Here is a 41334-nt window from a genome sequence, read left to right on the forward strand (position 1 = left end):
GACCAACGCCCCGACACCCACCAGCAAGGGACCGGCCGGTCACCCGTCCGTTCCTCCCCGCCGCGCGGTGTGACCACCACGTTAACGACACCCCACCACCCGGTCAAATCGCAGCCAGGTCGGCCGGGGGCCCGTGATCACTGCAGCGCCGACGTCAGCCGGGCCAGGTTTTCCTTGATCACGTGACCGCGGCCGCGGGCCATCCACTGCTGCAGCGTCAGCTCGGTGCAGCGCTCCCGGTAGCCGTCCTCGACGCGGCGCAGGTCGGCCACGAAGTCGCGCCCGCACACCATGAGGGTCAGCTCCATGTCCAGCAGGAAGGAGCGCATGTCCATGTTGGAGGAGCCGATCACCGCGACGTCCTCGTCCACCGTCATGTGCTTCGCGTGCAGGACGTACGGGGCCGGGTAGCGGTGGATGCGCACGCCGGCCCGCAGCAGGTTCTCGTAGTACGAGCACTCCGCGTAGTGCACCAGGGCCTGGTCGCCGTGCTCGGAGACGAACAGCTCGACCTCGACGCCGCGCTCGGCGGCCGTGGTGATCGCGTTGAGCATCGACTCGTCGGGGACGAAGTAGGGGCTCGTGATGGAGATGCGCCGCTGCGCCGAGTAGAGCAGCGCGTTGAACAGCTTGAGGTTGTTCTCCCCCTCGAAGCCCGGGCCGCTGGGCACCACCTGGCACTCCAGCCGGCCGGGTGTCTTCCCCGGCGACACCTCGGGCCGCTCCGACTCCAGCAGCTCGTCCGTCTCCGAGTACCAGTCGGTGGTGAAGATGGCGTCCACCCCCGAGACCACCGGGCCCTCCAGTCGCACCATGAGGTCCTGCCACTGCAGGCCGCGGCGGATGTTGGCCCGCTTGTTGTAGCTGCGGTCCAGGACGTTCTGCGAGCCGATCCAGGCGACGTCGCCGTCCACCACCAGCAGCTTGCGGTGGTTGCGCAGGTCCGGGCGCTGGTACTTCAGCTTGTGCAGCTGCACCGGCAGCATGGGGTGCCACTCGATGCCGGCCCCCTCCAGGAAGCGGATCGTGCGGCGGTAGCCGGGGTAGCGGATGGCGCCCAGGTGGTCCAGGAGCACCCGGACGCGCACCCCCCGCTGCGCCGCCCGCCGCAGCGCCTCGAAGAACGGCGCGCTCGTCGGGTCCAGGGTCATGATGTAGAACTCGACGTGGACGTAGGTGGCGGCGGTGTCCACCGTGCGGGCCATGGCCCGGATCGACTCGTCGTACTCCCCGAACAGCTCGGCGGTGTTGCCCCCCACCAGTGACATCGAGCCCAGGTTGCGGTTCAGCTCCACGATCCCGGGCAGCCACGGCGGCCACGACGCACAGGTGCTCACCTGGTCCAGGCCGCGCGTTGAGTCGAGGATCAGCTGGTTGATCTCGCGCTGCTTGCGCCGCCGTGCCCGCGGCAGCTTCGGGTTGCCGATGAGCAGGAACGCCAGCACCCCGAGGTAGGGGATGAAGAAGATCGCCAGCAGCCAGGCGAGCGCCGAGCTGGGGCGCCTGTTGACCGGCACGACGGCGATGGCGGTGAGCCGGACCACGAGGTCCACGACGAGCAGGGCGACGGCCGACGCCGTCAGCGAGGGTGCCCAGTCGGGCAACGGGTCGAGCACGGGGTCAGACCTGGACGACGCCGCGGGACGTCTCGAACGTCACCGCGCGCAGCCCGGGCTGGCCGTCCGAGTCCGCGTCGAGCCACGTGAAGGCGATCCGCCCGCTGACGAACTCCGGCGGCAGGCCCATCCAGGTCCGCACGCGGTCGGGATCGCCCGCGATCGTCAACCCGGCCAGGCGGGTGCCACCCGCCAGGGCGATCGCGGAGGGGTGCTGCGTGAGGGGCCCCGCCCACTCGATGAGCAGGGGCAGCTGGGGGTCCTCGCGCAGGCCCGGGGCGCCGATCTGGCGCCAGCGCAGCTCCACGCCGTCGGGCCGGCGGCGCACGCCCTGCTCGGCCGCCTCGCCCAGGCGCTGCTCGTACGCCGCCAGGTCGTCCACGGTGACCGCCCAGGTGAACCAACCGCCGCCGGCCTCGGAGCGGGTCCGCACCGCCTGTCCGAAGACGGCCTTCTCCGCGACGGGGTGGTCCAGGACCTCCACGACCTCGACGTAGGCGCCCTCGGACAGCGGCAGGACGACGTTCCGGGTGCCGAAGCGCGGGTGAGGGCCGCCGTCGACGACGCGGACGCCCAGCAGGGAGGCGAGCCGCCGGGCGGTGGCCTGCAGGCCTTCGGGACCGGCGGCGTAGCCGACGTGGTCGACGCGCATGTCCACAGCCTCTCAGGCCCCCGGCCGCCCCGTGGCACAGGTACCCGCTGCCCGGCGGCTCGGGGGCGCCCCGTGTCGGAGGGGGCTGGCAGCATCCTGCTCGTGCCGGCACCCACCTCGTCCCCCACCGTCCCCGACGCCGCGCAGGGCGCGAGCGCGCTGCGCGCGGAGGCCGAGGAGGTGCTGCGCCGCCTCGTCGGCGACCCCTCCGCGCAGCTGCGCGAGGACCAGTGGACCGCGATCGAGGCGCTCGTCGCCGACCGCCGTCGCGCGCTGGTGGTGCAGCGCACCGGCTGGGGCAAGTCGGCGGTGTACTTCGTGGCCACCGCGCTGCTGCGGGCCCGCGGGGCCGGGCCCACGGTGATCGTGTCGCCGCTGCTGGCGCTCATGCGCAACCAGATCGCCGCAGCCGAGCGGGCCGGTGTGCGTGCCGTGACGGTGAACTCCACCAACGCCGAGGAGTGGGGGCGCGTCTACGAGGACGTGCGCGCCGGCGCCGTCGACGTGCTCCTCGTCTCCCCCGAGCGCCTGAACAACCCCGGCTTCCGCGACGAGGTGCTGCCGCCGCTGGCCGCCACCACCGGCCTGCTGGTCGTGGACGAGGCGCACTGCGTGTCCGACTGGGGTCACGACTTCCGACCCGACTACCGCCGCATCCGCACGCTGCTGGCGGACCTGCCGGCGGGCATCCCCGTGCTGGCGACCACGGCCACCGCCAACGAGCGCGTCACCGCCGACGTCGCCGAGCAGCTGTCGGTGACGGGCACCCGCACGCTGGAGGACGTCCTCGTGCTGCGCGGGTCGCTGGACCGGGAGTCGCTGCGGCTGGCCGTGCTGCGCCTGCCCAGCCACGCGCACCGCCTGGCGTGGCTGGTGCAGCACCTGCCGCAGCTGCCCGGCTCGGGCATCGTGTACGTGCTCACCGTCTCCGCGGCCGCGGACGTCGCCGGGCACCTGCGCGCGCACGGCGTCGAGGCCGTCGCGTACACCGGGCAGACCGACCCGGCCGAGCGGCTGCAGGCCGAGGACGACCTCGTGCACGACCGGATCAAGGTGCTCGTGGCGACCAGCGCGCTGGGCATGGGCTTCGACAAGCCCGACCTGGGGTTCGTCGTGCACCTGGGGGCCCCGTCCTCGCCCATCGCCTACTACCAGCAGGTCGGCCGCGCCGGGCGCGGCATCGACAGCGCCGAGGTGGTCCTGCTGCCGGGGGCGGAGGACCGCGACGTGTGGCGGCACTTCGCCTCGATCGGCTTCCCCGGCGAGGAGGACGTGCGCCGGGCGCTGGACGCGCTCGCCGAGGCCGGCGGGACCCTGTCCACCCCGGCGCTGGAGGCGCGGGTGGCGCTGCGGCGCAACCGCCTGGAGATGATGCTCAAGGTCCTGGACGTGGACGGCGCGGTGCGCCGCGTGCGCGGGGGCTGGGAGGCCACCGGCCGGCCGTGGAGCTACGACGCCGAGCGCTACGAGCGCGTCGCGCGGGCTCGCGAGGTCGAGCAGCGGGCGATGCTGGACTACCAGGCCACCGAGGGGTGCCGGCTGGAGTTCCTGCGCCGGGCCCTGGACGACCCGGAAGCCGCCCCCTGCGGACGCTGCGACAACTGCGGCGGCTTCGACGTCCCCCGCGACGTGGACGAGGACGCGGTCCGGCAGGCCGGCACCGACCTGACCCGGCCCGGCGTGCCGTTGGAGCCGAAGAAGCAGTGGCCCAGCGGCATGGCGGCCCTGGGCGTGCCGCTGACGGGGAAGATCGCGCCCGCCGAGCGAGCCGGCGAGGGGAGGTCGGTGGCGCGCACCACCGACCTCGGGTGGGGCGCGGCCGTGCGCGAGCTGTTCGCCGCCACCTCCCCCGACCAGGAGACGCCGGTGCCGCTGCGGCGCGCGGCCGCCGCGGTGCTGGACGACTGGGCGCGCGAGCTGGGGCTGGACGGCGTCGTGGCGATGTGCTCGGCGTCGCGGCCGCAGCTGGTCGCCCACCTCGCCGAAGGGCTGTCGCGCTACACGGGGCTGCCGCTGCTGGCGACGTTCGTGCTGCGGCCCGACGCCGGCCCCACCCGCAGCGACGTGAACTCCCCGCACCGGCTGGCGCAGGTCGCCGACCGGTTCCGGCTGCCGCCGGACGCGGCCGTCGAGGGGCGCACCGTGCTGCTGGTCGACGACCGCACCCGCACGGGGTGGACGCTGGCCGTCGCCGCCCGCGAGCTGCGCCGAGCCGGTGCCGCGCAGGTGCACCCCTTCGTGCTCGCCGACGGCGAGTGAGGACGTGAGGTGCGGCGGAGGACCGACCACCCGACGAGGAGGCAGGGGGACGCGGTGAGCGGGACGACCGGGACGACGACCGCGGGACGCGCGGCGGTGCGGCTGGGGATGGTGGTGCTGGACACCCCGGACCCGCGGGGGCTGGCGGAGTTCTACGCGCAGCTGCTCGGCTGGCAGCTGGACCCCGGCGACACCTCCGACGACTGGGTGACGGTGCGCGGCGAGGGCGGAACCGCGCTGGGGTTCCAGCGGGCGCCCGACCTGCCGCGCCCCACCTGGCCCGGAGGTGACGTGCAGCAGCAGTTGCACCTCGACCTGCACGTGCACGACTACGCCGAGCCGGAGGCTCGGGCCCTCGCCCTGGGTGCCACCGTCCTCGACGCGGGCCGCGACCACCTCGGCTTCCGCGTCTACGCCGACCCCAGCGGCCACCCCTTCTGCCTGTGCCTGGAGGAGCCGCCGGCCTGAGCACGGAGTGCGCGGTGCAGCAGGCGCTGCGACGCTGCGCACCGTGACTCCGCAGCGTGCCGCCACCGGGATCGTCGAGGGCGTCGTGGTCGTCGTGGGCCAGGTGGCGCGCGACCTCGTGCTCGCCGTGGACGGACTGCCCGGCGCGGGCGGCTCCGCCACCGTGCGCGAGCGGCAGGAGGTCCTCGGCGGCAAGGGGGCCAACCAGGCCGTGGCCGTCGCGCAGCTCGGGATGAGCGCCGCGGTCGTCGGGGTGGTCGGCGACGACCCGGCCGGCGAGGCGGTCCTGGCGCAGGCCCGTCGCGACGGGCTGGACGTCCGGGCCGTCGTGCGGCGCGCGGGCGCGACCACGGCGCTGCTGGTGGACGTCGTCGCCGGCGGTGAGCGCCGCCTGCTGGAGGCCGTGCCGGACGAGGTGCTGCTGACCGCCGCCGACGTGCAGGCCGCCTCCGGGCTCCTGCGGCGCTCGGCCGCCGTGCTCGTGCAGCTCCAGCAACCGGGGACGGCGGTCTCGGCGGCGCTGACGATCGCCCGCGACGCCGGGCGCTTCGTCGTCGTCGACGGAGCGGCGCGCGAGGAGGGGCTGCGCGAGCAGGTGCTCGCCACGGCGACGGTGCTGCGCGCCGACGCCCGGGAGGCGGAACTGCTCCTGGGCCGGGAACTGGACGGTCCGGACGCCGTGCTGGCCGGGGCCCGCGAGCTCGTCGGGCGCGGACCGCGGCTCGTGGTGCTGGAGGCGGGACCCGCCGGCAACGCCGCGGCCTGGGAGGGCGGCGGTGAGCTCGTGCCGCTGACCGGGGTGGACGTCGCGGACCCCACCGGGGGTGGTGACTCCTTCACCGCGGCGCTGGCGGTGGCGCTGCTGCGCGGGGAGGACGTCGAACGGGCCGTGCGGTGGGCGACGGCCGCGGCCGGCTCGACGGTGCAGCGCCTGGGTGGCCGCCCGGCGCTGTCGGTCGACGAACTCGACGAGCAGGCCGACCGGCTGGGCTGACCGGCTGGGCCGCGCCGGGCCTGCACGGCCGCCCGATCCGCGCCCGGGCACCGGCCGCCGACATCGGTACACCCCGGCGTGTACCGTCGGGGAGGTGACCAGCACCCCCGCGGACGTCCTCGCCCGCTTCGGGCACGCGCTGTCCGACCCGACCCGGGCACGGCTGCTGCTCGCCCTGCGCGAGGCCCCCGGTTACCCCGCCGAGCTCGCCGCGACCCTCGGGGTGTCGCGGCAGAGCCTGTCCAACCACCTGGCGTGCCTGCGCGGCTGCGGGCTGGTCGTCTCCGAGCCGGAGGGACGCCGGGTCCGCTACGAACTGGCCGACCCCCGCCTGCGGCACGCCCTCGGCGACCTGGTCGGGGTGGTCCTCGCCGTCGAGGGGTCGCTGTGCGCCGCGCCCGACCCGCACGAGGTGGCGCCGTGAGCCCCGCGCACCCCCACGGGCACGGGCACGGCCACGGCCACGGGCACGGCGGGCAGGACCGGCGGCGGCTGGCCGGGGCGCTCGTCATCACGGCCGCGGTCCTCGTCGCCGAGGCCGTCGGCGCGTGGGTGTCCGGCAGCCTCGCCCTGCTCGCCGACGCCGGGCACGTCCTCACCGACGTCGCCGGCCTCGTCATCGCCCTCATCGCCGCCACCCTCGCCACCCGGCCCGCCACCCCCCGGCGCACCTGGGGCTACCGGCGCGCCGAGGTGCTCGCCGCGACGCTGCAGGCCGCAGCGCTCCTGGCCGTCGGCGCGTTCGTCCTCGTCGAGGGCGTGCGGCGCCTGCGGGAACCGCCCGAGGTCGCCTCCACCGCGATGCTCGTCTTCGGCGCCGTCGGCCTGCTGGGCAACCTCGCCGCCCTGGCGCTGCTGCTGCGCGGCGAGGGCGCCGGCAACGTCAACGTCCGCGCGGCCGTGCTGGAGGTCGTCAACGACGCGCTGGGCTCGGTGGCCGTCCTCGTGGCCGCCGCCGTCATCGCCCTCACCGGGTGGACGCGCGCCGACGCCGTCGTATCCATCCTCATCGGGGTGCTCATCGTGCCGCGCACGCTCAAGCTGCTGCGGGAGACCACCAGCGTGCTGCTGGAGGCCGTGCCCCCGGGCCTCGACCTCGACGACGTGCGCCGCCACCTGCTGGAACTGCCGCACGTGCAGGCCGTGCACGACCTGCACGCCAGCCAGATCACCTCCGGCCTGCCGGTGCTGTCCGCGCACGTCGTCCTGGACGACACCTGCTTCCACGACGGGCACGCCCCCGAGATCCTGGACCAGCTGCAGGCGTGCGTGGCCGAGCACTTCCCCGTCGCCGTGGAGCACGCCACGTTCCAGCTGGAGCCCGCCGGGCACGGCGGCCACGAGACCGCCACGCACGACTGACGGCGGCGGCCCGCCCCGGCCGGGCCGCCTCAGCCGAGGAGCGCGCGGGCCAGCTCGCCCCACTGCTCCAGCGGGAAGTCCTGCCCGGACGCGGTGAGCACCTGCACGGCGACCTCGTCGGCGCCGGCGTCCACGTGCCGGGCGATGCCCGCCACGACGGTGGCGGTGTCGCCCCACGGGATCAGCTCGTCGACCAGGCGCTCGCTGCCTCCGTCGGCGAAGTCCTCGTCGTCGTAGCCGAAGCGGCGCAGGTTGTTCGTGTAGTTCGGCAGCGCCAGGTACCCGGTGGCGTAGCGGCGGGCGACCGCGCGGGCCTTCGCCGGGTCCTCCTCCAGGACGACCGCGACCTCCGGTGCCAGCAGCACCCCCCGCCCCAGCACCCCGCGCGCGAACGTCGTGTGCGCGGGGGTCGTGAAGTACGGGTGCGCCCCCAGGGAGCGGTCGCGCGCCAGGCGCAGCATCCGCGGGCCCAGCGCGGCCAGCGCCCGCCGTTCGCGCGGCACGCCCCCGCCGGCGTCCAGCGCGTCGAGGTGCTCCACGGTGCGCGAGTACGGCTTCGCGTAGTCCTGGCCGGAACCCTCCACGACCACGGCGTGGCTGTTGCCCAGCCCCAGCAGGAACCGGCCCGGGTGGCGGCGCTCCAGGTCGGCGAAGCCCTCCCGCGTCTGCTCGGGGGTGGCCGCGTAGACGCTGACGATGCCGCTGGCCACGCCGATCTCCTCGGTGGCGTCCAGCAGCTCGCCGAAGACCGGGTGCAGGCCCGGGTCGAAACCGCCGGACAGCCAGATGCGGGAGTACCCCAGGGCCTCCACCTCGCGGGCCGCCTCGCGGGCCTCGTCGCGGCGGGCGGGGTCGGCCCAGGGGGCACCGCCCCACAGGCTGATGCGGGCCCGGGCGGCGGGCACGGTGCTGTCGGGGGGCAGGGGGAGGTCCGTCACGCCCTCACGCTAGGCAGGCGCCCGGCGGACCGCACCCCGCGCGGGGAGGGGCCGGGGTGACCGATGCCACGGCCGGGGTGGCACCGGCACCTCCTACGACGCGTCAGACTTGAGCGACGACCCCGTCGCCGAGGAGGAGACCCGTGCCCGTCGCCGCCCGCTGGTTCCGCGTCATCGCGTTCGTGGAGGCGGTGTCGTGGACCGCCCTGCTGATCGCGATGTTCCTCAAGCGCGTCGTCGACGCGCCGCACGAGGGTGGGGTCCCCGTCGTCGGGATGGTCCACGGCGTCGGGTTCGTCGTGTACCTGGCCTCGACCGCGTGGGCCGGCCTGGTGCTGAAGTGGCGCTGGTGGGTCGTGCTGATCGGCCTCGCCGCCGGTGTCCCGCCGTTCGGCACCGTCGTGTTCGAGCGCTGGGTGCAGCGCACCGGCCGCCTCGGCGTCCCCGCGCGATCGCGGCGCACGACCCCCGCGGCCGCCGCCCCCTCGAAGGGCTGACCGCCCCCCACCCCCCCCCCCGGCCGCCGGGGCGCCCCTCAGAGCCCGTGGACCCGCCCGCCCGGGACGCGCCGGGCGGCGTCCGCCTCCGAACGGGGGGCGAACACCCCGGCGGGCCCGGTGGACCCGGTGCCCGCCGACGCGCGGGCACGGCGGGCCGCGACGGCGCGCGCGGCGTCCTCGGTGACGAGGTCGGCGTTCAGGGCCGCGCCCGCGGTGACACCGGCCGCGGCCGAGGAGCCCACCTGGGCCATCGGGTCGGCGACGTTGCCCGCGACCCGCAGCCCCGGCACGTCCGTGGCCCCGGCGGGCCCGGCCGGCAGTGCGCTGCCCGCGACCGTCCCCATCACCTCCACCGGCACCGGCTCCAGGCCCAGCCCGGCGAGGAACCCCGCGCGCACGACCGGGCGCGAGGCCACGGCCAGCGCCCGGGCGGGCACCACGTGGCCGCCGGCCAGGACCACGCCGGTGAGGGCGTCACCCTCCACGCGCAGGCCGGCGGCCGGACCCTCGACGACCTCGACGCCCAGCGCGGCGAACTGCTCCCACTGCTCGCCCGACGGCTCGGCGCCGTGCAGGACGACGGTGACGTCGTCGCTGAGCCGGCGCCACAGCAGCGCCTGGTGGAAGGACAGCGGGACGGTGGCCAGGACGGCGATCGGCTGCTCGCGCACCTCCCAGCCGTGGCAGTACGGGCAGTGCACGACGTCGCGGCCCCACCGACCGGCCAGGCCCGGCACGTCGGGCAGCTCGTCGACGGCGCCGGTGGTCACCAGCAGCGCGCGCGAGCGCAGGGCGCGCCCGTCGGCGAGGACGACCTCGAACCGCGCGTCCCCCCGCCCGGCGGGCAGGCGCCGCGCGGAGGCGACCTCGCCGTCCACGACGAGGCCGCCGTAGCCGGCGAGCTCACGCCGCCCGGCCGCCAGCAGCTCGCGCGGGGGGACCCCCTCGCGGCCGAGGACGTTGTGCGCCCCCTCCGCGGGGGCGTTGCGCGGTTCGCCCGCGTCCACCACGACCACCCTGCGGCGCGAGCGCGCCAGCGCCACCGCCCCGCTCAGGCCGGCGGGGCCACCGCCGACGACCACCACGTCCAGACCGTCCCGGACTCCCTGCTCCACCACGTGGACCACCTCCGCCGCGAACGTTCGCCCCGGGGTGGCCGCGGGGTCGAGCGTTCGTGCCGGAACGGCAAGCGGGAGGGGTTCAGAGGTAGCGCAGCGGGTCGAAGTCGGCGAGGGAGATGATCCGCACCCGCGGCAGGACCACGTTGAAGGCGCGGACGTCGTCCTCGAGGTCGTAGACCTTCAGGCCGCGCTCGGACAGGGCGGCGTACTGGTTGTTGACGAACTCGCGGAACGCGAACAGGCCCACGCGGCGGGTGCCGTCCAGCAGGGCGTCGATCTGCGGCAGGAAGTCGCCGTCGTGGCTGGCCAGGAGCACGTCGCCCTCGCGGCCGGCCAGCGCCTCCAGCGTGCGCTGGATGCCGATGTCGACGACCTTCTCCCCCGGCCCGCCGGACAGCGGGATCGGCTGGTAGCCCAGCGCCAGCAGCGCCTGCACGAAGGACATCGGCAGGTACCCGGAGGAGGCGTTGAGGAAGAACAGGCCCTTGGCGGGCTGCTGGTGGGTGGTGCGGGCGAAGTCCAGCAGGCGCTCCCAGCGGGGGCGCTGCTCGGGGGCCGGGCGCCCCTCGAGGATCGACGCCCCCAGGGTGGCGTCGATGTTCTCCCCGTCGACCACGACGTACGTGGTGGTCGGGGACCCGCTGGCGGCCGTCGCGCTCGTCACGCCCCGAGGCTAGCGCCCGGCGGGTGCGGCCCCGCCGGACAGCCGGGCCCCCCAGGCCGCGAGGTGCTCGCGCAGCTCCGGCGGCTGGAGGACCTCGAAGGGGGCACCGGTGCGCAGCAGCGCGAACGCCGCCCAGTCCAGCGACCCCGTCGTCACGCGCAGCTCGCAGCGGTCCGGGCCCGCCTCCTCCACGCGACCCCACCGGCCGACGGACCGGCGGACGACGGCGGCCGGTGCCTGCACGAGGGCACGCACCTCGTGGTGGGGGGAGGCGCCGCTGAAGCGGCGGCGCACGAACTCCGCCGCGTCCCCGCCGGGGACCTCGCGCGGGGCGAACGCGCGCCCGGTGGGCCGCACGTCGCGGACCCGGTCCAGGCGGAAGACCCGCCAGTCGTGGCGGTCCACGTCGTGCGCGAGCAGGTACCAGTGCGGGTCCGTGCGCACGAGCCGGTGCGGGTCGGCGCAGCGCCGCGCCGGGTCGCCGGACGCCCCGGTGTGCTCGAACCCCACGCGCTCGCGGGCCCGGCACGCCTGTGCCAGCGCCGTGAGGACCGCCGGGTCGACGCCGGCGACCGGCTCGCCCCAGCGCACCGGCACGCTCGCCTCCCCCAGCGCGTCGGTGCGGCGGCGCAACCGGGTCGGCAGCACGGCGGTGACCTTCGCCAGCGCCCGCACCGACGCCTCCGCGGTACCGGCCACGGCGCTGTCCGCGGCCGCCTGCAGGCCCACCACCAGGGCGACGGCCTCGTCGTCGTCCAGCACGAGCGGCGGCAGGCTCGCCCCCGGCAGCAGCCGGTACCCGCCCGCGCCGCCGCGGTGCGCCTGCACCGGGTAGCCCAGCTCGCGCAGGCGGTCGACGTCGCGGCGCAGCGTGCGCAGCGACACCTCCAGCCGGGCCGCCAGCTCGGCGCCGGCGACGAGGCGGTGCGACTGCAGCAGGGAGAGCAGCTGCAGGGTGCGGGCGCTGGTGGACACGGGTCCTCCCGGGATCCGCCCGAACTCGTCGGGGAAGCGGTCAGGAACTGGCACCTTCGACCGCGAGTGTGGAGGCATGACCACGACGACGAACACCCCCACCACCGCCTCGACCCCCACCGCGACCCGCGAGGTCGAGGACCTGCTGAGCACCCTGGCGCTGCACCGCGGGTTCCTGCGGTTCACCGTCCGCGACCTCACCGACGAGCAGGCCGCCCGGCGCACCACCGTCAGCGAGCTGTGCCTGGGCGGGCTGGTCAAGCACGTCGCGCTGATGGAGGAGAGCTGGACCGGGTTCATCACCGAGGGGCCGCGAGCCGTCGCCGGCGACGACGAGGGCTCCTGGGCGGACGGGTTCAGCCTGGCGCCCGGTGAGCACCTGGCCGACGTGCTCGAGCGCTACGACGCCGTGGCGCGCCGCACCGAGGAGGTCGTGCGCGCCCTGCCGGACCTGGACGCGGACCGGGAGCTGCCCCCGGCGCCGTGGTTCGAGCCGGGCGCGCGCTGGTCGGCCCGGCGGGTGCTGCTGCACCTGATCGCCGAGACCGCGCAGCACGCCGGGCACGCCGACGTGCTGCGCGAGGCGCTGGACGGGCAGAAGACGATGGGCTGAACGCGTCACCGGGCCCCGGCGCGGGTACCTGCCCGTCATGAGCGGGAAGTCTGCGGAGGACTACGGCGAGGACTACACGGAACCCGAGCTGCGCGAGCGGCTCAAGGAGGGGATCAAGGCCGGCGGCAAGGGCGGCGAGCCGGGGCGGTGGAGCGCGCGCAAGAGCCAGCTGCTCAAGCACGAGTACGAGGAGCACGGCGGCGGGTACCGCCACCCCGGCGAGCGCAGCGGGTCCCAGGAGCACCTGCGGGAGTGGACGGAGCAGGAGTGGCGCACCGCGGACGGACAGGCGGACGCCCGCACCGCCGACGGCACGAAGCGCTACCTGCCGGACGCCGCGTGGGCACTGCTCAGTGAGGAGGAGAGGCGGGCCACCGACGAGCGCAAGCGGCGCGGGGAGGAGCAGCACGTCGCGAACACCGACGCGGCGAAGCACGCCCGCCAGGCCGCCGAGCTCATCGACCTCACCGCCGCCGAAGCGGCGCAGCGGGTGCGGGGCATGGACGACGCCGACGCGCTGGAGCGCGCCGAGCGCGCCGAGCGGGACCTGGGGAAGGGCCGCAAGACGGTCCTGGAGGCGATCGGGAAGCGCCGCGAGCAGCTCTGACCCCCCTGTGGGTCAGGGGGCGGCGTCACCGGGGGCGGGGCGGCGGCGCAGGCCCACCGCGCGCAGCTGCAGGTCCGCCAGGGCGCGCACCGCGGCCGGGTCGCCGCGCCGCCAGGCGAGCACCGGCTCGGGGTGGACGCCCAGGAGCTCCGCGGGCGAGCGGGTGTGCAGCGCCCGCAGCGCCAGCAGCTCCTCACCGCCGGGGGTGCGCAGCAGGCGGCGGGTCTCGTCGGCGCGGCGCTGCCAGCGCCGGCGCGGCACCAGCCGCAGCAGCGTCACCAGCACGACCGGCACCGCCGCGCTCGCCAGGCCCAGCACCGTCGCCAGCTGCGTCACGGCGTCCACCTGCTGCTGACCGGCGGCGGCCAGCGAGGCGGCGCCGTCGGCGGCCCGCTGCAGCGGCCCGGCCAGCTCGTCCCCCACGAGCGGCAGGTCGGCGGCGTTCTCCCCCGCGCCGTCGAGCTGCCGCTCGAGGTCGCGCGCCCCACCGGTGAAGCCCCGGGCAGGGGCGGCCAGCGCGGACACGGCACCGTTCACGGCGCGGCCCAGCAGCACCGAGGCCACCACCAGCACCAGCCACACCGCGTCGGCCGTGACCTGGCGGGCCCGCACCGCGGGCAGGTCCGCGTACCAGCGCACCACGGCCCCCTCAGCGCACGGGGGCCAGCTCGGCGGCCAGCGCCGGCAGCACCTGGCCGAGCGGGGCGTCCACGCGCACGTCCGCCTTGGCGTCGCCGCGGGTGGGGCCGGAGTTCACGATCGCGACGGGGGTGCCGCGCTTGGCGGCGTGCAGCACGAACCGGTAGCCGGACATCACCGTCAGGGACGAGCCCAGCACCAGCAGGCTGCGAGCGGCGTCGACCATCGCGAAGGAGGCCTCCACCCTCTGGCGCGGCACCGTCTCGCCGAAGAACACCACGTCGGCCTTGAGGGCGTCGGCGCCGCAGCGGCGGCACGGGACGGTGCGGAAACCCTCCAGCTGGGCGTCGGTGAGGTCGGCGTCGCCGTCGGGGTTCAGGGCGCGGAACTCCCGCACCCGCTCGTCGAACCCGGGGTTCGCCGCCCGCAGCCGCACCGCCAGCTCGGCGCGGTCGGTGACCTCGGAGCAGTTCAGGCAGACCACGCGGTCGAGGTTGCCGTGGATCTCCACGACGTTGCGGGTGCCGGCGGCCAGGTCCAGGCCGTCGACGTTCTGGGTGATCGTCCCGTCGACCAGGCCCGCGGCCCCCAGGGCGGCCACGGCACGGTGCCCGGCGTTGGGCCGCGCGCGCCGGAAGTGCTCCCAGCCGACGTGGCTGCGCCCCCAGTAGCGCCGCCGGCCCTCCGCGGAGGAGGTGAACTCCTGGTAGGTCATGGGGGTGTGCCGCTGCAGGGACCCGTCGGGGCCGCGGTAGTCGGGGATGCCGGAGTCGGTGGACATGCCCGCCCCGGCCAGGACGACCGCGCCGCCGCGTCCCACCAGGTCCCGCAACCGCCGCAGCTCCTGCCCGCCCCCGCTCACGCGCCCATGCTGCCCGCCGGGCGCCCGGTGCGCAGCACCAGCGCGGCGACGACCGCGGCGGCGCCGGCCAGGGCCACCACCCCGGCCACCACGGCCCCCCACCCGCCGGCGCCCAGGACGAGCCCGCCGAGCCAGCCGACGACGCTGGAGCCGGCGTAGTAGGCGAACGTGTACAGCGCGGAGGCCTGCGCCCGCACGCCCGGCCGCGCCCTGGCCCCCACCCACCCGCTGGCCACGGCGTGGGCGGCGAAGAACCCGCCCGTGAGCAGGACCAGGCCGGCGCCGACGACCGGCAGCGAGTGCGACAGCGTCAGCAGGCAGCCGGCGGCGAACGCGCCGGTGGCGGTCAGCAGCACCGGCAGCCGACCGCGCGAGGCCAGGCGCCCCGCCAGCGCGGAGGAGGCGGTGCCGGCCAGGTAGACGACGAACAGCAGACCCACGACCGTCTGCGACAGCGAGAACGGCGGCGCGAGCAGCCGGAAGCCCACGTAGTTGTAGACGGTCACGAAACCGCCCATGAGGAGCAGGCCCTGCGCGTACAGGACGAGCAGGCCGGGGTCGGTGAGGGCCGCGCGCAGCCGCTGCGCCAGACGGGGGCCGGTCGCGCCGCGGCGCCGGGGGACGAACCCCCGCGCCCGCGGGACCAGCGCGCAGAACGCTGCGGTGGCCAGCGCCCCGAGGACCGCGACGGCCGCCACGCCCCACCGCCAGCCGGCCGGGTCGGCCACCAGGGCGGACGCCACCCGCCCGGCCAGCCCGCCCAGGGAGGTGCCGGCGACGTAGGCGGCGGCGGCGCGGGCCACCTGCCCGGCGGCCAGCTCCTCGGCGAGGTAGGCCATCGCCACGGCGGGCAGCCCGCCCAGGGCGGCGCCCTGCACCGCCCGCAGCGCCAGCAGGGCGCCCAGGCCCGGCGACCACGGCACCGCCAGGCCCAGCGCGGTGGCGAGCAGGACGGAGGCGGCCATCACCGGCACCCGGCCGACGCGGTCGGCCAGCGCGCTCCAGCCCACCACGGACACCGCCAGCGCCCCGGTGGCCACCGACACCCCCAGCGCGGCGTGCGCGGCCGTGACGTCCAGGCCGGTGGCGAGCGCGGGCAGGACCGCCTGCACGGAGTACAGCTGGGCGAAGGTGGCGACGCCGGCGGCGAACAGGGCTGCGACGACGCGGCGGTGCCCGGGGCTGCCGGGGGCGTGCCCGGTGTCCACGACGGTGCCCGGGCGGCTGGTCACGCTCACCGTCCCGACGGTAGGAACGCCCTTCCCATGCGTCCAATGCATGGGAAGGGGAGAACTCATGCATCCTGGTGGGGTGGAGGACGTCGACGGGGTGGTGCAGGCCCTCGCGGGCCCGCTGCGGGTGCTGGTGACCGTCGCCGACCACGGGCACGTCACCCGTGCGGCGCAGGAGCTGCGGCTGGGGCAGCCCACTGTCAGCCGTGCGCTGGCCCGCGTGCAGGACGCGGTGGGCGTGCCGCTGCTCGTCCCGCACGGGCGCGGGGTGCGGCTGACGGCCGCCGGGCGCGCGCTCTCCGACGCCGCCCGGCGGGCGCTGGGCGAGGTGGAGCGCGGCGTGCGGGCGGTGCGGGAGGACGACTCCCCCGACACCGGCCGCGTCGCGCTGGGGTTCCTGCACACCCTCGGGGCGGCGGCCGTTCCGGCGCTCGTGCGGGCGTTCCGCCAGGAGCACCCCGCCGCCCGCTTCCAGCTCACCCAGGACTCCGCCGGCACGCTGCTGGCGCAGCTGGCCGACGGGCACGTCGACCTGCTGCTCACCTCGCCCCTGCCGCGCGGGACGGCCTGGCGCACCCGGCCGCTGCTCGAGCAGCCCCTCGTGCTGGCCCTGCCCGCCGAGCACCCGCTCGCCGGGCGGGACCGGCTGGCCCTGGGTGACGTCGCCGGCGAGGACTTCGTGCTGTTCGAGCACGGCTACGGGCTGCGCGAGACCGCCGACGCGATGTTCGCCGAGGCGGGGGTCGTGCCGCGGGTCGCGTTCGAGGGGCAGGACGCCGACACCGTGCGGGGGCTGGTCGCCGCCGGCCTGGGCGTGGCGCTGCTGCCGGCGCCCGGCGACCCGCGCCCGGACGTCGTCGAACGGCCCCTGGCCGGGCCGTCCACGTCGCGGACCGTGGGGCTGGTGTGGCGCGACGAGGAGCTGCCGCGGGTGGCCGCGGCGTTCCGGGACGTCGTGCTGGCGCGCCCGGAGCTGCTGGGCCCCGGGCCGGTCGCGCACCGCGGCCGCTGAGCGCACGGCACGAGCGGGACCTACGGCGCGGGGCGCGCCCGCTCGGAGCGGCGGACCTGCTTGACCCCGTACATGGACCGGTCCGCGGCGCCGAGCGCCTCGTCGGGCGAGGCCCCCGGGGCGGCGAGGTGCGCGCCGACGCTGACCCCCACCCGGCCGGTGCCCCCGGTCAGCTCGAACGGTGCGGCCACGGCCCGCTGCACGCGCCCGGCCAGCTCGTCCAGCTCCGCCGGCGTGACGCCCGGGCACAGCACGACGAACTCGTCGCCGCCCGGGCGGGCCAGCAGGTCGCCGGGGCGCACCGCCTCGCGCACGCGGCGGGCCACCTCGGTCAGCAGCTGGTCCCCCGCGACGTGGCCCAGCTCGTCGTTGACCGTCTTGAAGCCGTCCAGGTCGCAGTACAGCAACCCGCACCCGTCGCCGCCGGGCTCCAGCGCGGTGCGCAGCCGCTCGAAGAGCGCACGCCGGTTCAGCGCGCCGGTGAGGACGTCGGTGCGGGCCAGCTCGTGCAGGCGCAGCTCGGCGCGGCGCTGCTCCGTGATGTCCACGCCCACGCAGACCATGCGGTGCGGACCGCCGTCGCGGTCGGGCAGGGGGGTGTTGTGCCAGGCGATCAGGTGGGTGCGCCCCCAGCGGTCCCGCCAGGTCCCCTCGGCCACCGCGCCGGCCGGGCCGGCAGCCATCTCCTCGATGTCCGAGCGGGCCCGGTGCTGCTCGGGCAGGACCACGAGGGCCTCCCACACCCCGCGCCCGACGACCTCGTCGGCGGTGAAGCCCGTCAGCTCCTCGCAGGCGCGGTTGAACAGCTCGATGCGCCCCTCGGCGTCGAGGATGCACACCAGTGCGGTGGTGTTGCGCAGCACCGCGCGCACCACGTCGGCGTCCAGGGCGCCGCCACCCGCGTACCGGCCGCAGTGCTCGCAACCGCGCGCACCACCCGGCCCGGCGTCGTCAGCGCGCACCGGGTGCGTCACGAACGGCCGCGGCGGGGGGCTGTCCACCGGGTCCTCACGCCGCAGCGCCGCACGCTCCTCCACCCGCCCGCACCCCCGTCCCGCCACGCCGTCCGCACGCCCCGTGGCGGCGGTCCGACCCGATGGTGCCCGCCGGGGCGCCGCGACGCCAAGGCAGCGGTGCCGGGGCAGCGGTGCCCTACCGCCCGCCGCTGACGTCCAGCGTCGTGCCGGTCACGTAGGAGGCGGCGTCCGACAGCAGCCACACGACGGCCTCGGCGACCTCGGAGGCCTCCCCGCCGCGGCCCATCGGCACGCTGCGCTGCAGCCGCTCCACCCGCCCGGGGTCGCCGGCGGAGGCGTGGATGTCGGTGCGGATCAGGCCCGGGCGCACCCCCACGACCCGGATGCCCTGCTCGGCGACCTCGCGCGCCAGACCCACGGTGAGGGCGTCGACGGCGGCCTTGGAGGCGGCGTAGTCCACGTACTCGCCGGCGCTGCCGAGCACCGCGGCGCGCGAGGAGACGTTGACGACGACGCCACCGCCGCTCCTGGCCATGCGGGTCACGGCCTCGCGCGCGCACAGGAACGCGCCGACGACGTTGACCTCCATCAGGCGGCGGACGCGCGCGACGTCGATGTCCACGACCCGCGCCTGGGGGGCGTTGACCCCGGCGTTGTTCACCAGGCCCGTCACGGGGCCCAGCTGCTCCGCCTCGGCGAACAGGCGCCGCACGTCCGCCTCGGAGGAGACGTCGGCGCGCACCGCCTTCACGGGCGTGCCGAGCTCGGCGGCCTGCTCGGCGACGACCTCGGCGGCCTCGCGGCGCGTGACGTAGCTGAAGCAGGTCGGCACCCCCCGCGCCGCCAGCGCCTGCACGACGGCGGCGCCGATGCCCCGGCTGCCACCCGTCACGACCACGGTCCCCTGGGCGTGCTGCACGTCCCGCACGCTACCCAGCACCGCCGCACCCACTCACCGTCACCCCCCGGTGACGCCGGCGAAGGCGTGCGCCGTCCACAGGTGCAGCAGCGCGTAGCCGCGCCACGGCCGCCACCCCTGCGCGCGCGCCAGCGCCTGCGCCGGGGACACCCTGCCCATCGCGGCCCGCAGCACCAGGTCGCCGGGCAGGAAGGCGTCGTCCTCACCCAGCACCCGCAGCGCCACGCAGTCGGCCGTCCACGGGCCGACGCCCCGCACCTCCAGCAGCCGCTCCCGCGCTGCCGGCCCCTCGCCCGCCTCCCGGGCCGCGTCCAGGTCCAGCCCGCCGGCCAGCAGCTCGGCCAGCGCGTGCAGGGCCCGCGAGCGCGCCCCCGTCAGGCCCGTGACCGCGCGCAGCGCGTCGGGACCGGCAGCCGCCAGCGCCCCCGGGTCCGGGAAGGCGAGCAAGCCCTCCCCGGCGGGGCGGCCGTGCGCCGCGACGAGCCGGCCGGCGAACGTGCGGGCCGCCGCCAGCGACACCTGCTGCCCCAGCACCGTCAGCAGCGCCGTCTCCGCGCCCGACACCGACCGCGGCACCCGCAGCCCCGGGCGGGCCGCCACCAGCGCGGCCAGCGAGGGGTCGGCGCGCAGGTGGGCCTCGGCCGCGGCGACCCCGCCGTCCAGGTCCAGCCAGCGGCGCACCAGCCCCGCCACCTCGCCCAGCACCGGCGCCGGGGCCCGCACCAGCACCCGCTCGCAGCGCTCCCCGGCTCCCAGCACCACCGCGGCGGCGACCGGTCCGGCGGCGGTGGGCACCACCCGCTCGTGGGTGCCGGTGGCCGCGTCGAACCGCTCGGCGCCCGGCACGGCGTGCGCCACCAGGAACCGGCGCAACGGGTCCGCCGGCAGGCCGCCGGGCACGTCCAGCGCGAGCTCGGCCGGGTGCCCGGGCGGCGCCGTCACGACGCCGTCCGGGCGGCGGCGTCCCGCTGCGCCGCCCACCGCCGCGGGTCGAACACCGGCGGGCCCGCCGGCAGCAGGTCCGGGTCGTCGTCGCGGAAGGTGCGGATCCGCCCCGGCGGGGTGTGCGGGCCCTCGAAGCGCACCGTCACCCGGCCCACCCCCGAGCCCTGCACCCACCCCGGGCCGTGCTCGGCGTGCTCCACGTCCTGGCCCGGCAGCCACCCGGGCCGCGCGGGCGGTCCGTACGGGTGCGCAGAACCGCCCGGCACCAGCGCGCCCGGCGGCGGCTCCTCGGGCTCGGGCTCGTCCACCGGGCCCAGCAGGTCCGCCAGCAGGTCGGTCTGCGCGAACCCCGACAGCCCCGAGACCCCCACCCCCAGCAGCCGCACCCCGTCGGCGACGTCCACCCCCTCCAGCAGCTCCACGGCGTGCGCAGCGATCTCGCGCGCCGAGCTCGTGGCGTGCGGCAGGGTCCGGGAGCGGTTCAGCGTCGTGAAGTCGTAGCGGCGCACCTTCAGCGTCACCGTGCGGCCCGACACGCCCGCCGCCACCAGCCGGCCCGCGACCCGCTCCGCCGTCCGGCGGGTGCGCTCGGCCAGGTCCCGCCGGTCGGTGAGGTCGGTGCCGAACGTCTGCTCCGCCGAGACCGACTTCGCCTCCCGCTCGCCGACCACCGGCCGCGGGTCCACCCCGCGCGCGAACGCCAGCAGGCCCGTGCCGTGCGCCCGGCCCAGCATCCGCACCAGCTCCCCCTCGTCCGCGGCCGCCAGGTCCCCCACCGTGCGCAGCCCGCTGCGCACCAGCCGGTCACCCGTGACCGCACCCACGCCGGGCAGCTTGCGCACGCTCAGCGGGTCCAGCAGCTCCCGCTGCCCGTCCGGCGGCACCACCACCAGGGCGTCCGGCTTGCGCAGGTCCGAGGCGATCTTCGCCACCAGCTTGCTGGGCCCGGCCCCCACCGACACCGTCAGCCCGGTGCGCTCGCGCACCGCCGCGCGGAACCCCTCCGCCACCGCGGTCACCGCCGCGACGTCCAGGCCCTCGTGCGCGGCCGACAGGTCCACGTACGCCTCGTCCATCGACACCGGCTCCACCAGCGGCGACAGCTCGCGCGCCAGCGCCATCACCTGCTCCGACACCACCCGGTACGCCTCGAAGCGCCCGGAGAGGTACGCGGCGTTCGGGCACGCGCGCCGCGCCTGCGCCGTCGGCATCGCCGAGCCCACCCCGAAGACCCGCGCCTCGTAGCTGGCCGTGGCCACCACCCCGCGACCGCCGGTGCCGCCGACCACCACCGGCCGCCCCCGCAGGGAGGGCTTGTCGCGCTGCTCCACCGCGGCGAAGAAGGCGTCCAGGTCCAGGTGCAGCACGGCCGGGCGGGTCGGGTCCGGGCGCGAGCGCACCGGGGACGCACCGGAGGAGGACACCGCACGAGTCTGCCCGGGACCACCGACAGCTACCCTCGCGCGGTGACACCGCCCCAGCGCCGGGACGCCCCGTGGACGTGAGCACCACCGGCCTCGTCCTGCTCGTCGTCGCCGCCCTGGTCATCGGCTTCGCCAAGACCGCCGTCGGGGGCGCCGCGACCGTCGCGGTGGCGATCTTCGCCTCGGTGCTGCCGGCGAAGGAGTCCACCGGCGCGATCCTCCCGCTGCTCATCGTCGGCGACCTGTTCGCCGTCGCCGCCTACCGCCGGCACGCCGACTGGGGGCTGCTGCTGCGGCTGCTGCCCAGCGTCGTCGTCGGCGTCCTCGCGGGCGCCTGGTTCGTCGGCGCCGTCGACGACACGGTGATGCGCCGCTCCATCGGCGGGGTCCTCCTGCTGCTCGTGGCCCTGCACCTGCTCCGGCGGCACCGCCTGCGCCGGCGCGGCGGCGACCTCGTGCCCGCCTCCCCCGGCCGGCGACGCCTCGTCGCCGCGGCCTTCGGGCTGCTGGCGGGGTTCTGCACCATGGTCGCCAACGCCGGCGGCGCCCCCATGTCGATCTACCTGTTCACCATGGGGCTGGGCGTCATGTCGTTCCTGGGCACCGGCGCGTGGTTCTTCTTCATCCTCAACGTGTTCAAGCTGCCGTTCAGCGCCGGGCTGGGGCTCATCACCGCCGAGTCGCTGCGGCTGGACCTGCTGCTGGTGCCCGCCGTCGTCGCCGGCGCCCTCGTGGGCCGGTGGGTCGTGGGCAGGCTGAACCGCGAGCGGTTCGAGAACGTCGTGCTGGGCGCCTCGGCGCTGTCCGCGCTGAACCTGCTGCGCTGAACCTGCTGCGCTGAGAGGGTGGGGACCGTGCCGACGAGCGCGAGCGAGGTCGGGCTGTGGCGGCTCGTCGCCCAGCGGGTCGTGCCGCCGCTGCCGGGCGCGGCGCAGGTCGTCGAACACCTGACGTGCGTGCAGGCGCAGGACCTGCGCGCCGCCGCCACCGCCGTCGCGCTGCGCACCGCGCCGGGCGCTGCGGGGCTGGCCGCCGCCCTGGACGCCGGGCGGGTCGTGCGGTCCTGGCCGCTGCGCGGCACCCTGCACCTGCTGCCCGCCGCCGACCTGCCGTGGGTGCTGGCCCTGTGCGCGCCGCGCGTGCTGCGCTCCACCGCGACCCGCCGCGCCGGCCTCGGCATCGGCGACGACGACGTGCGCGCCGCCCGCACCGCCGCCGAGGGCCTCCTCGGCGGCGGCCGCGGCGCCTCGCGCGCCGAGCTGCTCACCGCGTTCGAGGCCGCGGGGCAGAGCACCGCCGCCGGGCGCGGCTACCACCTGCTGCTGCACCTGTCGTTGAGCGGCGTGCTGTGCCTGGGGCCGCTGCGCGGCGGCGAGCAGGAGTTCGTGCTGCTCGCCGAGCACGTGAGCGCACCGCGCGTCCTCGACGGGGACGAGGCGCTCGCGGAGATCGCCCGCCGGTTCCTCCTCTCCCACGGCCCCGCCACGGTCGCCGACCTGGCCCGCTGGGCGGGGCTGCCGGTCACTGCGGCCCGTCGCGGCGTGGCCGCCGTGCGCGGCGAGCTGGCCGCGGTGGACGTCGGCGGGGTGGAGCTGCTGCACGACCCCGCCCTGGGGGACCTCGTCGCCGCGCACCGCGGCGAGGCCGCCGCCCTGCACCTGCTGCCCGGCTTCGACGAGTTCCTCCTCGGCTACGCCGACCGCTCCCACGTCCTGCCGCCCGAGCACGCCCAGCGCGTCGTGCCCGGCGGCAACGGCGTCTTCCGCGGCACCGTCGTGCACGGCGGCGCCGTCGTCGGCACGTGGGGCCGGGGCCGCCCCGGGGTGGCCGCCGAGCCGTTCGGCGAGTTCACCCCGGCGCAGCTGCGGGAGGTGGAGCGCCGCGCCGCCGCGCTGCCCGACGGCCGGCTCGGCTGAGGCCGCAGCGCGGTGGACCGGGCGCTGCCCTACTCCCGCGCGCCCGTCCCCGCGCCGTGGTGCACGGCCCGGCGCGGCAGCACCCGCTCGAGGAGGAGCACTCCCCCGCCGCCGGCCGCGCTGAGGGCGGCGAGGACCAGCCAGGGCGCTGCGGTGCCGACGGCGAAGAGGGTGGTGAAGAACGCCGGCGCCGCGATCGAGGCGAAGGCGAAGGAGTACTGGAAGCTCGCCAGGTACCGGCCGCGCGCGTGCGCCGGGGCCGCCGCGGCGGCCAGCGCGGTGGACGCGGGGGCGTGCAGCAGCTCGGCGGCGGTGAACAGCAGGGTCGCCGCCGCGAGGGCGACGGCGAGGCCCGGGGTGCCGGGGCCGAGCACCGCCATCGCCAGCGCCCACGCCGTCCACAGCGCCGCGGCCAGCGCCACCACCCTCGTGCGGCGGTGCCGGGGCAGGCGCGCCCCCACGGGCACGGACAGCACGGCCACGAGCAGGGCGTTGCCGGCCAGCACCGCCCCGGTCAGCCAGGGCGCTGCGCGCAGGTCCTCGCGCACCACGGTCGGCAGCGCCAGACCGAGCAGCACGCTGGCCAGGGCGAAGACCGTGTTCAGCCCCACCAGCGCCAGGAAGGGCCGGTCGCGCAGCAGCGCCGCGTACCCGCCGCGCAGGCCCCCGGCCCGGTCCGCCGGCCGCGCGCCCGCCGGGCGGGGAGCGCGCACGAAGGCGGCGATGAGCACCGCCGCCGAGGCGAAGCAGGCGGCGGCCGCGTGGGCGACGACCACGTAGGTGCCCGCGCGGCCGTCGGCGACGACGACGCCGGTGACGAGGCCCCCGCCGGCCAGCCCGGCGGTGCGGGCGCCGTTCGCCACCGAGAACCACGTGTCCGCCGCCCACCGGCCGCCCCCGTCGGCGTGGTCGGCGAGCGCGGTGAACACCGACGACCAGAAGAACCGCACCCCCACCGCCACGAGCGCGGCCGCCCAGAAGACCCCCACCGGGCCGTCCACGTGCGCGTGGGCGAGGAACCCGGCGGCCTGCAGCGCCTGCGCGCCGACGACGACCGGCAGGGCGCCGACGCGGTCGGCCAGCGCGCCCGCCCACAGCGGCACCGGCAGCGCCAGCGCGTTCGCGGCCGTCAGCAGCACGCCCAGCAGCGCCAGCGGCACCTCGGTCAGCTCGAGGAAGAACACCAGCGACAGCGGCAGGAACAGCCCGTTGCCCAGCGAGTCGACGGCCAGCGCCGCGACCAGGACGGCACCGCCCCGGCTCCCGCCGGGGGTCGCGGCGGGAGCGGCGCCGGGGGTCGCGGCGGGCTCGTGGGAGGCGGGGTCGGGCACGGTGGGGCTCCAGGTCGAGGCCGGGCGGGGCGCGCCCGGTCGCCGGCGGTGCTCGTCGCACCGGCGCGCTCAGGAGGTGCGGTAGAGACCGGCGGCGTAGTCGGGGCCGTAGTGGCGCTCCAGGTCCTCCAGCGCCTCGCCCGGCCGCTCCAGCGCGCGGGCGAGCACGGCCCGGGACGGCACCGCGTCCGGCGCCCAGGTCTCCTCCTCCCACAGCCGCGAGCGCAGGAACGCCTTCGAGCAGTGGTGGAAGACCTGCTCGACCTCCACCACGAGGGCCAGGAGCGGCCGGTGCCCGCGCACCTCCATCCGCTCGAAGAACGGCGCGTCGCGCACGAGGTGGGCGCGGCCGTTGATGCGCAGCGTGTCCCCGCGACCGGGCACGAAGTGGACCAGGCCGACGTGCGGGTTGGCGAGGACGTTGCGGAACCCGTCGACGCGGCGGTTGCCGGGCCGTTCCGGGATCGCGACGGTGGTCTCGTCGAGGACGAGCGTGAACCCGGGAGGGTCGCCCTTCGGGGAGACGTCGCAGGTGCCGTCGGCGCCGGAGGTGGCGATCAGGCAGAACGGGGAGGCGGCCAGCCACTGCCGGTCCAGCTCGTGCAGGCGGGCGCGCTCCTTGGCGAGGGCCTGCGGCAGCGGCTCCCCGACGAGTTCCCGCAGCTCGGCCTCCGACGTGATGCGACGCACACCCGGAGTGTGCCCACCGCCGGGCGCCGGCGCGACGGTTTTGCCCCGAGGGGGTTCGTCCTGCCGGGCGGTCGTCGCGGCCGGGCGGCACCGACCGGGTGCCGGGCGCCCCGGGACGGCTCGGCGGGTGCGTGATGTCTCGGGACATCGGTGACAGTCCTGCATCAGGACATCGGTGACAGTTGACGTGTCAGGACTTCGGTGACGGTCACGGAGTCGAGCAGCCGTCGGCCCCGGGGTCCGCCGTTGCCGACGCACCACACGTGATCACGCGCGGATCGCGGGATGACCGGTAGATCGTCCGGTACCTGGGCCGTCTCCTCTGCCCAGGAGGGAGCGGGTAACGCTCTGGCGCTGGCATCGTCGAACCCATGACGGAGCTGACCGACGACGAGGTCTGGAACGAGCCCCTCACCGGCCTGCCCTTGCCACCGCAAGCGGTGCACATCCTGGACTCCCTGCTGCCCATGCGCGGACGCAGCCGCCGCGGCTACAACCGTCCGCCGGACACCCTCGCCGAAGCCTGGCAACCCGCCTCCCAGGCCAGCTTCCGGGACTGGTTGGGCTTCGAGCCCCCCACCCTGCCCAGCCTCATCGAGGACCACGGACTGACCGAGTACTTCGTCGTGCACCCCTTCGAGGAACGCCCTCCGCGTCGGGCCATCCCGCCGGGGGCCAACGTGACCTTGAGCGTCTCGTACGCGCCCGCCGACATCGAGTGGGCTGCGCCGGGCTCCTACGCTGCCGCCGCTGAGCGCGGGATGGTCACCGTGTCCCTGCTGACCGGCTACGGCGCACCGTGGCCACAGGTACCGCGCCCGACCTGGCAGGTCCGCACCAACGAGGGCAGTGGCGACTCCGTCGTCGTCCCCCTGGGGGGCACTCTCATCGGGGTACAGCGCCGCCACGCCGCTTCCACCCGCCTCGCCTGGTCTATGACGACACCGTCCCCGGGGTTCAACGTGGAGGTGTGGGCGCACCTGCCACGGCGGGGAAGGTTGCCCTCAGTTACACCACCCCAGGGGACTCACCGCCCTGAGATCGGCAGGTGGGGGTGGTCGCGGGGCGTCCTGGCCAGCGCCATGACGAGCGCACCTCCCGGCCGCGCGAACTGCCGAGCAAGCTCAGCGTCGGCACGAGCTGGACCCGTCGGGCAGCCTGTGCTGCATGGCCAGCAGAGCGCGCTTCTCCGTCGGAGCATCCGTGCGCGTGCGAGGGACTGGCTCCGACCTGCCGCCGCCGCGCCGCTATCCGGACGACTGGGGGCTGCTCCGGCCGTTCGACGGGTGGTGGGTCCGGCCGGACATCCCCGGCAGCCTCGCCGGGCAGGCGTCCTCCACCGTGGGGGCACCTGTCGAGCGGAGCGCCCGTGGCAGCGCGCGGCGTGCGGAGGTGGTCCTGACGCTGACATTGCGGGAACACTGAACCGGTCGCGGCGCTCGACGCGCGGCCGCGTGGTCACCGACACGAGCGGACGCCGACGGCTGCTCAAGATCGCGCACTCAACGCGCCGTGACCGTGAAGGCGCGCAAGGGGCGCGGACCTCCTGGGCCGGCACCGGTACGGCCTCCAGCCGCGCGCACCACCCTGGCGACCTATTGACTTTCGATTAATGCCGAGCGACTATCGATAGATGAGCATTATCGTCATCCGCGCGTTGCGGATCTGCATCGTCCTGCTCGGCCTGGGTGCCCTGATCGGCCAGGCCGTCTACGTACCCGTCGCGGCCTGGCAGTCGGCCGATGCCCACCCGGAGCTGGCCGGTTTGGCGGTGCCGTACACGATCGCCGCGATCGTGGTGCTGGCTTGCGTGCAGGCTGCGGTGGTGGCGGTGTGGGTGCTGCTGTCGCTGGTGCAGGACCGGCGCATCTTCGACCCGGCGGCCCTCCGCTGGGTCGATGTGATCATCGCCGCCGCGGCGGTGGCCACGGTCGTGATCGTCGCCACGCTGACGCACCTGATCAGCTGGGTCGGCGTCGGTGGGCCGCCGGCGCTGCTGCTGCAGGCCGCTTCCCTGGTCGGCGGGGTGAGCTTCGTGCTGCTGATGATCGTGATGCGGGCCCTGCTGCGCTCAGCGACGGTGCTCTCCAGCGAGATGGCCGCGGTCGTCTGATGGCCGTGATCGTCGACCTCGACGTCATGCTGGCCAAGCGGAAGATGCCGGTGGGTGAGTTCTCCCGCCGGATCGGCTTGTCCCCGGCCAACGTGGCCGTCTTGAAGAACGGTCGGGCCAAGGCGGTGCGGTTCAGCACCCTGGATGCGATCTGCCGGGTGCTGGACTGCCAGCCCGGCGACGTCCTGCGCTGGGTGCCGGACGAGGCCGCCGAAACGATCGAGGGCGCGGAGTCGGCGCAGCCCGCTTCACGCTGACGCACCCGCTGGCGCCCCGGCCATCAGCACCACCACCCGGAGACCGGCATGACCGTGACGTCGGCGGCTGACCCGCCGGCAGTCAGGCACGCCTTCCACCGGCAGATCCGAGGAGCCGGGGGAGTGTCACCACCAGGACCGGCCGCGGTGTCACCGATGTCCTGATGCGGCACCGTCACCGATGTCCTGGGAGATGACAACGGCTCGGCGGGTGGCTGCACGGGCGGTGGGCCGCCGCGCGGGCCGGGCGGGAGCTCGTGCGGGCGGTGCTCGACCACGCCGCCGGCGACCTCACCGGCCTGGCCGCCCTCAGCACCGGCGGGCACGCGCCCCGGGTGGTGATCGCCCCACCGGCGCGCCGCCGTTCCGGCAGGATCACCTCGTGACCTCCCCGCCGGCCCGCGCCCACGACGTCCTCACCGCCGTCCTCGTGGCGGCGATCGTCCCCGACCCCGCCGGGCGGCACCGGCGCACGGCGGATTTCGCGCAGTACGTGCCCCACCAGCAGCGCGCCGACGCCGTGATGCGCCGCCTGGCCCCCGCGCTGTCGGTGGCGTCGATGGGCTCCGGGCTCCTCGCGGTGGGCGCCCTGGCGCGGCGCGACCCGGCCGCCGCGGCCTGGCGGGCGGTGTCGGTGGCCGCCGTGGCGGGGGCGATCGCGCTCACCGTGCGCGTGCACGTGCCGTTCAACCGGCAGCTGCGCACCTGGGCCCCGCAGCAGGAGGTCCCCGGGTGGCGGGAGGGCCGGGCCCGCTGGGAGCGTGCACACCACGCGCGGCGCGGCCTCGTCGTCCTCGCCGGCGCCGCCGCCCTCGCCGCCCGCCGCTGACCCCCGGCCCGGAGGAGACCCGATGACCGACGACCACACCGCCCTGCTCGCCGAACTGGAGGCGCAGGAGACCGACCTCGTCTTCGACGCCTTCGAGAACCTCATCGCGTGGCGGGTGGGCACCTTCCTGGCCGAGCGCGCCGTGTCCCTCGACCTGCCGGTGGCGATCGCGGTGCGCCGGGGCGCTCAGCGCCTCTTCCACGTCGGCCTGCCCGGTTCCTCCGCCGACAACGACGTGTGGCTGGACCGGAAGATGGCCGTCGTGGACCTGTACGGGCGTTCCTCCTACCTGGTGGGCACCCGCTTCCGCGCCGCCGGCGGCCACTTCGACACCGACTCGCGCCTGGACACCGGCCGGTACGCCGCGCACGGCGGCGCCTTCCCGGTGCTGGTGCGCGGCGTCGGCTGCGTCGGGTCGGTCGCAGTGTCGGGGCTGCCGGAGGCGGAGGACCACCGCGTCGTCGTGGAGGGCCTGACCGCGTTCCTCGCCGGGGGCGCCTGAACCGTGACCGCCGACGCCCTCGCCGAGTGGTTGCGCGCCGCCGGGTGCGTGTTCGCCGAGCGGGAGGCGGCGCTGCTGCGCGAGGCGGCGCCCTCCCCGGCGCACCTGGACGCCCTCGCCGTCCGCCGCGTCGCCGGCGAGCCCCTGGAGCAGGTTCTGGGGTGGGCGGAGTTCCGCGGGTTGCGGCTGCGCGTCGAACCGGGCGTGTTCGTGCCCCGGCAGCGCTCCGGACTCCTCGTGGACCTCGCCGCGCCCCTGCTGGCGCCGGGCGCGACGCTCGTGGACCTGTGCTGCGGCACGGGCGCCCTGGCGGCGGCGCTGGCCGCGCGGGTGCCGGGAGTGGTGGTGCACGCCGCCGACGTCGACCCGGCGGCGGTGCGGTGCGCGCGGGTGAACCTGCCCGGTGCGCACGTGCACCTCGGCGACCTGTTCGACGCGCTGCCCACCGCGCTGCGCGGAGACCTCGAGGTGGTGGTGGCGAACGTGCCGTACGTGCCGAGCGCCGAGGTGGCGCTGCTGCCGCCGGAGGCTCGCGAGCACGAGGCGCGCGCCGCCCTGGACGGCGGCGCGGGCGGGCTGGAGGTCCTGCGGCGGGTGCTCGCGGGGGCGGTGACCTGGCTGCGGCCGGGCGGCCGGCTGCTCTCGGAGGTCGCGGAGCGGCAGGCGGGGACCGCGCGCCGGGCCGCGGCCGCGGCGGGGCTGGACGCCCGGACGGTGACGGACGAGGAGTTCGAGACGACCGCGCTGGTGGCGAGCCGACCGGCGCGGTGAAGGCACCCGGCGCGGGCCGGGGCGTGCTCAGATCGTGGGGTCGCCGTCCGGCAGGCCGGTGACGGTGGTCAGCAGGAACGCGGAGTCCTCCACGGCGGCCACGGCGTGGCGCTGGTGGGTGAGCACGACCAGCTCACCGGTGGAGACCTCGGTCTCGTGGTCGCCGGAGACGCGCACCCGGCCGGTCAGCACGTGCAGGCTCGCCGCCTGCGGGGAGTTGTGCTCCCCGAGGCCCTCCCCCGCCCGCAGGGCGATGAGGGTCTGGCGCAGGTGCCCGTCGTGGACGAGCAGCTCGGCGCTGCGGCCGTGCGGGGACGAACGCGCTGTCCCCAGGTGCTCGTCGGTGACGCGACGCAGATCGACCACGGTGTCCTCCTGGCGCTTGCGTGCCCTGCCGCGATCATCCTGGCGGAGGCGGCGCCGCACCGCACGCGGGGCACGCCTCGCCCGCCGGGACGTCCCGCACCGCCCCGCACCCCGGGCACAGCAGGTGCAGCCAGCAGACCGGCTCACCGCCCTCGCCCGACTCGCCGCCCACCCCGGCCGCCGTCAGGTCGCCATGTCCACGAAGCGCGAGTAGTGCCCCTGGAAGGCGACGGTGATCGTGTCCGTGGGGCCGTTGCGGTGCTTGGCGACGATGAAGTCGGCCTCACCGGCGCGCGGGGACTCCTTCTCGTACATGTCCTCGCGGTGCAGCAGGACCACCATGTCGGCGTCCTGCTCGATGGAGTTGTGGACGGCGATGCCGTTCGCGACGAAGTTGTGCCCGCCCGCGACGGTCGCGTCGAACACCTGCTCCTCGCCGTCCGCCTCGATCGCCACGACCTCGTCCCACAGGACGTCGTTGACGGCCACGACCTCCAGGTCGGCGTCGTCGAGCAGCGCGGTCATCGCGCCGAGCGGTTGCGCGGCCGGCGCGGCGCCCTCCGCCACCGGGGTGAACAACGCCCGGACGTCGTCCCAGACGCGCTGGGGCCCCCGCGGGGCCGGGCCGGGGCCGGCGGGACGGCGGACGATCGACAGCAGGCGGGCGCCGGCCCCGTCCTCGCCACCGCTCGTCCCGATCTCCTGGAGGAAGCGGCGCTGCTCGTCCCTGCCGGTGACGTCGACGGTCCAGCGGCCCTCCCCCTCCGCGGCCGCCGACGTCGACACGGCGATGCCGAAGCGCAGCAGGAGCCGGGCCACGCCGTCCGCCAGCTCGCGGCTGGGCACCGTCAGCCACAGGCGACCGCCGTCACCGGCCGGCCGCACCTCGGCACCCCCGCAGCGCGACCAGAGCTCACGCAGCAGCAGGGCGATCCGCCGCTTGGGCAGGTGGAACACCTCGTCGGGCAGCGCGGCCCCCTCGAAGCGGTGGCCGGCGCCTGCCGGGGAGTCGTCGAGCAGGTGCGCCAGCAGCAGCACCCGCTCGTCCTCCCAGCTCGCCACCCGCTCCGGCCCCGGCACGTGGCGCGGCACGGCCAGGCGGTCGCCGGCGCCCAGCTCGCCCAGCGGCCTCCACCCGTCGTACGTGAGGAAGGGGTGGTTCGCGGTGGCCCGGACCTCCTTGCCGGAGGCCAGGCGCAACCGGAACACCGGCTTCACACCCGTGGGGAACACGTGGGTGAGGTGGCGGCGCACGTAGCGCAGGGAGTCGTCCAGCGCCCACACCGGCACGTCGCGCGCCTGGAGGGCGAAGAGCTCCTCCAGCGTCGTCTCCGCGCCCGTGTCGGCGCGCAGGACGCGGGTGTCCGCGGTCAGGCAGCCCGACTCGCGCAGGTCGCTCATCTGCGGCTTCTTGTCGGTGCGCTGCTCCGGGCCGCGGTTCAGCTGCGACAGGGCGATGACCGGGACCTCGAGCTCCTTGGCGAGCAGCTTCAGGGCGCGGGAGAACTCCGAGACCTCCTGCTGACGGCTCTCCACCCGCTTGCCGGACGTCATCAGCTGCAGGTAGTCGACGATGACGAGCTTGAGGTCGGCGCGCTGCTTCAGCCGCCGGCACTTGGAGCGGATCTCCATCAGCGACATGTTCGGGGAGTCGTCGATGTACAGCGGCGCCTCGGAGATCGCGCCCATGGTGCGCGCCAGCTTCGTCCAGTCCTCCTCGCGCATCGTGCCCTTGCGCATGTTCTGCAGGGGGATGCGCGCCTCGGCGGACAGCAGGCGCATGGAGATCTCGTTGCGGCCCATCTCCAGCGAGAAGATCACCGACGCCAGGCCGTGCTTGATGGAGGCGGCGCGGGCGATGTCCAGTCCCAGCGTCGACTTGCCCACGGCCGGCCTGGCCGCGATGACGATCATCTGGCCGGGGTGCAGGCCGTTGGTCAGACCGTCCAGGTCGGCGAAGCCGGTGGGGACGCCCACCATGCCCTCGCCGCGGTGGGAGCTGGCCTCGATCTCGTCGATGGCGCCCTCGATGACGTCGCCGAGGACGGCGTAGTCCTCCTTCACCCGCTTCTCGGTGACGGCGTACACCTCGGCCTGGGCGGAGTTCACGATGGCGTCGACGTCCATGCCGTCGGCGCCGTAGCCCATCTGCACGATGCGGGTGCCGGCCTCCACGAGGCGGCGCAGCACGGCGCGCTCGCGCACGATGCGGGCGTAGAAGCCGGCGTTGGCGGCGGTGGGGACGGTGGAGATGAGGTCGTGCAGGTACGGGGTGCCGCCGACGCGGGCCAGCTCGCCGCGGTTGGTCAGCTCGGCGGAGACCGTGACGGGGTCGGCGGGCTCGCCGCGGGAGTAGAGGTCGAGGATCGCCTCGTAGATCAGCTCGTGGGCGGGGCGGTAGAAGTCGACGCCCTTGAGCACCTCGACGACGTCGGCGATGGCGTCCTTGGACAGCATCATGCCGCCCAGCACGCCCTGCTCGGCGGCGATGTCCTGGGGGGGCATGCGCTCGAACGGCTCGCTGCCCACCTCGGGGCCCCGGTCGCTGCCGCGCTCCCCGCCGCCGCGCCGGGAGCCGCCCGACCCGCCGCGCTTCGCCGGCGCGTCGTCGAACGTCGTCACGCTGCTGCGCCCCTCTTCCCGGACACCCGGCCACGAGCCGCTGGAGCGGCCGCCCGCCGGTGCTTCCACCGCTGTCGACCGAGGTCTACCGGGAGGGTCCGACACCGCGGTCCCGGCACCTTGGCGCACGGGGGGAGCAGCGGTCAAACCAGCCTGTGCACAGGGCGGTTGACAACCTGTGGACGAACTGGGGGTCGCGGTGCACAGGGGGTGGACAACCCTGGGGACAACCTGCGGATCCGTCCACCCCAGCTTCAGCGCACCCACTCTGACCTGCGACGATGCCGACCACGAGCTGTGGAGGAGAAATCCACCGGAACGACGGGGGGCTGACCGTGAGGTTGCGGTCTGGTAACGGTTCCGTGCCGGGGCTCAAGGTGGGGGCCCGGGACGCCGAGATCGCCCGGTTGGCCGTGCCCGCGCTGGGTGCCCTGGTGGCCGAGCCGCTGTTCCTGCTGGCCGACTCCGCCATCGTCGCCAGCCTCGGCACCCTGCCGCTGGCCGGCCTCGGCGTGGCCGGCGCCGTGCTCGCCACGGCCGTCAGCCTGTTCGTCTTCCTCGCCTACGGCACCACCGCCGGGGTGTCCCGCCGCCTCGGCGCGGGCGACGTGCGCGGGGCGCTGGCCGCCGGCGTGGACGGCGTGTGGCTGGCGCTGGGGCTGGGGGTCGTCACGGCCGTGGTGGTCTCCGCCGCGGCGGGGCCGCTCGTGGACGCCCTGGGCGTCTCGGCCGACGCACGCCCCCACGCGCTGACCTACCTGCGGGTGAGCCTGTGGGGGCTGCCCGGGATGCTCGTGGTGCTGGCCGCCACCGGCCTGCTGCGGGGCCTGCAGGACACCCGCACGCCGCTGGTGGTCGCCGCCTCCGGCGCCGGCCTCAACGCGGTGCTCAACCTCCTGCTCGTGCACGGCCTGGGGTGGGGCATCGGCGGCTCGGCGGCAGGCACCGCCGCCACGCAGGTGCTGATGGCCCTGGTGCTGACGGCGGTGGTGGCGCGGGGCGTGCGGCGCACGGGGGCGCCGGTGCGGCCGCACCCCCTGGGCGTGCTGCGCAGCGCCCGCGCCGGCGTCCCGCTGCTGGTGCGCACCCTGACCCTGCGCGTGGCGCTGCTGCTGACCACGTACGTCGCGGCCGCCCAGGGCGACTCCGGGCTCGCCGCCCACCAGGTCGCGATGACGGTGTGGACGACCACCGCGCTCGCGCTCGACGCCCTCGCGATCGCCGCGCAGGCGCTGGTCGGCCGCGACCTGGGGGCCGGGGACGTCGACGCGGTGCGCGCCACCGTGCGCCGCACCTCGCAGTGGGGGGTGCTGGTCGGCGCGGTCCTGGGCGTCCTCGTGGCGGCCTGCTCCTGGCCGGTGGCGGGCCTGTTCGCGCCCACGGCGCAGGTGCGCGGCGACCTGGCGGCAGCGCTCGTCGTGCTGGGCCTGTGCCTGCCGGTGGCCGGGTGGGTCTTCGTCCTGGACGGGGTGCTCATCGGCGCCGGTGACGGGCGCTACCTGGCGCGCGCCGGGGTGGTGACGCTCGCGGCGTACGCGCCGCTGGCGGTGCTGGTGCTGCTGCTGGCCCCGCCCGGGCGCGCCGGGCTGGTGTGGCTGTGGGTGTCCTTCTCGGGCGCCTACTCGGCGGCGCGGCTGGTGACGCTGGTGCGGCGCGAGCGCTCCGGCGCCTGGGTGGTCACCGGAGCGGGGTGAGGTCGGCGGGCCGCGGGCCGGGGCCGGCGGCGGTCACGACGCGGTCGCGACCGGCGTGCTTGGCCTCGTACAGCGCCGCGTCGGCGCGGGCCACCAGGTCGGCGAGGGGCTCGGTGCGGTCCCACTGGGCCACGCCCGCCGAGAACGTCTGCGCCAGCGGGGTGCGCGGGCGCAACCCCTCCACCACGGCGGCGGCCTCCGCGAGGTCCCGCCCTGGCAGCAGCACGAGGAACTCCTCCCCGCCCCAGCGGGCCAGGACCGCCCCGGTGCCGTCGAGCGCACCGCCCCAGGCGGTCGCGGCCTGCAAGAGCAGCTGGTCGCCGGCGGGGTGGCCGAAGGTGTCGTTGAAGCTCTTGAAGCGGTCCAGGTCGAGCATCGCCGCCGACAGCGGGTGCCCGCCGGCGAGGGCCGACTGCTGCATGCGGTGCAGCTCGGCGTCGCCGCTGCGGCGGTTCGGCAGGCCGGTGAGGGCGTCGGTGCGGGCCAGCGCGGCCAGCTGCTCGGACTGCTCCTGCACGCGGGTCAGCAGCCCGGACATGCGCAGCACGACGAGCACGAACAGGACCACGGAGCTGAGCCCCACGGCCCACGGCTCCGGCGAGAGCCCGAGGGCGAGCTGCAGCAGCATCGTGCCGGGCGAGAGCAGGCTGGCGAACATCAGCGCGAGCAGGCGGCCGCGGCTGAACTCCACGCCGGTGGTGGACTCCACCTCCGTCAGCCGCCGCATGGAGGGGTGCAGGGCGGCGGCCGCCACGCACGCGTACGACGCGAGCCACCCGGCGTCGAGGATGCCGGAGTAGACGCCGTTCAGGCTCTGCACCTGGTAGGCGCTGTCGGTCACGAGCATGAGCAGGACGCCGGCGCCCAGCAGCCGGAAGGAGGCGGTGCGGGCGCCGCTGGAGGTGAACAGGCGCACCAGCAGCGCCAGCAGCAGCACGTCGCCCACCGGGTACAGCGCGGCCAGGACGCGCGCCGGCACGGAGGCGGTCCCGTCGGCCAGCGTGGGCTGCATGAGGAAGATCCAGCTCAGCAGCGCGAACCCGATGGCGATGATGGCGGTGTCGATGACCCCCTCGCGGTCGCCGCCCCCGGAGCGCGAGCGCACGAACGACCACAGGCCCAGCGTCAGCAGGGGGTAGGCGGCCAGGTAGAAGACGTCGGCGAGCGAGGGGAACGGCTCGGCGCCCAGCACGACCTCGGTGTAGGAGTACACGAGGTCGCCGAGGATCCACGCCGCCACCCCGGCCGCGACGAGCCGCCACCCGGTGGGGTCGCGGGGGTGGTACCGGCGGGTGCCGAGCGCGATGAGCCCGGCACAGGCGAAACCCGTGACGGTGTAGAGGACGGTGCGCGCCGGCCCGTTCGGCAGGCTCACGCACAGGGCGATGAGCAGCGGGGTCAGGACGCAGTGCACCCGCAGGGTCGGGGTCGGCAGGTTCGGCGCGCGCACGACCGTGGCATCGGCGCCCGCGGCGGCCCGCTGCAGGGCCGCCCACCCGTTCGGCGCAGGGCCGGGACGCGCCGGGGGCCGGCCCGCGCGGTGCGCGGACCGGCCCCCGGTGCGGTGGTGAACCGCTCAGCCCTGAGCCTCGACGACGTCGATGGTGACGGTCGCCGACACGTCGGGGTGCAGGCGCACGAGCGCCTTGTGCACGCCGACGGTGCGGATCGGCTGGGGCAGCTCGACCTTGCGCTTGTCGACCGCGGGGCCGCCGGCGGCGGTCACGGCCTGCGCGACGTCGGCCGGCGTCACCGCGCCGAACAGGCGGCCGCCCTGGCCCGCGCGGGCGGCGTAGGCCACCGTGCGGGACTCCAGCGACTGCTTGACGGCCTTGGCGTCGTCCAGGCTGGCGATCTCGCGGGCCTTGCGGGCCTTGCGGATCGACTCGACCTGCTTCTCGCCGCCCTTGGTCCACGGCGTGGCCAGGTTGCGCGGCAGGAGGAAGTTGCGGCCGTAGCCGTCCTTGACCTCCACGACGTCGCCGGGCGTGCCGAGGCCGGACACCTCGTGGGTGAGGATGAGCTTCATGTCGTCCCTCCTCCTCAGCGGGCGGAGCTGCTGTAGGGCAGCAGCGCCATCTCACGAGCGTTCTTGATCGCCTTGGCGATCTGACGCTGCTCCTGCACGGAGACGCCCGTCACCCGACGCGCGCGGATCTTGCCGCGGTCGGAGATGAACTTGCGCAGCAGAGCGGTGTCCTTGTAGTCGACGCTCTCGATCTTGGCTGCCTTGAGCGGGTTCTGCTTCTTCTTGGGCTTGCGCACGGGCACCTTGGCCATCGTGGTGCTCCCCTCTCGTGAGAGCCCGGGGTTCAGCCCCGGGATGACGTCGTTCGTGGTGCTCGGTGCTCGACGACCGGGGTCGCGTCGCACCGAGGGTCAGGCCCGCGGGCCTGGAGGGACTGCGGGGAGGCGGTCCGTCAGAACGGCGGGTCGTCGTTGGACGAGCCGCCCCAGCCGCCGCCGGAGCCCTGCGAGGGACCGGTCGCCCAGGGGTCGTCCTGCTGCTGCGGCTGCTGGCCGCCGCCGGAGCTCGCGCCCCAGCCGCCGCCGCCGGCGTTGCCGCCACCGCCGAAACCACCGGAGTTCCCGCCGCCGAAACCGCCACCGCCGCCACCGCCGCGGGAGGTCTTGTTGACCTTCGCGGTGGCGTAGCGCAGCGAGGGGCCGACCTCGTCGACCTGCATCTCGATGACGGTGCGCTTCTCGCCCTCCTTCGTGTCGAAGGTGCGCGACTGCAGGCGGCCGGTGACGACCACCCGGGTGCCGCGCGTGAGGGACTCGGCGACGTTCTCCGCCGCCTCGCGCCAGATGGCGCAGCGCATGAACAGGGTCTCGCCGTCCTTCCACTCGTTCGACTGGCGGTCGAACGTGCGGGGGGTGGAGGCGACCGTGAAGTTGGCCACGGCAGCCCCGGACGGGGTGAAGCGCAGCTCGGGGTCGTTGGTCAGGTTCCCGACCAGCGTGATGACGGTCTCCCCCGCCATCAGGCGGCCTCGGCGCGGAGCAGCTTCGTCCGCAGCACCGCCTCGTTGAGGTTCAGCTGGCGGTCGAGCTCCTGCGCCACGGCGGGCGTGGTGTTGAGCTCGACGACGGCGTAGATGCCCTCGGACTTCTTCTTGATGTCGTAGGCCAGGCGGCGGCGACCCCAGATGTCGACCTTGCCGACCTCGCCACCACCCTGGCGGACCACGTTGAGGAAGCGGTCGAGCGACGGGCTGACCGTGCGCTCCTCCAGCTCCGCGTCGAGGATCACCATGAGCTCGTACTGACGCGCGCTCATTCCCCACCTCCTTCGGTCTCAGGCGGCCACGGTCTCTCCGTGGCAGGAGGGTCTCGGTGCGTCGTCCGCGCCCGTCCAGGCGAGCGCAGAACCACAGCAGTCTACCGGTCCCTCAGCACCCACCGTGCCGCACGGGGAGCCCCGCGCCGCGGCCGTCCACAGCCGGTCCGGCGCGCACGGCCCGCGGCGGCGCTGGGGACACCGCGACGGCCCCCCTTCCCGGACGGCCCTCGCAAGTCCCGCGCGAGCCGTCAGGCCACCCGCACCACCAGCGCGTCCGGCGCCCGGTCCAGGTCGCCGCCGGCGGGGTCGTCCAGCCCCGCCGCGCGCACGGGATCGCGCCACGGCGAGCGCACCTCGCGCACCACCGCGACGACCACCCACCCCAGCGCCGCCAGGCGCAGCAGCAGGAACAGCGCGTACAGCTCCGGCGTCAGGGCCCGCTCCGGGGTGGACTGCCCGGCGATGAACAGCCACACGGCGCCGAAGTACGCGGCCTCGGCCGCCCACCACAGCAGGTGCTCGCGCCAGCGCGGCAGCGCCAGCGCCGCCAGCGGCACCAGCCACAGCGAGGCCTGCACCGGGAACGCCGGGCCCAGCAGGCAGGAGCCCGCCACCAGCAGGAACGCCACCTGCGGCAGCCGCGGGCGCCGCGGCGCCCACAGCACCAGCAGCCCCACCAGCAGCAGCCACGCGAACCAGCCGCCCAGCGTCAGCGCGGTCACGGCCACCGGCGGCAGGCCCGCGGCGTCGGCCGACCCGCCGGCCTGCGCCACCAGCTGCGGCAGCAGCCACGGCGAGCCGTACCCGGCGGCGCGCCCGGCGAAGTCGCGCAGGTACGCGCTCCAGGCGTCCGGGGAGCTCAGCGCGAACGGGGCGTTCACCGCCACCCACGCCGCAGCGGCCGCCACCAGCGTCGTGCCCGCGGCCCGCCAGCGGCCGGCGCGCAGCGCCAGCAGGGCCAGCGCCACCAGCAGCAGCACCGGGTAGGTGCGGGCCGCCACGGCCAGCCCCAGCAGCAGACCCGCGGCCACCGGGCGCCGCCGCGCCCACAGCGCCAGCCCCGCGGTGGCCAGCGCGACGCCCGCCAGGTCCAGCGAGACCAGGCCGGACAGCACCAGCAGCGGGCTCAGCGCGACCAGCAGCGCGTCCCAGCGCCGGCGACGGCCCGCGGCGGCGGCCACCGCGACGACGGTGACGAGCGCGGCCAGCAGCAGCACCACGGCACCGGCGTCGAAGTAGGCGCGCTGCGCGGCCGCGCCGGCGCCCGGGGGCGCGAGGAGGCCCAGCAGCCAGGCCAGCGCCGCCGTCACCGGCGGTTGCCCCAGCGATACCCCGGGCGCGTACGGGCCCAGGCCCTCGGCCAGCCCCGAGGACGTGTAGACGACCGGCAGGTCGGAGTAGCAGGCGTGCACGAACTGGTCGGGGGTGCTCCAGCCCCGCGCCCGGCAGTGGTGCTTGGTGGCGGCCCCCACCGCCACCAGCACCGAGGTCAGCGCCACCAGCACCGGCAGGGGCCTCGCCCACCACGGCGCGCGCGGGGACAGGCGCCGGCCCGCGGGCCCGCCGATCACCTCGCTGGCCGCGCGCAGCACCGGGTCGGCGGTGGTGGGCGGCAGCGGGGGACCCTGCTCGGGCGTGCCGGTGGGCGGGGGCGGGGGGGTGCCGGTGCTCACGGCAGCAGCTTGACCCATCGGGCGGCCCCGCCGCGGGTCGGCCCGGCGACCGGGCCGCGACCGGCGGGCGGTCAGCCGGCAGCGGCCGCCGCGCTCGGCTCGGCGGCGCCGGCCGCGTCGGCGTCCTGCGACCCGCCGGCGCTGTCGGCGTCCTCCTCGACGTCGTCGCCGCCGGACGTGCTCGTGGCGGTGGGCCGCGACGTGCTCGTGGTCCGGGGGGTGGACGTGGCGCTCGAGCCGGAGGTGGACGTGGCGCTCGGGGTGGAGGTGGCGGTCGGGGTCGCCGTGGCGGTGCCCGTGGGCGAGGCCTCCTCCGTGGGGGAGGTGGTCGCCGTGGCGGTCGGCGACTGCGTGGCCGTGGGGCTGGAGCTGCGGGTGGCCGTCGAGGAGGACGACGAGGACGACGAGGAGGAGGACGACCCGCGCGAGGAGCCCACGTAGGCGGGGTCGGGGAAGTCCAGCTCCTCGGTGCCCTCCAGCGCGGCGTCCATGAACTCCGTCCAGATGCGCACCGGGTAGGAGCCGCCGGTGACCTCGCGGCTGCCCAGGCTCAGCGACTGCACCTCGCCGTCGGGGCCGGACTGGTACAGCGCCACGGACGCGGCCAGCTGCGGGGTGTAGCCGGCGAACCAGGCGGACGTGTTGCCCGAGGAGGTGCCGGTCTTGCCGGCCGCGGGGCGGCCCAGGTTGCGCGCGTAGCGGCCGCTGCCCTGCTGCACGACCTGCTGCATGGCGTAGGTGGCGTCGGCGACGACGTCCTCGGAGAAGACGCGCTCCTGCGCCGGGGAGGCGGTGTAGGTGCGGGTGCCGTCGGCGTCGGCGACGCTGGCGATGGTGTGCCACTGGGTGCGCACGCCCTGCGCGGCGAACGTGGCGTAGGCCTGGGTGACGTCGATGGGGTGCGGGGAGGCGGTGCCCAGCACGTTGGAGATGGTGGTGTGCTCGTCCTGCAGGCCGTCGGTGGCCGCCGGGTAGCCGGCGCGGATGGCGACGTCCCGGGTGGCCTCGGGACCGACCTCCTCGTTGAGCTGCGCGTACACGGTGTTCACCGAGTTCGCCGTCGCGGTCAGCAGGTTGATGCGCCCGTAGGAGGAGTCGCCGAAGTTCTCCAGGGTCCAGCCGTCCACGGTCATCGGGCTGGCGCCGCTGTAGGTGGTGCGCAGCGAGGTGCCCTCCTCCAGGGCCGCGACCAGCGTGAACGGCTTGAAGGTGGAGCCCGCCTGGGCGGTGTCCTGGGTGACGGCGTTGCGCTGGCGCTCCAGGTAGTCCGCCCCGCCGTACATGGCGACGACGCCGCCGGTGGCGGGGTCGATCGCGGACAGCGCCGCGTGGAAGCCGTCGGGCAGCGTCGAGGGCAGCTGGTCCTGCACGGCCTCGACGGCCGCGGCCTGCGCCTGCGCGTCGAAGGTGGTGGTGATCTGGAACCCGCCGCGCTGCACCTCGTCCTCGGTGAGGCCGACGGTGTCGATCAGCTCGCGCTTGACGGTGTCCAGCAGGTAGCCGGCGGGGCCCTCGAACTCGTTGCCCCGCGCCGGCTCGATCGTCTCCGGCAGGCCCGCCCGGGCACGCTCCTCGGCCGTCAGCCAGCCCTCCTCGACCATGCCGTCCAGCACGTAGTCGACGCGGGCGGCGGCCGCCTCGGCGTCCTGGCGGGGGTCGTAGTTGCTGGGTGCCTTCAGGACGGCGGCCAGCAGCGCGCCCTGGGAGGCGCTCAGCTGCTCCACGTCCACCCCGAAGTAGGCCTGCGCGGCGGCCTGGATCCCGTACGCGCCCCGGCCGAAGTACACGGTGTTGAGGTAGTCCTCCAGCGTCTCCGCCTTGGACTGCTGCTGGTCGATCTTCAGCGCGAGGAAGAACTCCTTCGCCTTGCGGGTGTACGTCTGCTCGGACGACAGGTAGTAGTTCTTCACGTACTGCTGGGTGATCGTCGAGCCGCCCTGCTGGGTGCCCTCGCTGACGTTGCTCCACAGGGCGCGCACGATGCCGGTGGGCGAGACGCCCCGGTTCTCGTAGAAGGAGCGGTCCTCGGCGGCCAGGACGGCGTGCTGCACGACCTCCGGCACCTGCTCGATGTCCACGTTCTGCCGGTTGACGGCGGAGAAGGTGCCGATGGGCGTGGTGCCGTCGGAGTAGTAGACGGTGCTGGTCTGCGCGTCGGCGAGCTCGTTGGCGTCCGGCACCTCCACCAGCGCGTACGCGGTGGCGAAGCCGGCCACGCCCAGCACGGCACCGACGACGAACAGCCCGCCCAGCCACGCCAGGACGCGGCGGCCCCGGCGGCGGCGCGGCGGCGTCGCGGCGGGACGGCCGGTCCCCCGCCCCTGCGGCCGCTGCGGGCGGCGGGACGACGGGGCGGGGTCGGGACGACGAGCAGCCACTGCGGTCTGGTCCTCCGGGCGTCGGGGCGGGGGGGGGGGGGGGGGGGGGGGGGGGGGGGGGGGGGGGGGGGGGGGGGGGGGGGGGGGGGGGGGGGGGGGGGGGGGGGGGGGGGGGCGGGGGGGGGGG

Annotated in this window: 41 protein-coding genes; 17 read left to right on the top strand and 24 right to left on the bottom strand. The window is 76.2% G+C overall.

The window, feature by feature from the left end; genetic code table 11:
* Positions 1 to 137: 137 nt before the first annotated feature.
* The gene (cls, locus tag ACRYR8_RS12585; RefSeq protein ID WP_432484888.1) at positions 138 to 1616 is read right to left on the bottom strand and encodes a cardiolipin synthase; all 1479 of its coding nucleotides are present in this window, start codon (positions 1614 to 1616) and stop codon (positions 138 to 140) included.
* Positions 1617 to 1620: 4 nt separating this feature from the next.
* Positions 1621 to 2268 carry a VOC family protein gene (locus ACRYR8_RS12590; protein WP_432484889.1) on the bottom strand — a complete coding sequence of 216 codons (648 nt, stop codon included), beginning with the start codon at positions 2266 to 2268 and terminating at the stop codon, positions 1621 to 1623.
* Positions 2269 to 2370: 102 nt separating this feature from the next.
* On the opposite strand from ACRYR8_RS12590, the gene ACRYR8_RS12595 reads away from it, so the two are divergent.
* The 5 genes from ACRYR8_RS12595 to ACRYR8_RS12615 all read left to right on the top strand — a co-directional run bounded on the left by ACRYR8_RS12595 (position 2371) and on the right by ACRYR8_RS12615 (position 7351).
* Positions 2371 to 4527, top strand: coding sequence for a RecQ family ATP-dependent DNA helicase (locus ACRYR8_RS12595; protein WP_432484890.1), 2157 nt, complete (start codon positions 2371 to 2373; stop codon positions 4525 to 4527).
* Between the two features lie 108 nt (positions 4528 to 4635).
* On the top strand, positions 4636 to 4995 hold the full coding sequence (locus tag ACRYR8_RS12600) for a VOC family protein (RefSeq protein WP_432484930.1): 360 nt from the start codon (positions 4636 to 4638) through the stop codon (positions 4993 to 4995).
* A 43-nt stretch (positions 4996 to 5038) separates the two neighbouring features.
* Positions 5039 to 5989: a PfkB family carbohydrate kinase gene (locus tag ACRYR8_RS12605; RefSeq protein WP_432484891.1), complete on the top strand. Its 951-nt coding sequence runs from the start codon at positions 5039 to 5041 to the stop codon at positions 5987 to 5989.
* A 94-nt stretch (positions 5990 to 6083) separates the two neighbouring features.
* Entirely contained in the window at positions 6084 to 6413 is a 330-nt protein-coding gene (locus ACRYR8_RS12610; RefSeq protein WP_432484892.1) for an ArsR/SmtB family transcription factor, read from the top strand.
* On the top strand, positions 6410 to 7351 hold the full coding sequence (locus tag ACRYR8_RS12615) for a cation diffusion facilitator family transporter (RefSeq protein WP_432484893.1): 942 nt from the start codon (positions 6410 to 6412) through the stop codon (positions 7349 to 7351). The genes ACRYR8_RS12610 and ACRYR8_RS12615 overlap by 4 nt, the downstream gene beginning before the upstream one ends.
* Before the next feature lie 29 nt (positions 7352 to 7380).
* Here ACRYR8_RS12615 and ACRYR8_RS12620 read toward each other — a convergent pair whose 3' ends face one another.
* Complete coding sequence (locus tag ACRYR8_RS12620; RefSeq protein WP_432484894.1) at positions 7381 to 8289, bottom strand: TIGR03620 family F420-dependent LLM class oxidoreductase; 909 nt, start codon at positions 8287 to 8289, stop codon at positions 7381 to 7383.
* Between the two features lie 143 nt (positions 8290 to 8432).
* On the opposite strand from ACRYR8_RS12620, the gene ACRYR8_RS12625 reads away from it, so the two are divergent.
* Complete coding sequence (locus ACRYR8_RS12625; protein ID WP_432484895.1) at positions 8433 to 8786, top strand: DUF3817 domain-containing protein; 354 nt, start codon at positions 8433 to 8435, stop codon at positions 8784 to 8786.
* Between the two features lie 38 nt (positions 8787 to 8824).
* Here the strand turns inward: ACRYR8_RS12625 and ACRYR8_RS12630 are convergent, their stop codons facing one another.
* The 3 genes from ACRYR8_RS12630 to ACRYR8_RS12640 form a co-directional block, all read right to left on the bottom strand.
* A complete protein-coding gene (locus tag ACRYR8_RS12630; protein WP_432484931.1) occupies positions 8825 to 9904 on the bottom strand; it encodes an NAD(P)/FAD-dependent oxidoreductase in 1080 nt (359 codons plus the stop codon).
* 85 nt (positions 9905 to 9989) lie between these two features.
* A complete protein-coding gene (locus ACRYR8_RS12635) occupies positions 9990 to 10574 on the bottom strand; it encodes an NYN domain-containing protein (RefSeq protein ID WP_432484896.1) in 585 nt (194 codons plus the stop codon).
* Positions 10575 to 10583: 9 nt separating this feature from the next.
* Entirely contained in the window at positions 10584 to 11549 is a 966-nt protein-coding gene (locus ACRYR8_RS12640) for a helix-turn-helix transcriptional regulator (protein ID WP_432484897.1), read from the bottom strand.
* A 76-nt stretch (positions 11550 to 11625) separates the two neighbouring features.
* Here ACRYR8_RS12640 and ACRYR8_RS12645 point away from each other — a divergent pair, with 76 nt between their 5' ends.
* Positions 11626 to 12162: a DinB family protein gene (locus ACRYR8_RS12645; RefSeq protein ID WP_432484898.1), complete on the top strand. Its 537-nt coding sequence runs from the start codon at positions 11626 to 11628 to the stop codon at positions 12160 to 12162.
* Positions 12163 to 12199: 37 nt separating this feature from the next.
* Positions 12200 to 12769, top strand: a complete 570-nt coding sequence (locus ACRYR8_RS12650) for a hypothetical protein (protein ID WP_432484899.1) — start codon at positions 12200 to 12202, stop codon at positions 12767 to 12769.
* A 12-nt stretch (positions 12770 to 12781) separates the two neighbouring features.
* Here ACRYR8_RS12650 and ACRYR8_RS12655 read toward each other — a convergent pair whose 3' ends face one another.
* The 3 genes from ACRYR8_RS12655 to ACRYR8_RS12665 are packed head-to-tail and all read right to left on the bottom strand — an operon-like array spanning position 12782 to position 15508.
* Positions 12782 to 13408 (bottom strand): hypothetical protein, encoded by a 627-nt coding sequence (locus ACRYR8_RS12655; protein ID WP_432484900.1) that lies wholly within the window; start codon positions 13406 to 13408, stop codon positions 12782 to 12784.
* Positions 13409 to 13418: 10 nt separating this feature from the next.
* Positions 13419 to 14270 carry an NAD-dependent protein deacetylase gene (locus ACRYR8_RS12660; protein ID WP_432484901.1) on the bottom strand — a complete coding sequence of 284 codons (852 nt, stop codon included), beginning with the start codon at positions 14268 to 14270 and terminating at the stop codon, positions 13419 to 13421.
* Complete coding sequence (locus ACRYR8_RS12665; RefSeq protein ID WP_432484902.1) at positions 14267 to 15508, bottom strand: MFS transporter; 1242 nt, start codon at positions 15506 to 15508, stop codon at positions 14267 to 14269. The genes ACRYR8_RS12660 and ACRYR8_RS12665 overlap by 4 nt, the downstream gene beginning before the upstream one ends.
* Before the next feature lie 73 nt (positions 15509 to 15581).
* Between ACRYR8_RS12665 and ACRYR8_RS12670 the strand changes: the two genes are divergently transcribed.
* Complete coding sequence (locus ACRYR8_RS12670; RefSeq protein WP_432484903.1) at positions 15582 to 16514, top strand: LysR family transcriptional regulator; 933 nt, start codon at positions 15582 to 15584, stop codon at positions 16512 to 16514.
* 20 nt (positions 16515 to 16534) lie between these two features.
* On the opposite strand, the gene ACRYR8_RS12675 is transcribed toward ACRYR8_RS12670, so the two are convergent.
* The 4 genes from ACRYR8_RS12675 to ACRYR8_RS12690 form a co-directional block, all read right to left on the bottom strand.
* Positions 16535 to 17551, bottom strand: a complete 1017-nt coding sequence (locus ACRYR8_RS12675) for a sensor domain-containing diguanylate cyclase (RefSeq protein WP_432484904.1) — start codon at positions 17549 to 17551, stop codon at positions 16535 to 16537.
* Between the two features lie 115 nt (positions 17552 to 17666).
* Positions 17667 to 18410 carry an SDR family oxidoreductase gene (locus ACRYR8_RS12680; RefSeq protein ID WP_432484905.1) on the bottom strand — a complete coding sequence of 248 codons (744 nt, stop codon included), beginning with the start codon at positions 18408 to 18410 and terminating at the stop codon, positions 17667 to 17669.
* Positions 18411 to 18449: 39 nt separating this feature from the next.
* Positions 18450 to 19316, bottom strand: a complete 867-nt coding sequence (locus tag ACRYR8_RS12685) for a DNA-3-methyladenine glycosylase 2 (protein ID WP_432484932.1) — start codon at positions 19314 to 19316, stop codon at positions 18450 to 18452.
* A gap of 32 nt (positions 19317 to 19348) precedes the next feature.
* Positions 19349 to 20779 carry a DNA polymerase IV gene (locus ACRYR8_RS12690; RefSeq protein ID WP_432484906.1) on the bottom strand — a complete coding sequence of 477 codons (1431 nt, stop codon included), beginning with the start codon at positions 20777 to 20779 and terminating at the stop codon, positions 19349 to 19351.
* Positions 20780 to 20856: 77 nt separating this feature from the next.
* On the opposite strand from ACRYR8_RS12690, the gene ACRYR8_RS12695 reads away from it, so the two are divergent.
* Together ACRYR8_RS12695 and ACRYR8_RS12700 are read left to right on the top strand one after the other, a co-directional pair.
* Entirely contained in the window at positions 20857 to 21606 is a 750-nt protein-coding gene (locus ACRYR8_RS12695; protein ID WP_432484907.1) for a sulfite exporter TauE/SafE family protein, read from the top strand.
* Between the two features lie 27 nt (positions 21607 to 21633).
* Positions 21634 to 22695 carry a winged helix DNA-binding domain-containing protein gene (locus ACRYR8_RS12700; protein ID WP_432484908.1) on the top strand — a complete coding sequence of 354 codons (1062 nt, stop codon included), beginning with the start codon at positions 21634 to 21636 and terminating at the stop codon, positions 22693 to 22695.
* A 29-nt stretch (positions 22696 to 22724) separates the two neighbouring features.
* Here the strand turns inward: ACRYR8_RS12700 and ACRYR8_RS12705 are convergent, their stop codons facing one another.
* Both ACRYR8_RS12705 and ACRYR8_RS12710 read right to left on the bottom strand, forming a co-directional pair.
* Positions 22725 to 24026: an MFS transporter gene (locus ACRYR8_RS12705; protein WP_432484910.1), complete on the bottom strand. Its 1302-nt coding sequence runs from the start codon at positions 24024 to 24026 to the stop codon at positions 22725 to 22727.
* A gap of 69 nt (positions 24027 to 24095) precedes the next feature.
* Positions 24096 to 24716: a pyridoxamine 5'-phosphate oxidase family protein gene (locus tag ACRYR8_RS12710; protein WP_432484912.1), complete on the bottom strand. Its 621-nt coding sequence runs from the start codon at positions 24714 to 24716 to the stop codon at positions 24096 to 24098.
* Positions 24717 to 26349: 1633 nt separating this feature from the next.
* Between ACRYR8_RS12710 and ACRYR8_RS12715 the strand changes: the two genes are divergently transcribed.
* The 5 genes from ACRYR8_RS12715 (at position 26350) to ACRYR8_RS12735 (ending at position 29188) form a co-directional block, all read left to right on the top strand.
* Positions 26350 to 26829: a DUF2975 domain-containing protein gene (locus ACRYR8_RS12715; RefSeq protein ID WP_432484914.1), complete on the top strand. Its 480-nt coding sequence runs from the start codon at positions 26350 to 26352 to the stop codon at positions 26827 to 26829.
* Entirely contained in the window at positions 26829 to 27086 is a 258-nt protein-coding gene (locus tag ACRYR8_RS12720; RefSeq protein WP_432484916.1) for a helix-turn-helix domain-containing protein, read from the top strand. Before ACRYR8_RS12715 ends, ACRYR8_RS12720 begins: the two co-directional genes overlap by 1 nt.
* A 382-nt stretch (positions 27087 to 27468) precedes the next feature.
* Positions 27469 to 27915: an anthrone oxygenase family protein gene (locus ACRYR8_RS12725; protein ID WP_432484918.1), complete on the top strand. Its 447-nt coding sequence runs from the start codon at positions 27469 to 27471 to the stop codon at positions 27913 to 27915.
* A 22-nt stretch (positions 27916 to 27937) separates the two neighbouring features.
* Positions 27938 to 28417 (top strand): heme-degrading domain-containing protein, encoded by a 480-nt coding sequence (locus ACRYR8_RS12730; RefSeq protein WP_432484919.1) that lies wholly within the window; start codon positions 27938 to 27940, stop codon positions 28415 to 28417.
* A gap of 3 nt (positions 28418 to 28420) precedes the next feature.
* Positions 28421 to 29188 (top strand): putative protein N(5)-glutamine methyltransferase, encoded by a 768-nt coding sequence (locus ACRYR8_RS12735; protein ID WP_432484920.1) that lies wholly within the window; start codon positions 28421 to 28423, stop codon positions 29186 to 29188.
* 27 nt (positions 29189 to 29215) lie between these two features.
* Here the strand turns inward: ACRYR8_RS12735 and ACRYR8_RS12740 are convergent, their stop codons facing one another.
* Both ACRYR8_RS12740 and ACRYR8_RS12745 read right to left on the bottom strand, forming a co-directional pair.
* Positions 29216 to 29554, bottom strand: coding sequence for a cupin domain-containing protein (locus ACRYR8_RS12740; protein ID WP_432484921.1), 339 nt, complete (start codon positions 29552 to 29554; stop codon positions 29216 to 29218).
* 183 nt (positions 29555 to 29737) lie between these two features.
* Positions 29738 to 32176: a replicative DNA helicase gene (locus ACRYR8_RS12745; RefSeq protein WP_432484922.1), complete on the bottom strand. Its 2439-nt coding sequence runs from the start codon at positions 32174 to 32176 to the stop codon at positions 29738 to 29740.
* Between the two features lie 362 nt (positions 32177 to 32538).
* Here ACRYR8_RS12745 and ACRYR8_RS12750 point away from each other — a divergent pair, with 362 nt between their 5' ends.
* Positions 32539 to 33870, top strand: coding sequence for an MATE family efflux transporter (locus ACRYR8_RS12750; RefSeq protein ID WP_432484923.1), 1332 nt, complete (start codon positions 32539 to 32541; stop codon positions 33868 to 33870).
* On the opposite strand, the gene ACRYR8_RS12755 is transcribed toward ACRYR8_RS12750, so the two are convergent.
* The 7 genes from ACRYR8_RS12755 to ACRYR8_RS12785 all read right to left on the bottom strand — a co-directional run bounded on the left by ACRYR8_RS12755 (position 33854) and on the right by ACRYR8_RS12785 (position 41207).
* Positions 33854 to 35320, bottom strand: coding sequence for a GGDEF domain-containing protein (locus ACRYR8_RS12755; protein ID WP_432484924.1), 1467 nt, complete (start codon positions 35318 to 35320; stop codon positions 33854 to 33856). The two genes, ACRYR8_RS12750 and ACRYR8_RS12755, sit on opposite strands and share 17 nt — an antisense overlap.
* A gap of 126 nt (positions 35321 to 35446) precedes the next feature.
* Complete coding sequence (gene rplI, locus ACRYR8_RS12760) at positions 35447 to 35899, bottom strand: 50S ribosomal protein L9 (RefSeq protein ID WP_432484925.1); 453 nt, start codon at positions 35897 to 35899, stop codon at positions 35447 to 35449.
* Positions 35900 to 35913: 14 nt separating this feature from the next.
* Positions 35914 to 36150, bottom strand: a complete 237-nt coding sequence (rpsR, locus tag ACRYR8_RS12765) for a 30S ribosomal protein S18 (RefSeq protein ID WP_166612805.1) — start codon at positions 36148 to 36150, stop codon at positions 35914 to 35916.
* A gap of 140 nt (positions 36151 to 36290) precedes the next feature.
* A complete protein-coding gene (locus tag ACRYR8_RS12770; RefSeq protein WP_432484926.1) occupies positions 36291 to 36857 on the bottom strand; it encodes a single-stranded DNA-binding protein in 567 nt (188 codons plus the stop codon).
* Complete coding sequence (gene rpsF / locus ACRYR8_RS12775) at positions 36857 to 37153, bottom strand: 30S ribosomal protein S6 (RefSeq protein ID WP_432484927.1); 297 nt, start codon at positions 37151 to 37153, stop codon at positions 36857 to 36859. Before rpsF ends, ACRYR8_RS12770 begins: the two co-directional genes overlap by 1 nt.
* A gap of 251 nt (positions 37154 to 37404) precedes the next feature.
* Complete coding sequence (locus tag ACRYR8_RS12780) at positions 37405 to 38829, bottom strand: glycosyltransferase 87 family protein (RefSeq protein ID WP_432484928.1); 1425 nt, start codon at positions 38827 to 38829, stop codon at positions 37405 to 37407.
* Between the two features lie 71 nt (positions 38830 to 38900).
* A complete protein-coding gene (locus ACRYR8_RS12785) occupies positions 38901 to 41207 on the bottom strand; it encodes a transglycosylase domain-containing protein (RefSeq protein WP_432484929.1) in 2307 nt (768 codons plus the stop codon).
* Between the last annotated feature and the right edge of the window lie 127 nt (positions 41208 to 41334).

The sequence above is a fragment of the Kineococcus esterisolvens genome, from assembly GCF_050871405.1.
Lineage (GTDB): Bacteria > Actinomycetota > Actinomycetes > Actinomycetales > Kineococcaceae > Kineococcus.

Bases quoted from the DNA above. Each gene is read 5' to 3' on its own strand.
- ACRYR8_RS12720 (WP_432484916.1), top strand. From the start codon at position 26,829: ATGGCCGTGATCGTCGACCTCGACGTCATGCTGGCCAAGCGGAAGATG.
- ACRYR8_RS12770 (WP_432484926.1), bottom strand. From the start codon at position 36,857: ATGGCGGGGGAGACCGTCATCACGCTGGTCGGGAACCTGACCAACGAC.
- ACRYR8_RS12645 (WP_432484898.1), top strand. From the start codon at position 11,626: ATGACCACGACGACGAACACCCCCACCACCGCCTCGACCCCCACCGCG.
- ACRYR8_RS12590 (WP_432484889.1), bottom strand. From the start codon at position 2,268: ATGCGCGTCGACCACGTCGGCTACGCCGCCGGTCCCGAAGGCCTGCAG.
- ACRYR8_RS12650 (WP_432484899.1), top strand. From the start codon at position 12,200: ATGAGCGGGAAGTCTGCGGAGGACTACGGCGAGGACTACACGGAACCC.
- ACRYR8_RS12715 (WP_432484914.1), top strand. From the start codon at position 26,350: ATGAGCATTATCGTCATCCGCGCGTTGCGGATCTGCATCGTCCTGCTC.
- rpsF (WP_432484927.1), bottom strand. From the start codon at position 37,153: ATGAGCGCGCGTCAGTACGAGCTCATGGTGATCCTCGACGCGGAGCTG.
- ACRYR8_RS12730 (WP_432484919.1), top strand. From the start codon at position 27,938: ATGACCGACGACCACACCGCCCTGCTCGCCGAACTGGAGGCGCAGGAG.
- rplI (WP_432484925.1), bottom strand. From the start codon at position 35,899: ATGAAGCTCATCCTCACCCACGAGGTGTCCGGCCTCGGCACGCCCGGC.
- ACRYR8_RS12600 (WP_432484930.1), top strand. From the start codon at position 4,636: ATGGTGGTGCTGGACACCCCGGACCCGCGGGGGCTGGCGGAGTTCTAC.
- rpsR (WP_166612805.1), bottom strand. From the start codon at position 36,150: ATGGCCAAGGTGCCCGTGCGCAAGCCCAAGAAGAAGCAGAACCCGCTC.